General features: G+C 61.0%; 37 protein-coding genes and 2 pseudogenes (2 of these 39 only partly in view). 12 read left to right on the top strand and 27 right to left on the bottom strand.

The annotated features are described in order from the left end of the window. The 9 genes and pseudogenes from AC0T4W_RS10580 to fhuF all read left to right on the top strand — a co-directional run. Positions 1–1,034, top strand: partial view of a multidrug ABC transporter permease/ATP-binding protein gene (locus tag AC0T4W_RS10580; RefSeq protein WP_476318936.1) — the 3' portion only. The gene continues 637 nt to the left of window position 1, outside the view; 1,034 of the gene's 1,671 nt are visible here — the last part of the coding sequence; its start codon lies beyond the left edge, outside the window; the stop codon is at positions 1,032–1,034. Between the two features lie 117 nt (positions 1,035–1,151). Further along, the gene (locus AC0T4W_RS10575; RefSeq protein ID WP_476318935.1) at positions 1,152–1,355 is read left to right on the top strand and encodes an MbtH family protein; all 204 of its coding nucleotides are present in this window, start codon (positions 1,152–1,154) and stop codon (positions 1,353–1,355) included. Between the two features lie 168 nt (positions 1,356–1,523). After that, positions 1,524–9,053, top strand: a pseudogene (locus AC0T4W_RS10570) (amino acid adenylation domain-containing protein); the annotation flags it as partial. A 51-nt stretch (positions 9,054–9,104) separates the two neighbouring features. Further along, a pseudogene (locus tag AC0T4W_RS10565) lies at positions 9,105–12,233 on the top strand (amino acid adenylation domain-containing protein); the annotation flags it as partial. Between the two features lie 83 nt (positions 12,234–12,316). After that, the gene (locus tag AC0T4W_RS10560; protein ID WP_476318934.1) at positions 12,317–17,701 is read left to right on the top strand and encodes an amino acid adenylation domain-containing protein; all 5,385 of its coding nucleotides are present in this window, start codon (positions 12,317–12,319) and stop codon (positions 17,699–17,701) included. Positions 17,702–17,816: 115 nt separating this feature from the next. Further along, positions 17,817–20,045: a TonB-dependent siderophore receptor gene (locus AC0T4W_RS10555; RefSeq protein WP_476318933.1), complete on the top strand. Its 2,229-nt coding sequence runs from the start codon at positions 17,817–17,819 to the stop codon at positions 20,043–20,045. Next, positions 20,035–21,033, top strand: coding sequence for a GNAT family N-acetyltransferase (locus AC0T4W_RS10550; RefSeq protein ID WP_476318932.1), 999 nt, complete (start codon positions 20,035–20,037; stop codon positions 21,031–21,033). The genes AC0T4W_RS10555 and AC0T4W_RS10550 overlap by 11 nt, the downstream gene beginning before the upstream one ends. A gap of 116 nt (positions 21,034–21,149) precedes the next feature. Next, complete coding sequence (locus AC0T4W_RS10545) at positions 21,150–22,451, top strand: lysine N(6)-hydroxylase/L-ornithine N(5)-oxygenase family protein (protein ID WP_476318931.1); 1,302 nt, start codon at positions 21,150–21,152, stop codon at positions 22,449–22,451. A gap of 16 nt (positions 22,452–22,467) precedes the next feature. Further along, on the top strand, positions 22,468–23,214 hold the full coding sequence (gene fhuF, locus AC0T4W_RS10540; RefSeq protein ID WP_476318930.1) for a siderophore-iron reductase FhuF: 747 nt from the start codon (positions 22,468–22,470) through the stop codon (positions 23,212–23,214). 102 nt (positions 23,215–23,316) lie between these two features. Here the strand turns inward: fhuF and fhuB are convergent, their stop codons facing one another. The 3 genes from fhuB to AC0T4W_RS10525 are packed head-to-tail and all read right to left on the bottom strand — an operon-like array spanning position 23,317 to position 26,965. Beyond that, the gene (fhuB, locus tag AC0T4W_RS10535; RefSeq protein WP_476318929.1) at positions 23,317–25,332 is read right to left on the bottom strand and encodes a Fe(3+)-hydroxamate ABC transporter permease FhuB; all 2,016 of its coding nucleotides are present in this window, start codon (positions 25,330–25,332) and stop codon (positions 23,317–23,319) included. An 8-nt stretch (positions 25,333–25,340) separates the two neighbouring features. Beyond that, complete coding sequence (locus AC0T4W_RS10530) at positions 25,341–26,198, bottom strand: ABC transporter substrate-binding protein (RefSeq protein WP_476318928.1); 858 nt, start codon at positions 26,196–26,198, stop codon at positions 25,341–25,343. Beyond that, positions 26,198–26,965 carry an ATP-binding cassette domain-containing protein gene (locus AC0T4W_RS10525; protein ID WP_476318927.1) on the bottom strand — a complete coding sequence of 256 codons (768 nt, stop codon included), beginning with the start codon at positions 26,963–26,965 and terminating at the stop codon, positions 26,198–26,200. The genes AC0T4W_RS10530 and AC0T4W_RS10525 overlap by 1 nt, the downstream gene beginning before the upstream one ends. A 737-nt stretch (positions 26,966–27,702) precedes the next feature. Here AC0T4W_RS10525 and AC0T4W_RS10520 point away from each other — a divergent pair. Both AC0T4W_RS10520 and AC0T4W_RS10515 read left to right on the top strand, forming a co-directional pair. Beyond that, the gene (locus AC0T4W_RS10520) at positions 27,703–27,813 is read left to right on the top strand and encodes a hypothetical protein (protein WP_476323569.1); all 111 of its coding nucleotides are present in this window, start codon (positions 27,703–27,705) and stop codon (positions 27,811–27,813) included. An 810-nt stretch (positions 27,814–28,623) separates the two neighbouring features. After that, positions 28,624–28,905 carry a helix-turn-helix domain-containing protein gene (locus tag AC0T4W_RS10515; RefSeq protein WP_476318926.1) on the top strand — a complete coding sequence of 94 codons (282 nt, stop codon included), beginning with the start codon at positions 28,624–28,626 and terminating at the stop codon, positions 28,903–28,905. Between the two features lie 1,115 nt (positions 28,906–30,020). On the opposite strand, the gene istB is transcribed toward AC0T4W_RS10515, so the two are convergent. The 22 genes from istB to AC0T4W_RS10405 all read right to left on the bottom strand — a co-directional run bounded on the left by istB (position 30,021) and on the right by AC0T4W_RS10405 (position 53,595). After that, positions 30,021–30,776 (bottom strand): IS21-like element helper ATPase IstB, encoded by a 756-nt coding sequence (gene istB, locus AC0T4W_RS10510; RefSeq protein ID WP_476318925.1) that lies wholly within the window; start codon positions 30,774–30,776, stop codon positions 30,021–30,023. 17 nt (positions 30,777–30,793) lie between these two features. After that, positions 30,794–31,333 carry an outer membrane lipoprotein-sorting protein gene (locus tag AC0T4W_RS10505; RefSeq protein WP_476323566.1) on the bottom strand — a complete coding sequence of 180 codons (540 nt, stop codon included), beginning with the start codon at positions 31,331–31,333 and terminating at the stop codon, positions 30,794–30,796. Positions 31,334–31,577: 244 nt separating this feature from the next. Next, complete coding sequence (locus AC0T4W_RS10500) at positions 31,578–33,875, bottom strand: efflux RND transporter permease subunit (RefSeq protein ID WP_476318924.1); 2,298 nt, start codon at positions 33,873–33,875, stop codon at positions 31,578–31,580. Positions 33,876–33,901: 26 nt separating this feature from the next. Then, positions 33,902–34,567 (bottom strand): adenylyl-sulfate kinase, encoded by a 666-nt coding sequence (gene cysC / locus AC0T4W_RS10495; protein WP_476318922.1) that lies wholly within the window; start codon positions 34,565–34,567, stop codon positions 33,902–33,904. A 17-nt stretch (positions 34,568–34,584) separates the two neighbouring features. Further along, positions 34,585–35,205 carry a sugar O-acetyltransferase gene (locus AC0T4W_RS10490; protein ID WP_476318921.1) on the bottom strand — a complete coding sequence of 207 codons (621 nt, stop codon included), beginning with the start codon at positions 35,203–35,205 and terminating at the stop codon, positions 34,585–34,587. Positions 35,206–35,230: 25 nt separating this feature from the next. Beyond that, positions 35,231–35,971, bottom strand: coding sequence for a class I SAM-dependent DNA methyltransferase (locus AC0T4W_RS10485; protein ID WP_476318920.1), 741 nt, complete (start codon positions 35,969–35,971; stop codon positions 35,231–35,233). 92 nt (positions 35,972–36,063) lie between these two features. Continuing rightward, positions 36,064–36,420: a DUF1801 domain-containing protein gene (locus AC0T4W_RS10480; RefSeq protein ID WP_476318919.1), complete on the bottom strand. Its 357-nt coding sequence runs from the start codon at positions 36,418–36,420 to the stop codon at positions 36,064–36,066. A 62-nt stretch (positions 36,421–36,482) separates the two neighbouring features. After that, positions 36,483–36,875 carry a VOC family protein gene (locus tag AC0T4W_RS10475; RefSeq protein WP_476318918.1) on the bottom strand — a complete coding sequence of 131 codons (393 nt, stop codon included), beginning with the start codon at positions 36,873–36,875 and terminating at the stop codon, positions 36,483–36,485. An 11-nt stretch (positions 36,876–36,886) separates the two neighbouring features. After that, entirely contained in the window at positions 36,887–37,696 is an 810-nt protein-coding gene (locus tag AC0T4W_RS10470; protein WP_476318917.1) for a 4'-phosphopantetheinyl transferase family protein, read from the bottom strand. Then, a complete protein-coding gene (locus AC0T4W_RS10465; protein ID WP_476318916.1) occupies positions 37,693–41,742 on the bottom strand; it encodes an amino acid adenylation domain-containing protein in 4,050 nt (1,349 codons plus the stop codon). The genes AC0T4W_RS10470 and AC0T4W_RS10465 overlap by 4 nt, the downstream gene beginning before the upstream one ends. Next, complete coding sequence (locus AC0T4W_RS10460; protein WP_476318915.1) at positions 41,739–42,053, bottom strand: acyl carrier protein; 315 nt, start codon at positions 42,051–42,053, stop codon at positions 41,739–41,741. The genes AC0T4W_RS10465 and AC0T4W_RS10460 overlap by 4 nt, the downstream gene beginning before the upstream one ends. Beyond that, a complete protein-coding gene (locus AC0T4W_RS10455; RefSeq protein WP_476318914.1) occupies positions 42,046–42,480 on the bottom strand; it encodes a type II 3-dehydroquinate dehydratase in 435 nt (144 codons plus the stop codon). Before AC0T4W_RS10455 ends, AC0T4W_RS10460 begins: the two co-directional genes overlap by 8 nt. Beyond that, positions 42,458–43,129, bottom strand: a complete 672-nt coding sequence (locus AC0T4W_RS10450; RefSeq protein ID WP_476318913.1) for an HAD-IA family hydrolase — start codon at positions 43,127–43,129, stop codon at positions 42,458–42,460. Before AC0T4W_RS10450 ends, AC0T4W_RS10455 begins: the two co-directional genes overlap by 23 nt. Beyond that, positions 43,122–43,766 (bottom strand): sulfotransferase, encoded by a 645-nt coding sequence (locus AC0T4W_RS10445; protein WP_476318912.1) that lies wholly within the window; start codon positions 43,764–43,766, stop codon positions 43,122–43,124. Before AC0T4W_RS10445 ends, AC0T4W_RS10450 begins: the two co-directional genes overlap by 8 nt. 53 nt (positions 43,767–43,819) lie before the next feature. Further along, a complete protein-coding gene (locus AC0T4W_RS10440) occupies positions 43,820–44,182 on the bottom strand; it encodes a VOC family protein (protein WP_476318910.1) in 363 nt (120 codons plus the stop codon). 22 nt (positions 44,183–44,204) lie between these two features. Next, entirely contained in the window at positions 44,205–45,242 is a 1,038-nt protein-coding gene (locus tag AC0T4W_RS10435) for an OsmC family protein (RefSeq protein ID WP_476318909.1), read from the bottom strand. After that, entirely contained in the window at positions 45,239–46,564 is a 1,326-nt protein-coding gene (locus AC0T4W_RS10430) for a trans-sulfuration enzyme family protein (protein WP_476318908.1), read from the bottom strand. Before AC0T4W_RS10430 ends, AC0T4W_RS10435 begins: the two co-directional genes overlap by 4 nt. A gap of 99 nt (positions 46,565–46,663) precedes the next feature. After that, the gene (locus AC0T4W_RS10425; protein ID WP_476318907.1) at positions 46,664–46,918 is read right to left on the bottom strand and encodes an acyl carrier protein; all 255 of its coding nucleotides are present in this window, start codon (positions 46,916–46,918) and stop codon (positions 46,664–46,666) included. Beyond that, positions 46,915–49,158, bottom strand: a complete 2,244-nt coding sequence (locus AC0T4W_RS10420; protein WP_476318906.1) for a class I adenylate-forming enzyme family protein — start codon at positions 49,156–49,158, stop codon at positions 46,915–46,917. Before AC0T4W_RS10420 ends, AC0T4W_RS10425 begins: the two co-directional genes overlap by 4 nt. After that, positions 49,148–50,275: a radical SAM protein gene (locus AC0T4W_RS10415; RefSeq protein ID WP_476318905.1), complete on the bottom strand. Its 1,128-nt coding sequence runs from the start codon at positions 50,273–50,275 to the stop codon at positions 49,148–49,150. The genes AC0T4W_RS10420 and AC0T4W_RS10415 overlap by 11 nt, the downstream gene beginning before the upstream one ends. Before the next feature lie 3 nt (positions 50,276–50,278). Beyond that, on the bottom strand, positions 50,279–52,093 hold the full coding sequence (locus AC0T4W_RS10410) for a B12-binding domain-containing radical SAM protein (protein ID WP_476318904.1): 1,815 nt from the start codon (positions 52,091–52,093) through the stop codon (positions 50,279–50,281). Further along, positions 52,093–53,595 carry an alkaline phosphatase family protein gene (locus AC0T4W_RS10405; protein ID WP_476318903.1) on the bottom strand — a complete coding sequence of 501 codons (1,503 nt, stop codon included), beginning with the start codon at positions 53,593–53,595 and terminating at the stop codon, positions 52,093–52,095. The genes AC0T4W_RS10410 and AC0T4W_RS10405 overlap by 1 nt, the downstream gene beginning before the upstream one ends. A 692-nt stretch (positions 53,596–54,287) precedes the next feature. Between AC0T4W_RS10405 and AC0T4W_RS10400 the strand changes: the two genes are divergently transcribed. Further along, positions 54,288–54,911 (top strand): OB-fold nucleic acid binding domain-containing protein, encoded by a 624-nt coding sequence (locus tag AC0T4W_RS10400; protein WP_476318902.1) that lies wholly within the window; start codon positions 54,288–54,290, stop codon positions 54,909–54,911. A 212-nt stretch (positions 54,912–55,123) separates the two neighbouring features. Here the strand turns inward: AC0T4W_RS10400 and AC0T4W_RS10395 are convergent, their stop codons facing one another. Further along, positions 55,124–56,479, bottom strand: a complete 1,356-nt coding sequence (locus tag AC0T4W_RS10395; protein WP_476315485.1) for an IS1182 family transposase — start codon at positions 56,477–56,479, stop codon at positions 55,124–55,126. Positions 56,480–56,872: 393 nt separating this feature from the next. Further along, a protein-coding gene (locus AC0T4W_RS10390) for a DNA-binding protein (RefSeq protein ID WP_476318901.1) crosses the window boundary here: on the bottom strand, positions 56,873–57,671 show its 3' portion. 74 nt of this gene lie beyond the right edge of the window; the window shows 799 of its 873 coding nt (coding positions 75–873); the start codon falls outside the window, past its right edge — the gene reads right to left on this strand; it ends in the stop codon at positions 56,873–56,875.

Below are 57,671 nucleotides of genomic sequence, written 5' to 3'. Positions count from 1 at the left end.
AGTTCGACCGCGATGCCCGTGCCTACCGCGATAACGTCACCCGTGCCGACATTTTCAACGGGCTGGCCGGCAACTGGGCCAATTGCATGGTGCTGGGCAGCATCGGTCTGGTGTTCTTCTGTGCCAGTGGCCTGGGCTGGGCCGAAGCCAGCGTGGCTGCGACATTTGCCCTGACGGTGCTGTTCCTGCGCGCGCCGATGATTTCCAGCGTTTCCGCCTTGCCCAGCTTGCTGGCTGCGCGCATTTCCCTGGATAAGCTGGAAGCCCTGGAGCTAGCGCCAGAAGCCTCAATAAATACCCAGTTCAAGGGCTTCGGCGATTGGCAGAGTTTGCAACTGGCTGGTGTCGAGTATCGCTACCCAGGCGAAGGCGACGAAGCGGGCTTCGATGTCGGCCCCATTGACCTGGAACTGCGCCGTGGCGAACTGGTGTTTCTGGTTGGTGGCAACGGCAGCGGTAAGTCGACACTGGCGCGTCTGCTCACGGGCTTGCATCGCCCGGCGGCGGGTGAGATTCGAATGGATGGGCGCGTCGTGTCGCTTGAAGACTGGCAGGCCTATCGCCAGCTATTTGCCAGCGTCTTCACCGATTTTCATCTGTTCAGTCGCCTGCTGGGCCCGGAGGGTGCTGAGGTCGATGAGACCCTGGTTGGGCAGTGGCTGGAGCGCCTGCGTTTGCGCCACAAAGTGCGCTTCAGTAAGGGTCGTCTGTCCGATACGCGCTTTTCCCAAGGCCAGCGCAAGCGTTTGGCCCTGTTGCTGGCGTTACTGGAAGGGCGCGACATCCTGATTCTCGACGAATGGGCCGCTGATCAGGACCCATTGTTCCGACGCCTGTTCTACCGCGAATTGCTGCCGCAGCTGAAGGCGGCCGGCAAGACCATCCTCGCTATCAGCCACGACGACCACTACTTCGACCAAGCCGACCGCCTGTTGAAGATGGACGCTGGTCGTCTCTACGAGTTAACCGGTGAAGCCCGTGAGCGCGCGACTCAAGACGCGCTGCGCGAGATCGGTCGTTCCATTCCGGTCTGAATCAAAGCGCCCATCAACCCTATAGGGGTGAAGGGCTCTTCTGATCTCCTCAATTAAATGAAAATTATTCGCGTCTCTGTGCGTCTTTAAACTGTGCACATTCTACGAGGTAGCCCCATGAGCCTGGACAATCCGCAGACCACCTTCCTAGTGGTGGTTAACGACGAAGAGCAGTACGCCATCTGGCCGGCATACAAGTCCGTCCCTGCCGGTTGGCGCGAGGCCGGCGTGCGTGGTGATAAGCCGACTTGCCTGGCGCATATCGCTAATGTCTGGACCGATATGCGTCCACGCAGCCTGCGCGAGTCCATGCAAGCCTAAGGCTGAGGTGTTACACGCCACGGCCATGCGATCCAGCCTGCACAAGCGTAAAACCTAAGCGTTTGTGCATGGCCGCCTTGATCGAAATTCCATTCATCGCGCCCCAGTTGGCGCCATACGGTCGGGTATGCCCTGGGCGCCCGTGCCGGTCTTGTTGAGGTACCGCCGATGAACGCGCATCTGCCATCGAATAGCGCCCTGTATTGGACCCCTCTGTCTTTCGCTCAGCAACGGCTGTGGTTCTTCAGCCGTCTGGAGAGTGGCAGCACGGCCTACAACATTGGCGGTTTGCTGCGTTTTGAAGGTGAGCTGGACATGCAGAGCCTGCGTCATGCTCTGGACCAGGTCTATGCCCGTCACGCCGCGCTGCGCACGGTGTTTCGCGAGCACGATGGTCTGGCTCAGCAGGCAGTGTTGCCGGTCGCGCCGATGCCGTTCGAGGTGATAGACCTTAGCCACAACGCCGATCAGCTCGACGCTCTGGCGCGCAGCTTTATCGAGAGCGATTACGACCTGACCCTTGGGCCGTTGGTGCGTTGCGCCTTGTATCGCCTGAGTGATAACAGCCATGCCCTGGCCGTTGGCATGCACCACATCATCTCTGATGCCTGGTCGGTGCGCGTGCTGGTGGAGGAAATGGCCGAGTTCTACCGTGCCCGCCAGCAGAACCGCCAGCCGTTTATGACGGCGCAGCCCGTGCAGTACAGCGAATATGCCGTTAGCCAGCGTGAATGGTTGAGCAGCGAGAGTGGAATCAAGCAAATGGAGTTCTGGCGCGAGCGCCTGGGCGGCGAACAGCCGCCGCTGAGCTTGACGCCCGACTACCCGCACAATGCCCAGGCCGCGCGACGAGCCGCCTACCGCACGCTCAACGTCGACCCTAGCCTGGTTGCGCGCCTGAGTGATTTGGCCAAGGCCAATAGTGCCACCCTGTTCACCGTGTTGCTGGCCGCCCTGCAGCTGCAGCTGGCGCGCCTGGCCGGCCAGCGTGAGGTGCGCATCGGTGTACCGGTGGCCGGCCGTGCTAAGGGTTATGAGCGTCTGGTTGGCTTCTTCGTCAATACCCTGGTACTCAAAGCCGAGCCACACCCCGAACTGAGCGTGGCGCACTGGCTGGGCCAGGCCCGCGCAGGCCTGAAACAGGCTCAGGCCAATCAGCAAATGCCCTTTGAGCGTTTGGTGGAGGAGCTCGCACCGAGCCGCAGCCTGGGTCAGCAGCCGTTGTTCCAGGTGGCCTTCAACTACCGTCGTCAACACCCACTGGCGGCCAACTGGCTGCCGGGTATCGAGACCCGCCTGGAAGAATTGCCGTCCAGCCAGATCCCCTTCGACCTGGCCCTGGATGCCGTGCGTGGCCATGGCGATGAGCTACTGATCAATTTTGCCTATGCCGCCGACCTGTTCGCCGAAAGCAGCATCGAACGGCTGATCGCCGGCTTCCTCGAAATACTCGACGGCTTCGCTGCACAGCCGCAGGCGGCGCTGGCCGAAGTGGCGCTGGTGACTGCGCAGGAGCTGGCGCAGCTGAGCGAATGGAACACCCCCCGCCAGCGCTTCGACGCCACGCGCCTGCTGCCCGAGCTGATTGCCGAACAGGCGCGCTTGCGGCCCGAGGCCATTGCTCTGGTGCATGGCGCCGAGCGTGTGTCTTTCGCTGAGCTGGAAGCTCGCGCCAATCGCCTGGCCCGTTTGCTGGTGGAGCAGGGCGTGCGAGCTGAGTCGCGCGTCGGCGTGTCTTTGGAGCGCGGTAACGCGATGATCGTGGCCATGCTCGGCGTGCTTAAAGCCGGCGGGGCCTTTGTGCCGTTGGACCCGGATTACCCGCGCGAACGCTTGAACTATATGGTCGAGGATTCGGGCCTAAAGTGGCTGATCACCTCGTCTGACCTGGCTGAGCGTTTGCCGCTGTCTTCGACGGTTGAGCCGCTGTATCTGGATCAGCTCGATCTTTCTGGTTGTGAAGCGTCGGCCCCGTCCGTTCAGTTGCACCCACTGAATCTGGCTTACCTGATCTACACCTCCGGCTCCACCGGCCAGCCCAAGGGCGTGGCGGTCAATCACCTTGGCTTGACCATGCATGTGCAGACCATCGGCCAGCGCTACGGCATGACCCCGAACGATGTAGAGCTGCACTTCGCTTCCATCAGCTTCGACGGCGCTCTGGAGCGCTGGACCGTGCCATTGGCCTTCGGCAGCCGCTTGGTGATTCGTGATCAGGAGCTGTGGAGCGCAGAAAAGACCTGCCAGGTAATCGCCGACGAAGGCGTGACCATCTCCTGCCTGCCGCCAAGCTATGCGCAGCAGCTGCTGGATTGGGTTGAGTCGCAAAAGCTCACACTGCCAGTCAGATCCTGGACCCTAGGCGGCGAAGCCTTTACCCGCGAGACCTACGAGCGCTTGCAAAAGGTGCTGCAACCTAAGCGCATCATCAACGGCTACGGCCCGACCGAAACCGTAGTCACACCGCTGATCTGGGAAGCCTTCCCTGGTGACAGCTTTGACGCGGCCTACGCCCCCATCGGCAACCCGGTCGGCCCGCGCCGCCTGTATGTGCTGGATGCCGAGCTGAACCTGTTGCCCATTGGCGTCGCTGGCGAGCTGTATATCGGTGGCGAAGTGGGCCTGGCGCGCGGCTACTTCCAGCGCCCGGAATTGACCGCCGAACGCTTCCTACCCGACCCGTTCGGTGCTGCTGGCGAACGTATGTACCGCACCGGCGACCTGGTGCGTTGGCGTGCCGATGGCACCCTGGACTATCTGGGCCGGGTTGATCATCAGGTGAAAATCCGAGGTTTCCGCATCGAACTGGGCGAGATCGAGAGTCAGCTGCTGGCTCTGGAGGGCGTGCAGGAAGCCGCCGTGATCGCCCGTGAAACGCCCACGGGCAAACAGCTGGTGGGTTATCTGGTGGCCAAAGGTGGCACCGACACCACGCTGCTCAAAGCCGAACTGGCCAACGTGCTGCCGGACTATATGGTCCCCGCGCAGCTTATCGCCCTGAGCAAGCTGCCACTAACCCCCGCCGGCAAGCTGGACCGCGCCGCGCTGCCTGAGCCCACCTGGCAAAACCAGCGCTACGAGGCGCCGCAAACCGACAACGAGCGCGTCTTGGCCGCCATCTGGGCCGAGGTGCTTGGTCTCGAGCGAGTAGGGCGCCAGGATCACTTCTTTGAGCTGGGCGGCGACTCCATCGTTGCCCTGCAGGTGGTTAGCCGCGCTCGCCAACAGGGCTTGGGGCTGACACCCAAGGACCTGTTCCAGCAGCAGCTCCTGAGCCAACTGGCCGCTGTCGCCCGCGCCGTTGCCGCGCCACTGGCCGATCAGGGCCCTGTAACCGGCACTGCGCCACTGCTGCCAATTCAGGCGCGCCTGCTGCAACGTGAAGGCCTGGCGCCGTGCAACCAGTATCTGCTGCTGGAACTGGCCGAGCCACTGCCAGTCGCCCAGCTGGAACAGGCCCTGCAAGCGCTGGTACGCCACCACGATGTTTTGCGCCTGCGCTTCAGCCAGGTCGACGGGCAGTGGCAACAGATATATGCGGCCGCAGAAGAAACCCGGTTGCTGCAACAGGTCGAGCTGGCGCCTGGCGAACATCCGCAAGCCCACTACGAGGCACTGCAACGCAGCATCAACCCAGGCAATGGCCCACAGCTGCGCGGCCTCTATCTGACCCAGCCCGGCCAGGCGGATCGCCTGCTGCTAAGCATCCATCACCTGGTGGTCGATGGCGTGTCCTGGCGCGTACTGCTGGAGGACCTGCAACGAGCCTGCCTGCAACTGGCCAGCGGTATGCCGGTGCAATTGGCGGCCAAGACCAGTGGCTTCAAGAGCTGGAGCGAGCGTCTGGACAGCTGGGCGCAGCACAACGCGCAAGCTCAGCTGGCCTATTGGCAGGCACAACAGGCGCCTGGCGCAGAACTGCCGTTGCTGTCCGCCGCCAACGGGCAAGAGCACCAGCGCGAGCGCCTGGAACTGACGCTGGACGCCGCATTCACCCGCGACCTGCTGCACGCCGGTCAGCAAGCCTATCGGCTACGCGCCGACGAGCTGCTGCTGACTGCCTTGGCCCGTGTGCTTTGCACCTGGAGCGAGCAGCCGGCGCTGTGCCTGCACCTGGAAAGCCATGGCCGCGCGGCGTTATTCGAAGATATCGACCTGTCGCGCAGTGTCGGTTGGTTCACCAGCCTGTATCCCGTGCGCCTGGCACCCGTGGAAGAGCTGGCCTCCAGTCTTAAGGCGATCAAGGAACAAGTGCGTGCGGTGCCCGACATGGGTCTCGCTTACGGCTTGCTGAGCCAGCGTGGCCTGTTAGCAGAGCGGGCACCGCAGTTGCTGTTCAACTACCTGGGCCAATTCGACGAAGGCACTAACGGCCTGCGCCTGCTCGAAGGTGGCCTGTGGCGCGAAGCCAATGCACCGTTGGATGCGCCACTGGTGATCAACGCCGAACAGCGCGGCGGTGCGCTGCACCTGCACTTGGACTTCAACCCCGAGCAACTGGCGCGCGCGACCCTCGAAGGCCTGCTGGGCCGCCTGCAGGAAGAACTGCGCGCGATCCACCAGCACTGCCAAAAAGCCCCACGCCTGCTCACCCCTAGTGATGTACCGCTGGCCGGGTTAAGCCAGGCCGAGCTGGATGCGCTCGTCGGCGTGGAGGATATCCACCCGCTGTCGCCACTGCAGCAGGGCCTGCTGTTCCACAGCCAGCTGGAAGGCGCCGGCAGCTATGTCAGCCAACTGCTGCTGCCATTCACCGGGCTCGCCCCGGTTCGCCTGGAAAGCGCCTGGCGTCAGGTGTTGACTCGCCATGGCGTACTGCGCAGCCGCTTTCTGCTCGGCGAGCGTGCGCTGCAACTGGTGCAGGCCGAGGTGGCATTGGACTGGCAAAACCTCGATTGGCGCGCGCAAACCGACTTCGATACAGCGCTGCACGCCTTCTGCACCGCCGAGCGTGAGCGCGGTTTTGATCTGCAACAGGCGCCACTGCTGCGCCTGGCCTTGATCCAGCGTGGCTCCGGCGATTTCGTGCTGGTCTGGACCCTGCACCACCTGCTGCTGGACGGCTGGAGCAACGGCCTGCTGTTCGCTGAGGTATTGGCCCTGTATCACGGTGACCGCTTGCCCGCGCCCGGTGGACAGTTCCGTGACTATATCGGTTGGCTACACAACCAGGACGTCGCGGCCGAGCAAGCCTTCTGGCGTGAGCAGTTGGGCAGTCTGAACGGCGCCACCCGTATTGCCGGCTGCCTGCCATGCCGCGCGCCGGAACAGGGCCATGCCCGCCATCCGCTGCCGCTGGACAGCGCCACCGAACAACAGATTCGCGGCTTCGCCCAACGCCAGGGGCTCACCCTCAACACCCTGGTGCAGGCCGCCTGGGCCTTGCTGTTAGGCCGCCTGACCGGCAAGCGCAGCCTGTGCTTTGGTGCCACCGTTGCCGGTCGCCCGAGCAAACTGGCGGGCAGCGAGCAGATGCTCGGCCTGTTTATCAATAGCTTGCCAGTGGCTGTGCAGCTGCCGGCCGAGCAGAACCTAGGCGAATGGCTGGCCGCGCTGCAGCTGCAGAACCTGCAACTGCGCGAGCACGAACACAGCCCGCTGCACGATATTCAGCGCTGGGTTGGCAGCGCCGGCGAGGCGCTGTTCGACAGCCTGCTGGTATTCGAGAACTACCCGCTGGGTGATGCGTTGAAGCAGGCCGAACGCGGCGAGCTGCGCCTGGGCCTGCCGCAGAGCCATGAATTCACTCATTACCCGATGACCCTGGCCGTGCTGCCAGGCAGCCGTCTGGAACTGCTGCTGGCCTACGACCGTGCGCATTTCGACGCCCACGGTATCGCCCAGGTCGATGCCCTGTTACGCCAGGCTCTGCGGCTGGTCTGCGGCGACCCGGCGCAAACGCTGGGCAGCCTGGCGCTGCTTGGCGAGGGTGAGCAGTTTCTACTGGACGAGTGGAATACCCCACGCCAGAGCTTCGACGCCACGCACCTGCTGCCCGAGCTGATCGCCGAACAGGCGCGCCTGCGGCCCGAAGTCATCGCTCTGGTGCATGGCGCCGAGCGGGTGTCTTTCGCTGAGCTGGAAGCTCGCGCCAATCGCCTGGCCCATTTGCTGGTGGAGCAGGGCGTGCGGGCTGAGTCGCGCGTAGGTGTGTCTTTGGAGCGCGGTAACGCGATGATCGTGGCCATGCTCGGCGTGCTTAAAGCCGGCGGCGCTTTTGTGCCGCTGGATCCGGATTACCCGCGCGAACGCTTGAACTATATGGTCGAGGATTCGGGGCTGAAGTGGCTGATTACCTCGTCTGACCTGGCTGAGCGTTTGCCGCTGTCTTCGATGGTTGAGCCGCTGTATCTGGATCAGCTCGATCTTTCTGGTTTTGAAGAGTCGGCCCCGTCCGTTCAGCGGCACCCACTAAATCTGGCCTACCTGATTTACACCTCCGGCTCCACCGGCCAGCCCAAAGGCGTGGCGGTCAATCACCTTGGTTTGACCATGCATGTACAGACCATCGGTCAGCGCTATGGCATGACCCCGGACGATGTGGAGCTGCATTTCGCCTCGATCAGTTTTGACGGCGCTCTGGAACGCTGGACCGTGCCATTGGCCTTCGGCAGCCGCCTGGTAATTCGTGATCAGGAACTGTGGAGCGCGGAGAAGACCTGCCAGGTAATCGCCGACGAAGGCGTGACCATCTCCTGTCTGCCTCCAAGCTATGCCCAGCAGATGCTGGATTGGGTCGAATCGCAAAAGCTCACCCTGCCAGTCAGATCCTGGACCCTGGGCGGCGAAGCCTTTACCCGCGAGACCTACGAGCGCCTGCAAAAGGTGCTGCAACCTAAGCGCATCATCAACGGCTACGGCCCGACCGAAACCGTGGTTACACCGCTGATCTGGGAAGCCTTCCCTGGTGACAGCTTTGAAGCGGCATACGCCCCCATCGGTAACCCAGTCGGCCCGCGTCGCCTGTATGTGCTGGATGCCGAGCTAAACCTGCTGCCGATTGGCGTGGCCGGTGAGCTGTATATCGGTGGCGAAGTGGGCCTGGCCCGTGGTTACTTCCAGCGCCCAGAGCTAACCGCCGAACGCTTCCTGCCCGACCCGTTCGGTGCTGCTGGTGAACGTATGTACCGCACCGGTGACCTGGTGCGTTGGCGTGCCGATGGCACCTTGGACTATCTAGGCCGGGTTGACCATCAGGTGAAAATCCGAGGTTTTCGCATCGAACTGGGCGAGATCGAGAGTCAGTTGCTGGCTCTGGAAGGCGTGCAAGAAGCCGCCGTAATCGCCCGCGAAACGCCCACTGGCAAACAGCTGGTGGGTTATCTGGTGGCTCGCAACAACATCGATACCCATGCCCTGCGCGCCGAACTGGCCAAGGTGCTGCCGGACTATATGGTCCCCGCGCAGCTTATCGCCCTGAGCCAGCTGCCACTGACCCCCGCCGGCAAGCTGGACCGCGCCGCGCTGCCTGAGCCTACCTGGCAAAGCCAGAGTTACGAGGCGCCGCAAACCGACAACGAGCGAGTTTTGGCCGCCATCTGGGCCGAGGTGCTTGGTCTCGAGCGAGTAGGGCGTCAGGATCACTTTTTTGAACTGGGTGGCGACTCCATTGTTGCGCTCAAGGTCGTCAGCCGCATTCGTCAGCAGGGCCTGCAGCTACCGCTCAAGGCGCTGTTTACGCAGAGCCGTCTGGCTGACTGCGCGGCCGCACTGCAGCGCGAGAGCCTGGATGCACCCACGCTGCGTGCCTTGCCGCGCGCTGGCGACCTACTGTTGTCGCATGCCCAGCAGCGGCTCTGGTTCCTCCACCGTCTCGACCCGAGCAATGGTGCCTACCATATGCCGGCCGGCCTTGACTTGCAGGGCCGGCTGGATCGCCAAGCGCTGCAGGCTGCCTTCGACCTGTTGGAAGCACGCCACGAGGCGCTGCGTACGCGCTTTGTCGACAACAACGGCGAGCCGCGTCAGCGCATCCTGCCGCCCCAGGGCCAGCGCATTGACTGGCTCGATCTGCGCGAGCTGCCGGCCAGCGAACGCGAAAACCAAGCCAAAGCCTATGCGCAAAAGCTGCTTAAGCGCCCATTCAACCTGGCCAGTGAACCCCTGCTGCGTCTTGCTGTGCTGCGCCTGGCTGATCAGGAGCACCGCCTGCTGCTGATTCAGCATCACATCGTCTCCGATGGCTGGTCGATGCAGCGCTTTATCGGTGAATTCGCCAGCGCCTATGCCGCCTTTGCCGAAGGCCGCACGCCGCGTTTCGAGGCGTTGCCGCTGCAATACGCCGATTACGCCCAATGGCAGCGCGACTGGCTGAACTCCAGCGAAGCCACGCGCCAGCTGGACTACTGGAAGGCTCGCCTGGATGAACATCAACCCCTGCTGGAACTGCCCACCGATTACCCACGCCCGGCCCATGGCAGCCGTCAGGGCCTACGTTGGCGTTTCGAGCTGTCCTCGGCGCTGACTGCGCAATTGCGCGCCTTGGCCCAGCGCGAGGGCAGCACGCTGTTCAGCCTATTGCTGGCCGCCTGGCAAACCTTGTTGCACCGCTACAGTGGCCAGGACGATATCCGCGTCGGCGTACCCGTAGCCGGGCGGAGCCTGGCAGAAATGGACGGCGTGCTTGGCTGCTTTATCAACACCTTGGTGCTGCGTGGCGAGCCTAGCGGGCTTAAGCCGTTCCGCCAGTTGCTCGGCGAACTGGTTGAGGCCAGCCGCGATGCGTTGGCCAACCAGGAACTGCCGTTCGACCAGTTGGTAGAAGCACTGCAGCCAAGCCGCAGCCTTAGTCACCACCCACTGTTCCAGGTCGCGTTCAACCACCAGCAGGTGGACTTCAGCGCGCTCGGCAAGCTGCCGGGGCTGCGCGTACAGCCCCACGATCCTGGCGCTGCCGGCGCGCAGTTCGACCTGGCGTTGGACACCGAGGAAGCCATCGATGGCAGCCTCAGCGGTTTCGTCAGCTACGCCGGCGAGCTGTTTGAAGCACGCACCATCGCGCGTTTGGCGCGGCACTTTGTGCGCCTGCTGGAGGGCATCTGCGCCGACCCGGCCCAGCCCATTGGCCTCTTGCCGCTGCTGGATGAGGACGAACAGGCGCAGCTGGCCACCTGGAACGACACCGCCAAGGACTACGGCCCGCTGGTCAATCTGAGTGAGCGCATCAGCGAGCAGGCAAGCCGTATACCGCAAGCGCCGGCCTTGGTGTTTGCTGAGCAGGTGCTGAGCTACGCCGAACTGGAGCAGCGCATCAACCAGTTGGCCAACCGCCTGCGCCGCCTCGGTGTACAGCGCGGCAGCCTGGTCGGGATCAGCCTGGAGCGCTCGGTCGAGTTGGTGATCGGCTTGCACGCCATCGTCCGTGCTGGCGGCGCTTATGTACCGCTCGACCCGGAGTACCCGCTGGAGCGCCTGGCCTATCTGCTGGAAGACTCCGCTGTTGAAATGCTGCTCTCACACAGTGCGCTGGTCGAGCGCCTGCCTTTGCCGCAGGGCCTGCAGGTACTGAGCCTGGATCGCGAGGATTGTAGCGGCGAAAGCACCGTCGCCCCGGCCGTGCAGCTACAGGCCGACGACTTGGCTTATGTGATTTACACCTCCGGCTCCACCGGCAAGCCCAAGGGCGCCGGCAACAGCCACTTGGCGCTGACCAACCGCATTCTGTGGATGCAGGAGGCCTACCCGCTGGGTGCTCACGACGTGGTCCTGCAGAAAACTCCGTTTAGCTTCGATGTGTCGGTGTGGGAGTTCTTCTGGCCGCTGATCACGGGCGCTTGCCTGGCCGTGGCCGCGCCGGGCGATCATCGTGATCCGCAGAAACTTATCGCGCTGATCCAGCGCCACCGCGTCAGCACGCTGCACTTTGTGCCCTCGATGCTGCAGGCTTTTCTCCTGCATCCAGACGTGGAGCAGTGCCAGAGCCTGTTGCGTATTGTCTGCAGCGGTGAGGCGCTGCCGGCCGAGCTGCAGGTGCGTACGTTCCAGCGCTTACCGCAAACGGCGCTGTACAACCTGTACGGGCCAACCGAAGCGGCCATCGATGTCAGTCACTGGACCTGCGTGGAGGAGGGCCGCCACGCGGTACCTATTGGCCGGCCGATTGCCAACCTGCGCTTGCATATCCTCGATGCTCAGCTCAATCCCGTGCCGCAAGGTGTGCCGGGCGAGCTGTACATCGCCGGCATCGGGTTGGCGCGTGGTTACCACCGTCGCCCAGAACTGACCGCCGAGCGCTTCCTGCCCGATCCCTATGGGCCGCCTGGCTCACGCATGTATCGCACCGGCGACCTGGTGCGCTGGCGTGCGGACGGCGCCATCGATTACCTGGGGCGTATCGACCATCAGGTGAAGATCCGCGGCTTCCGCGTCGAGCTGGGTGAGATCGAAGCCCAACTCAGCGCCCAGCCGGGCGTCGCAGAGTCGGTGGTGGTGGCCCGCGACAGCCAAATCGGTAAGCAACTGGTCGGCTATTTGGTCGCCGACCCACTGCCAACTGACGAAGCCGCCTGGCTGGCAGGCATCAAGGCCGCGCTAAAGGCCGAGTTGCCCGAGCATATGCTGCCGTCGATGCTTATGCGTCTGGAGCGCATGCCGTTATCGCCCAACGGCAAGTTGGAGCGCCGTGCGCTGCCCGAGCCCGTGTTGCAGGCCCGCCGCTATCGGGCGCCGCAGTCCACACTGGAAATCACCCTGGCGGGCATCTGGCAGAACGTGCTGGAAGTGGACCAGGTTGGCCTCGACGATAACTTCTTCGAGCTCGGCGGCCATTCACTGCTGGCCACCCAGGCTGTGGCCCTGTTACGTCAGCAACTGGGCCTGGAACTGCCGCTGCGCGCCTTCTTTGAAGCGCCAGACCTGGCAGCCCTGGCCGCCGCCCTCGACGGCCAGGCCGGTACTGCCGCCGAGGAAGAAGACCAAGACCTGCGCGACATGGCCGCGCTGCTCGACGAACTGGAGGCCCTGTGACCGCGCCTATCGACAAGGCCGCCCTGGCGCGGCGTTTTCTCGCCCTCGGGCCAACCGAGCAGAAGCGTTTCCTCGAACTGCTGGCGGGCAAGGGCATCCGCTTTGACCGCCTGCCCCTGGTGCCAGCCCCGCGTGGCGAGCATCTGCCCGCGTCCCATGCCCAGCAGCGTTTGTGGCTGGTCGCCCAGATGGAACCGGACAGCAGCGCCTACCATATGGTCGGTGCCTTCGCGTTGAAGGGTGAACTGGACCGCGCCGCGCTGCTGGCGGGCCTGGAACTGGTGGTCCAGCGCCATGAAGCGTTGCGCACGCGCTTTTACCAACAGCAGGGTCAGTTGTGCCAACGCATCGATCCGCCCGGCCCATTGGCGCTCGATGAGCAGGACCTGCGAGGGCAAAGCGAGGGCGCCCAGACACTGGCCGATGCCCATGCGGCGCGTGCCTTCGACCTGGAAAACGGCCCGCTGCTGCGCGTGCAGCTGCTGCGTCTGGATGAGCAACACTGGCGCCTGCAGATCGTCTGCCACCACATCGTTTCCGATGGCTGGTCGATTGGCGTGTTCGCTGATGAGCTGGGTCGCGCCTATGCCGCCCTGCGCCTGGGCCAGGCGCCGCAACTGAACGAGTTGGCGATCCAGTATGCCGACTATGCCTTGTGGCAACGCGCCTGGCTGGACGCCGGCGAACGCGAACGGCAGCTGGGCTACTGGCGCGAGCGCCTGGGCAGCGAGCAGCCCGTGTTGGCCTTGCCCTACAAACTGGACGCGTCCGGGGCGCGACATGCCGTGCGCCAGGCCATCGAGGTTCCCCAGGTGTTGGCCGAACGCCTGCGCCAGTTGGCCCAGACCGAGGGCGCGACCCTGTTTATGCTGTTGCTGGCGGCCTTCCAGCTGATTCTGGCGCGCTACAGCGGCCAGCGTGATATCCGCGTTGGCGTGCCAGTGGCCAACCGCCAGCGCGCCGAGATCGCGCCGCTGGTGGGTTTCTTCGTCAACACCCAGGTGCTGCGTGCCGAGTTCTCCAGCGACATGAGCTTTCGCCAGTTACTCGCCGATGTGCGCCGTCATGCCCTGGACGCCCAGGATCAGCAGGACCTGCCGTTCGACCAGTTGGTGGAAGCCCTGGCACCGGAGCGCAGCCTGGGTCAGACGCCGCTGTTTCAGGTGCTATTCAACCACCAGAAGCGCGACCTTGGCGCCCTGCAGCTGCCGGGCCTGAGCCTGGAACCGCTGGCTCAGGGCGTGCCCCACGCGCTGTTTGATCTGGCGCTGGATAGCCATGAAGACAGCAGCGGCAGCCTGCGCCTGACCCTGACCTGGGCCCGCGAGCGTCTGGACGATGGGCAAATGCGCCGCCTTGCCGAACATCTGTTGGGGCTGCTGGAACAGATCAGCGCTGCGCCGGATCAGCCACTGGTGCGCTTGCCGTTGCTGGATCAACAGGATCAGGACTGCCTAAGCCAATGGAACACCCCACGCCAGCGCTTCGATGCCACGCGCCTGCTGCCCGAGCTGATTGCCGAGCAGGCCCGCCTGCGACCTGAGGCCATTGCTCTGGTACATGGCGCCGAGCGCCTGTCTTTCTCCGATCTGGAAGCTCGCGCCAATCGCCTGGCCCGTTTGCTGGTGGAGCAGGGCGTGCGAGCTGAGTCGCGCGTCGGTGTGTCCCTGGAGCGCGGCAACGCGATGATCGTAGCCATGCTCGGTGTGCTTAAAGCCGGCGGTGCCTTCGTACCGTTGGACCCGGATTACCCGCGCGAACGCTTGAACTATATGGTCGAGGATTCGGGGCTGAAGTGGCTGATCACCTCGTACGATCTGGCCGAGCGCTTGCCGTTAGGCGAGGGGGTTGAGGCGCTGTATCTGGATCAGCTAGATCTTTCTGGCTTTGAAGGGTCGGCCCCGTCCGTTCAGCTGCACCCACTCAATCTGGCCTACCTGATTTACACCTCCGGCTCCACCGGCCAGCCCAAGGGCGTGGCGGTCAATCACCTTGGTTTGACCATGCATGTGCAGACCATTGGTCAGCGCTACGGCATGACCCCGGACGATGTGGAGCTGCACTTCGCCTCGATCAGTTTTGACGGTGCCCTGGAACGCTGGACTGTGCCATTGGCCTTCGGCAGCCGCCTGGTGATTCGTGATCAGGAGCTGTGGAGCGCGGAAAAAACCTGCGAGGTAATCGCCGACGAAGGCGTAACCATCTCCTGCCTGCCGCCAAGTTATGCCCAGCAACTGCTGGATTGGGTTGAGTCGCAAAAGCTCACACTGCCAGTCAGATCCTGGACCCTAGGCGGCGAAGCCTTTACCCGCGAGACCTACGAACGCCTGCAAAAGGTGCTGCAGCCTAAGCGCATCATCAACGGCTACGGCCCGACCGAAACCGTGGTCACGCCGCTGATCTGGGAAGCCTTCCCCGGCGATTCGTTTGAAGCGGCCTACGCCCCCATCGGTAACCCGGTCGGCCCGCGTAGCCTGTATGTGCTGGATGCCGAGCTAAATCTGCTGCCGATTGGCGTCGCTGGCGAGCTGTATATCGGTGGCGAAGTGGGCCTGGCTCGCGGCTACTTCCAGCGCCCGGAACTGACCGCCGAACGCTTCCTGCCCGATCCGTTCGGTCAGGCAGGTGAACGCATGTACCGCACCGGTGACCTAGTGCGCTGGCGTACCGATGGCACCCTGGACTATCTGGGCCGGGTTGATCATCAAGTGAAAATCCGTGGTTTCCGCATCGAACTGGGCGAGATCGAGAGTCAGCTGTTGGCTCTGGAGGGCGTGCAGGAAGTAGCCGTGATCGCCCGTGAAACGCCCACCGGCAAACAGCTGGTGGGTTATCTGATGGCCCAAGAGGGCACCGACACCACGCAGCTCAAAGCCGAGCTGGCCAATGTGCTGCCGGACTATATGGTCCCCGCGCAGCTTATCGCCCTGAGCAAGCTGCCACTAACCCCGGCCGGCAAGCTGGACCGCGCTGCGCTGCCCGAGCCCACCTGGCAAAGCCAGAGTTACGAGGCGCCGCAAACCGACAACGAACGAGTCTTGGCCGCCATCTGGGCCGAGGTGCTTGGCCTAGAACGAGTAGGGCGCCAGGATCACTTTTTTGAGCTGGGCGGCGACTCCATCGTTGCCCTGCAGGTGGTTAGCCGCGCTCGCCAACAGGGGCTGAAACTGGCACCACGTGAGTTGTTCCAGTTTCCGCGCCTGAGTGAGCTGGCCAATGCCGCCCGCATGGCCGGCGACGAGGCGGCGCAGGAGCCGGTGACGGGCGAGTTGCCGTTGGCCCCCATCCAGGCGCACTTCTTCGCCATGGGGCAGGCCAATCCGGCGCACTGGAACCAGGCGTTGAACCTGGAGCTGTTGCGCCCGCTTGATCCGCAATTACTGGAACAAGCGCTGCAGACGCTGGTGGCGCACCACGACGCTCTGCGCCTGCGTTTTTGCGAAGACCATGGCGTCTGGCGCCAGCGCTACGCCGATGTGCAGACCGACCAGGCGCTGCTGTGGCTGCGTGAGACCGGCAATGCAAGCGAGGTCGAACAGCTTCACCAGCAGGCCCAGCAGAGCCTCGACCTGAACAACGGCCCGCTGCTACGCGCGCTTTACCTCAAGCAGGCCGGCCAACCTGAGCGCCTGCTACTGGCGGTCCATCACCTGGTGGTCGATGGTGTGTCCTGGCGCATCCTGCTGGAGGATATTCTCACCGCATATCGCCAGTTGGAAGCCGGGCAAGCGGTACGCCTGCAGAGCAAGAGCCAGTCCTACAAGATCTGGAGCGAAGCGCTACAAAATTGGGCGAGCAGTGCAGTGGCGCAGGTCGAGCTGGATGCCTGGTGCAGCCGCCTTAGTGGCCCGGCGCTGGCCTTGCCACGCGAACTCGACGGCGCAGCGGCGACCCACGGGGATAAATACGAAGTTCGCCTTGCCCTGAATGCCGCCGACACCAAGCGACTGCTGCAAGCACCGGCACAACTGGGTGTGCGCATTGATGCGTTACTGCTCACCGCGCTGACTCGCGCCCTTTGTCGCTGGAGCGGTCAGCCGGGCTTGCGAGTCAATCTGGAAGGCCACGGCCGTGAAGCACTGGCCGGCGAGCTGGACCTGTCGCGCACGGTGGGCTGGTTCACCAGCCTGTATCCGCTGCAATTGCCGCACGTTAGCGCAGCGCCTGAGCACCTGCAGCAGGTCCAGCAATGCCTGCAGCAGATCGAGCATGGCGGCCAGGGTTACGGTGTATTGCGCTGGTTGGGCTCGGCAGAAGCACAAGCCGCTTTGGCTGCCTTACCGGCGGCAGACGTCACCTTCAACTACCTCGGCCAGTACCAGGCCGGCGCGGCGGCGGACTGGTTCCGTCCGGCTAGCGGCGGTGGTGCAGCGGTGGCGACGAGTAACCCGCTGGCGGGTCGGCTGGCGGTCAACGGCCAGGTTTTCGAGGGCCAGTTGCAGTTGTCCTGGGAATACGCGAGCAATCAATACCGCCGCGAAACCATTGAGGCCTTGGCGCAAGCCTATCGCCTGGAGCTACTCGGTCTGCTGGAGCTAGCCCGTGGTCAGGTTGCACAGGGGCCATCGCCGCTGCTGTGCCTGACGCGTCAGGAAGCCACTATCGCGCCAGTGTTTTGCCCGCATCCGGTCACTGGGCGGGTCACCGGCTACCAGCCGCTGGCGGCCAGGCTGGACGGCGTGCGGCTGGTGTTCGGCCTGCAATGCCGCAGCTTCCTCGATCCAGCCTGGCGCGATGCCTCGCTGGCTGAGATGGCCGATGACTACCTGGCCGCACTGCTCAAACAGCAACCGCAGGGGCCGTATCGGTTGGTTGGTTGGTCGCTGGGCGGCAGCCTGGCCCTGGAACTGGCAGCGCGCCTGGAGGCGCGAGGCGAGGAGGTGGCCTTCCTCGGCCTGCTCGACTGTTATGTACCAGGCACCGAGATCGCCGGTGACGACGCGCGCCATCCGCAAGCCCGCGCCAAGTTGGTCGAGCATCTGCAACTGCTTGCCCCGCAGCTCCCGGCAGCGGCCTGGGACGGCCTGTTCAACCACTTGCTGCAGTTGCAGCCGCTGGATTGGCCACATGCCTGCAGCGCCTGGTTCGCCGGCCAGCCGCTGGATGGCATGACCCGCCAGAGCCTGGAGGAGCTGCTGTTTGCCTGGGCAGTGGAGCAGCACATGCGCCGCCTGTGCGCCGGCTACGCGCTGCCCACAGTCAAGGTGCGCGCGCACTGCTGGTGGGCAGCGCAGCCGGCGGGACGCGCGGTATTGCTGGAATCCGGCCTAGAACAGGTGCAGGGCAGGGCGGCCGCGCATCGACTGATCGAGGCCGATCACCAGGGCATCGTCCGGCATCCACAGGTACTCGCCGAGTTGGTTCAGTTGCTGGCGGGATGACAACCAGACGAGAAAATTGTCTTAAAAACTAAATTTTTTTCGTGCTGGTTCGTCTAGTAGGGGTATGTATAATTAATACGAATCTTTCTTATTAGGTTTAACTACGGAGCAGTATATGAAACAGCAGTCGAAGTATCTGGCCCGAGCCCCTTTCCCCAGAGCACGCCTCCCCCTGGCAATGGCTTGTGCGCTGGGTGCGCTGAGCTTTAACGCTCTGGCAGAGGAAGCGGCTCAGAAACCGCTGGAACTGGACGCGCTGTACATCAGTGGCGAGTTGGATAGCCCGGTCGGCGAAGACCAGGGCTATGTGGCCAAGAACAGCCGTAGCGCCACCAAAATCAATACACCGCTGCATGAAACACCGCGCTCGGTGTCAGTGGTAACCGAGCAGCAGTTGCGAGATCGCAACGTACAGTCTGTCAGCCAGGCGCTGCAGTATTCGGCCGGCGTGCAGGCTGGTTTTTATGGTGAGGACAATAAGCAGGACTGGTTTATCATCCGCGGCTTCAAACAGGCCAACCAGGGCCTGTTTATGGACGGCGCACGGGTATTTTCCAGCGGCTTCTATAGCTGGCAGCTCGACCCTTACATGCTTGAGCGCGTTGAAGTGCTCAAGGGTGCCGCCTCCGTGCTCTACGGTCAGACACCGCCTGGCGGCTTGATCAACCTGCAGAGCAAGCGTCCTACGAGCAACCAGAAAAACGAGATTGGCCTGCAATACGGCAGTTTCGACCGCAAGCAACTGCAATTTGATGTGGGTGGTCAGCTGGATACGGAGGGCAATGTGCTGTACCGCGTGGTGGGGTTGTCCCGCGATACCGGCACTCAGGTTGACGATGTGGATGCCGAACGGTTGTTGTTGGCACCTTCCATGACCATCAACTTCGACGCTGACACTTCGTTGACGCTGCTGGCCAGTGTGCAGAAAGACAACTCTGATCCGCAGCTGCAGTTCCTACCGTCCAGCGGCACTATTGCCACTAACCCCAATGGCAAGATCGATACCGACACTGCGGTGGGCGATCCGGGCTATGAAAAATTCGACCGCACCCAGTACACCCTGGGGTACGAATTCAATCATCGCCTGAACGACGCCTGGGACTTCCAGCAGAACCTGCGCTACGGCCACATGGACGTAGAACTGCGTCAGCTCTACAGCCTGGGCTTTGTGAACGACTACGTACCGGCCTTTGATCCGAACAAACGCCTGCTGGTGCGCGGCCTGACCTATGAAGACGGCCAGGCCGATAGTTTCTCCACCGATAACCGTCTGCTTGGCACTTGGATCGGGGAAAACTGGGAAAATAACCTGTTGGTCGGCTTTGACTATCAATTGCTCAATATCGACGCCAAGAGTCCGGCTTTTGACCCTGGCTTTGGCGTAGTGCCGGTGCTCGACCTTTACAACCCGAAGAAATCCTCCTTGGGCTTCCCAGGCCAGACCACCGTCAACTATGGCGAACCCATCGGCGACTTCGCGGTGCAGGAAAAGCAAACCCGTGCCGATCAATTCGGCTACTACGTGCAAAACCAGCTGAAACTGGATAACTGGGTGTTGCTGCTGGGCGGTCGTTACGATGAGTCGCGCAGCGAATTCGACAACCGCACCACTGGCGTGGGTTACGACATCAAGGACCAGTCATTTACCTGGAGCTCTGGCGTGGCCTATGTCATGGATAACGGCTTGACGCCCTATGCCAGCTACTCGCAGTTCTTTATGCCGGTCACCAGCCTTAACACCAGTACGGGGCGTCCATACGAGCCAGAGGAAGGCGACCAGTACGAGCTGGGCCTGAAATACCAGCCGCCTGGGATGGATGCCACGTTCACCGCAGCCCTGTTCGAGCTGACCCAGGAGAACGTGCGTAAGACACTGCCAGGCGGCATTCAAACTCAGCTTGGCGAAGTGCGTAACCGTGGACTGGAGCTGGAAGCCCAGGCCAACCTCACGGAAAACCTGAGCATGGTGGCCAGCTACACCAAGCTAGACCCACAAACGACCAAGAGCACCCGCCCAGCCGAAGTGGACCGCAAGCCTGCCAATGTCGCCGATGAAATGGCTTCGTTGTGGACCAACTACCAGTTCCGTGGCGGTCTACTCGACAACTTGAGCATCGGCGCTGGCGTACGTCATACCAGCTCCAGCTATGGCGATAACACAGAGACGCTGGAAGTACCGTCCTATACGTTGATCGACGCCATGGTCAGCTATCGCATCCAGGATGTACGCCTGCAGCTCAATGCCAATAACCTGACGGACAAAGAATACATCAGCGCGTGTGACTACTACTGCTGGTACGGCAACCGCCGCAATGTCATCGCCAGTGTCAGCTATGAGTTCTGATCACCTGCAACCATTACCGCTGCCCTCTGGGCAGCGCTTGGTCGGTCGTGACGACGGCGCCACGCTGGCCCTTCATCTGGATGAGCGCGCCTTGCTGCGCGTCCGTCTTGAGGGTGAGGTGCTGGCACCCCTGGAGTTGGCTACGCAGCAGCAGAGCGAAGCTCTGTGGGCGTTGGCCTACTGGTGTTTTACCCGCGAACCGCAACGCCAGCGCCTGGTGTTGCGTTTGGAGCAGCCTGATCCAGCACTGCTGCACAGCGGCCTGCTGGTGGCTGAAGATGGCGAGTTGCGCATCGAGCGTGCGCTGTTCTGGCAACTGCCGGGGGCGTTCTTGCGCAATGCCAGCCACGCGGGTTATCCGCAGCAGATGGTCATGCACGCAACGGGGCGTCGTCATCCACGCCGCGCGCCCAAGCCGGTCGGTGAGGTCTACCGACGGTTCGACAGTAACCTGGGTGCCTGGATTTCCCTGCGCACGCTGGATATCGAGCAGGATCTGCAGCGTTTCAATCGCTGGCAGAACAGTGCCCGGGTAGCGGCGTTCTGGCAGGAGGAGGGCGATTTGGATAAGCATCGCCGCTACCTGCAAGAGCTGGCCATAGATCCACGGGTACTGACCCTGATCGGCTGTTTCGACGATGAACCGTTCGCCTACTACGAGGCCTACTGGGCCAAGGAAGATCGCATCGCGCCGTTCTACGCCGTGGACGATTACGACCGAGGCATCCATATGCTGGTGGGCGAGGAAAACCATCGCGGCCCACACAAGGTGGCCAGTTGGCTGAATGCCCTGACCCACTACCTGTTTCTCGATGAGCCACGTACCCAACGGGTGGTCGCCGAACCACGCGCCGACAACGCCAAGATGATCGGCCACATGCAGGCTCAGGGTTATCACCAGACCAAGACATTCGACTTCCCGCACAAGCGTGCTGCACTCATGCTGCAGTCCCGCGAGGTGTTCTTCGAGCGTTGCCGCTTGGTATGACAATAAAATGAGCCGCGCCTGAGCGCGGCCGTGAACTGATGAGGCCGGGCGAGGCAGGTGCCCCTTTGGCTCACCTGCACTCCACATCAATCATCCGCTGCGGATCGGGGCCTGACATGAGTATAGAAACACTGGAATACGATGTAATCGGACTGGGCTTCGGCCCTGCCAACCTAGCGATCGCCGTTGCTCTGGAAGAAGACTCACGGGTGCGCGAGCAGGGCTTGCGTTACTGTTTTCTGGAAAAAAAGCCAGACTTTGAATGGCACGGCGGCATGTTGCTGGACGACAGCCGCATGCAAATTTCCTTTCTAAAGGACCTGGCTACTCTGCGTAATCCAGCGAGCCGCTATACCTTCATCAATTACCTGCATCAGCAGCAGCGTCTGGAATCCTTTATCAATATCAGCACCTTCACGCCCTCGCGCCTGGAGTACAACGACTACCTGGGCTGGGCTGCCAAGCACTTCGCCGACCGCGTGCATTACAGCGAAGAAGTCATTGCGGTCGAGCCACTGTTGGAAGCAGGCGACGTGACCCGGCTTAAGGTGATTTCACGCCTGGCCGATGGGCGCACCCGCAGCCGGGTAACGCGCAATTTGGTGGTCAGCATCGGCGGTGAGGCGGCAGTGCCTGAAGTCTTTCGTCCGTTCAAGGACGATGCTCGGGTGATCCACTCCTCGGCCTACCTTGAGCGTATCGAGCAAGGCTCGGGTGCGGCGCCACGCCGTTTGGCAGTCATCGGCTCAGGGCAGAGCGCCGCCGAAATATTCAACGACCTGTGCGCTCGTTATCCGGATGCCGAGGTATCCATGGTGATGCGCAGCCAGGCCATGCGCCCGGCCGACGACAGCCCGTTCGTCAATGAGATCTTTGATCCGGCCTTTACCGACGTGGTCTACGGACAAGCTCCGGAGGTGCGCGAGTCATTCATCCAAGCCAACGCACAAACCAACTATTCAGTGGTCAACCTGGACCTGATTGAGAGCATTTATCAGCGTCTGTACCGGCAGAAAATCACTGGCCATGCACCACTCAGCTTACTGACGCAGCGTCGTATCGAGTCGGTCAGTGCGCAGGAGGAGGGCGTGAGCCTGACTCTGCAGGGACCCGATGGTCGTGAGGAGCGTTTGTTTGACCGGGTGATTCTGGCCACCGGTTACCGCCGCGACGGCTACAAGCGCCTGTTGGCAAGCCTGGAAGGCTACCTGGGTGAAGGCGTGGAGCGTGACTATCGCCTCTGCTGTCAGGCGCAGATGCGCGCTGGCATTTACCTGCAGGGTTGCTGCGAGGCCAGCCACGGCCTGAGCGATACGCTGCTGTCGGTACTGGCGATACGTTCCCAGGAAGTAGTCGACGCATTGCTGGATAATCGCCGCTACCGACAATTACAAGGAGTCACCAGCGCATGCGCCTGATCCTGATGGAGGGCCGATGATTCCAGCCATCGCCCCGCTGTTCCAAGGGCCTTTTGCCCATTACCGCGATGTTTTGACCCTGCTTGATGACCCACGCCCGGCACTGTCCGGGCGTGAGTTTGTCAGCAACTTGCGTCTGCAAGAGCAGATGCTGCGCTTCGCTCCTGAGCACGCTGAGGGTGATCGCCGGGCGTTAATGTCGCTGTGGTCCAAGTACTACTTTCTGCGCCTGATTCCACCTGTGCTAGCGGCCGGCCTGATCCTCAACTGGCGTTTGCCGCTGGATTTCGACGATATCCAGGTGGTGGTTGGCGCCGACGGTTTGCCCGAAGCCTTTAAGCTGCCCCATGCCGGCGAGCGTTGGAGCAGCAGCCCGGAGAATGGCTTTGAGCGTTTCGCCGGGCTGTTGGACGGCAATCTGCTGCCTTTTATTAGCGCCTTGCGCGGCCATCAGAAGATTGCGGCGCGGGTGCTCTGGAGTAACGCGGGCAACTACTTCGAGTGGTTTATGTCGACCCTCGACGGCCTGCCGTTCCCTAAGCCTATGCTGGCCCAGGGCTTTGAAATATTGCAAAGCACGCTGCGCCCGGATGGCAGCCGCAACCCGCTGTACCAACCCGTGATCTATGTACCCCAAGAGGAAGGTCGCGCGCCTTGGCGCCAGCGCAAGCAATGCTGCATTCGCAACGAGTTGGGCATGACAATGTGTGACAACTGCCCGTTGCTGGACGTAGCACCAACGGAAGTCGCCGTGCTGGATTAGCCGTAACGGATTGGCTGTGTTGGATAGCCACGCGCCGACTGGCGCGCGTTGCGGGTATGCCTAGCAGGCCGTTGAAAACGTAGGTAGTTTTTCAACGGCCTGCTAGCGGCGATACAAACACAGCATAAAGTAGGCGCCGCCCAGCAATGAGGCCAATAGGCCTGCCGGTAGTTGCGCAGGGAACAGTAGGGTGCGCCCTAGCCAGTCAGCTAGCACCATTACCAGCGCCCCCAACAGTGCTGCGCCCAGCAGCTGCGGCAACGCTCGGGCCAAGCCGAGCAGGCGCGCCAGGTGCGGTGCCAGCAGACCGATAAAGCTCAGCGGTCCAACTATCAAAGTAGCGCCTGCGGTTAGCAGCGCCGCGAGCAGCAACAGAGCGAAGCGGCTGCGCCCCAGCGGCACGCCTAAGGCGCGCGGGGTCCCGTCGCCCAGCGGCAAAATCTCAAGCCAGCGGCTCAGGGGCAGGGCGGCGAGCAACAGGACAAGGCTGCAAACCAGTACCCACACCGCCATCTGCGGGCCCACGAAATAGGTGGAGCCCGACATCCAGCTCAGCAGGTTCTGGCCGCGAGGGTCTCCTCCGGCAAGCAGAATGACCTGCATGGCATCGAACAGTGCAGTGATGCTGATGCCGATCAGCAGCACCCGCTCTGGGGCAAAACCACTGCGCCGCGACAGACCGAGAATGATCAGCAGGGTCAACCCTGCGCCCATCCCACCCAGGGCGAGCTTCGCCAGAGGGCCGGAATAGGGCAGCAGGAAGAGCAGGGCGATCAGTCCCAAAGCCGCGCCGGCACTGATCCCTAACACTTCCGGACTGGCCATGGGGTTGCCGGTGAGGCGCTGAATCAGGCAACCGGCTACGGCCAGCATGCAGCCCGCAGCCGCTGCGGCCATCACCCGTGGCCAGCGCCAGTCGAGCAGCGCCGTATCACTCAAGCTCCAGTGCCAGCCGTCCAGCCCTTTGCCTTGGCCAAGAGCCAGCAGCAAGCCGCCCATCAATAACAGGCTCAACGCTAGCAACCGGCGCCACGGCAGGGGATGGCGGTAGAAGCCAGCGCCTTGTTCACCCTGCGGTTGGCCACCAGACAACCGCAGGCGGGGTAGCAGCCAGAGCAGCAGCGGGGCGCCGAGCAGGGCAGTGGCCGCCCCTGTGGGTACAAGTTCGGCTAAAGCGCCGGCCAGGCGTTGAATCCCGAGGTCGGTAAGCGCTAATAGCAGGGCCCCGAGTACTGGGGCCCAGACCAGACGTTGTGCGAAACGTCGGGCACCGAGCAAGCGCACTAGAGCCGGCGCCGCCAGGCCGATAAAGCCAATCACGCCGACCACACTGACGACGCAGGCGGCCAGGTATACGGCCAGGCCGAGGGTCGCGAAACGCAGAAATCGCAGCGGCACACCCAGGCTCTTTACTCCGCTGTCATCCAGCTCAAGCAGGGCTAGCGGGCGCAGCAGCGGTAGTATCAGCAGCACCCCGAGCAGTAAGCGAGGCAGCAGGAAACTGACCCCGCTCCAGCTGTTCTGGCTGAGCGAGCCGGAACCCCAGATAAATATCGCGTTAAGGTCCTGCTGCTGAACCAGCATCAGGGTGACGTTGAGCGCGCTTAGATAGAGCGTCACCACCAAACCAGCAAGAATCAGGGTTAGTGGCGCCAGGCCACGACGCCAAGCTAGGCCAAATACCAGCAATGACGCGACGGCGCCACCGGCCAGGGCCACCCATTCACGGCCAAAATCCAGCAGCCAGGGGGCCCACAGCGTTGCCACCAACAGACCGAGCTGGGCACCACTGGCAACCCCTAGAGTGGTTGGCGAAGCCAGAGGGTTACGCAGCACCTGCTGCATCAACGTGCCGGAGAGCGCCAGAGCTGCACCGCAGAGCAGTGCCATCGCCAGGCGCGGCAGCCAACTGAAATGCAGAATTACCTGGCGCATATCAGCGTCATCAGGCTGCACGGCGGCTTGCCACCACTGTTGCACGGGCAGGCGCTGGCCCAGATCGGCCAGGGCAAAGCCCAGAGCCAGTATCAGCAGCAACGCGCAGAGCCAGCTCGGGTGACTGGCGAAGCTGAACCGCGCGCGCGTAGGAAGAGTCCCGTAGGCTAACTGGTCGGTCATGTGGTCGGTCATGGCGCGGCCTCGGACATCAGGCGGGATTCCAGCAACAGAGCGAATCGCTCAGCAGCCAGCAAACCGTTGAAACTCCATACCGGCGGCAGATCGTACAGGCGCTGCTCACGCACTGCGGGCAAACGCTGCCACAGCGTACTTTGCGCTAAGCCTTCGCGAGTGCCGGGGGGTAGGGGTTCAAGATAGAGCAGGGCGGCACTGGGTTCTTCGGCCAGGCGCTCGATACCTTGCTGGGTGAAGCCCCAATAATTGGTCGGTCCCGACCAGGCGTTGTGCAGACCAATACGATCCAGCACACCCTGATAAATGCTTTGCTTGCCGAACAAGCGCACATGCCGTGGATCGAGAAACGTCATCACATAAAACGGCGGCAGTGTTTTGTCTGCCAGGCGCAGCTTGATGCGCGCAAGGGTGGCGTCGACCCGCTGGATCAGCGCTTCGGCCTGCGCTTGACGGCCGAGCAGTTCGGCCAGCTCACGCGCCACTCGTTGCGCGCCCACATAGGCCTCATCTTGCTGGGTGTAGATCGCCAGGGAATGCACAGGCGCGATGCGTTCAAGCTGTGCACGGCTGCTTTCGAACTGTGGGGTAATCAGAATCAGGTCCAGTTTGAGTTGGCTCAACAGCTCCAGATTGGGTTCAACGCGCAGGCCCAGGTCGATGACCCCCATCGGTAACTCGGGCTGCAGCACCCAACGCCGGTAACCCTCGGTTTGCGCCACAGCGATAGGCGTTACGCCCAAGCCCAGCAGCGTCTCAGTCAGCCCCCAGTCGATGACCGCAATGCGCGGCGTGCGCAGATCGGCCTGTGACGACAGGCTGCAAAGCAGCAGCAGGCAGAATAGCCAGCGCATCAAACCACCACTGCAATGGGTTGCTGGCCACGCGGATGGCTGACCACCTGCATGGGCAGGCCATAAATGGCTTCTAGATTACTGTCGGTCATCAATTCAGTCGGGCTGCCATCCAGCAGCAAGCGCCCGCTGTGCAGTGCAAGCAAACGGTCGCAGTAGCGGGCGGCCATGTTGATGTCGTGCAACACCACAATCACGCTGAGCCCCAACTGACGGCTGAGCTGCTGAACCAGGCCGAGAACCTCGACCTGATGAGCAATATCCAGTGCTGAAGTTGGCTCGTCGAGCAAAAGATACCGGCTGTCCTGCGCAAGCAACATCGCCAACCAGACACGCTGACGCTCACCGCCAGAGAGGCTGTCGACCATACGCTCAGCGAAGCGTGCGGTATCCGTTAACTCCAGCGCTTCCCGAACCTTGGCATGGTCCTCAGAGCCGAATCGGCCCAGCAGGCCGTGCCAGGGATAACGACCGAAACCAACCAGCTCACGGACACTAAGGCTGTCGGCGGTCGGCAACTGCTGCGGCAGATAGGCAACCTGGCGGGCAAAATCCCGATCCTTCCAATCGCTCAGCGGCTTGTTGTCCAGTAACAACTGGCCTGCACTGGCCGGTTGCTGGCGAGCGAGCATTTTCAGTAGCGTGGACTTGCCTGAGCCGTTGTGACCGATCAAGCCGACCACTTGCCCCTGAGCGATATCCAGCGTCAGAGGGTGCAACAGGGTTCGCCCCGGCAGACTAAAACTCACTGCGTCGAGTCGGAACATGGACAATCCTTGCGTGCCTGCATCAGAGAGGCGCGAATTTATAGCACTTAATATTCAATATCAAATGATAATTATCCAGCTCCCTGCGCTGCTGCCTTCTCAGGCTAAAACTTCGTATAATGTATATTATGTTAAATTACATATGTGGAGCGGGTGGAATACGGCAGGCTTCAATCCCTGCTCTATTCCACCATTCACTTCGGCCAACTCGCGACTTCGGAATTTCAAAACTTTTCCCATGAGACTCGCAAGCACTTCGGATTTTTTAGCGAAAATTTAGAACAGCCTCGCCTGAAAATTCTCAATTTCGAAATTTCCTCTCCACACAACCAGCCTGAAGCACGCAAGCCTTGCGCTTTCAGTCCACCTAAAATGGATCAGACCTAAACCCATTCCATCACCCAACGTGACAAGTGAACCCTATGGTTTCTCCTCATGCCCAAATGGCCAATTCACCTTCCGAGGTTCGGAAGCCAACGGATTATCTGACTCAGGTCAGAACCGAGCAACTGAGCACAACTCAGCATTTTCTTGCTGGCAAAAGATAGTTTCGCGCTGCAAGACGTCCGTGCCATGGTCTCCATTTCCAAGCTCTACGCATAAGGTCATTGATCGAATTTTGGGCAAGTCGAAGCCAAAAAAACTGATGACGGTACCTCAAGACTCAATGCTTCACAGAGCGCAGTAGCCTTTCAGTTCACCAAGGTTCTTGAGTACGCAACCACGGTTTTGGCAGTCTGCCGCTTGCCGAAGAATGGCTTCAAAAACCCTGTAGGCATCTGGCAGATCTTGTTCCTCTCACTCTGGTGGAAACCCACTTGGATTTAGAGCAATTGAAGACTACCTAGGACGAGTTGCGAGCTGGGGGTCTACTAGTAGTCCTTTTGATGCTCTGTGGGCCCGAAAGTGATAGGTTTAATGAGTAATAAAAGCGGCAACAGACCCAGCTTTACGGGTCACACGTACAGCGTCAAATCTGGGCCCTGCTAACTCAGGATCCGCAAGTTATGCTTGATAATGTTGTGGCGAGAACGAAGCTCGCGCCCTTCCCATTCGATCTGGATCAGGACTTCGCCCTGGTTGCCTGGCAATTTTGGCTTCGAGTTTTGCAGGGGGCTCGGACTAGGCTCGAAGGTGGTGTCCTGCGGAGAAAATAACCGCCGTTGTCCGAAGCTTAGCCCTGCCACATGCTGGATGTGTGCTGTAGCTGCTCCCACCTTCTACTCTGTAAACGTAACCCGGATGGTTGTTCTCATCATCCTCTGCGATACACACCTCAGTAAGAGGCTCCATCAGCCAGTTCTTTTCGCCCCTGAGGTGGCCTGGTGACACCAGAAATGCTTGGGACAACCATAAGCGGTCGCCTAGCTCCCCAAGCACCTGCTGTAGTACTGGGACCGTCGGAATCATAAGCATGCTTCCTACTTGTTCATCTCCGTAGTCTCGAATTAGCTCCACGTAAAACCACGGACAATGAATATCCTGCTCTACAAACTGCCAGTGCTGTACTCGAGGATCTCCAAGAATGCCTCCCGGAAGAAGCTCTGTATGCCTGTACGTCATAAACATAGCAATCCCCTTGAAAATATTAACAATAGTTAATGGTGATCTGAGGTTCAAGCCTGCTTCATCATCCCTTTTACGGGGAAGAAAAAGTGATGGAGCTGAAGCGCGCGTTTGGCATGGCACTTAGAGACACTAGGAAAGCTCGAAATCTCATTCAAGAGGATTTTGGGGGCGTCAGCAGCCAAACGTACTTGAGCCAGCTGGAGGCCGGCACAAAAGGACCTAGCCTGGAAAAAACGCATGAACTTGCTTCTGTAATGGGCGTCCACCCTTTGACAATCCTGGCTCATTGCTACCTTCTAGTAGATGACACGCTCACACTGGAACAACTCTTTACGCGTATTCGTACAGAGATAGTAGGGAGCTCTGAGTGAGCTGCCAGGCGACTGAGGGTGTCGGAGCTCTCAAGGCTTTAGCTCCACACGTTAGAAATTTGGCGCGCAGGAAATGAAATAGGCGACCTACTAGAGGTCGCCTTGAACCAAGTTTCTTCACCGATACTAATGCCCGGGAGAGGAAGCTCTTGGGCTGCCTGATCAAAATAACATTGACTCGGCAGATATGCCCAGTTGTTCTCTTCATTCTCGGCTTCGTCAATTTTAAAACCGCAACCCAGCCAAGCACATCACGAGCTCACGCCGGCATTCGCGTTCCAGACGTAGGCGGGACTGCTTGCTGCGCGATGGCCCCCCTTCTCTCTTCTCCCTTGATGTTTCGCAGACTATGGCCCGCTTGGTACTCCTTAGTAATGATGCCGATTCAGACATACCTGCCCTGATTTGGATTTGATATGCGTGCACCTTGGCTACGCGTTTATACGCCGTTGTTCGATGTTATCCAGCACGGGCACCAAGGCCTGTAAGACGCAGGGGCTGGCCCCGCCGCGAGCAAGGATAAAAAAGTGAGGTAAAGGGGGTTTCGTACAATACTGTCTATATATACAGTAATTGAGAAGTCCGCCAACTGGTCGATGACCTGCGATCCGGCACCACCCTCAATGCCATAAAGGAAGCTCTATGCTCGAATTCGCCCTAGTACTCGTGTTCATCTCTGCCACTTCAGCCTTGCTCGGACACATAGCCAACGTCCGATCTTCTCCGGAGAAGCTAGCTTGGTACCTGCAGATAAAGAGGTGGAAAGCCCATCAGTACTCGATGGCACTGTTCGTGGGACTGCTACTCGTCCTGTATGCCGTCACCGGTATCAGCCAACTGACAGGCTGGAAACCACAACAACCTATTGGGCTGATGCTGCTAACCGCAACCTGTATCACAGCGGCAGCTTACCTCTGGTTTTACTGGGACCTGACACCGAAGGTTGCTGAGTACAAAAGCCTTTTGAAGTACATAGGTGCGCTACTATGCGCATTCCACGCCATCCGGCCACCCAGTCCACGCTTATCCGGCCGGGATTTCCACGCACATCCGGCCACCCGTTCCACGACCATCCGGCCGGGCAGTCGGAGCGCAGCGACGCAGGGGTGGCATTGTTAGTCTGAGGTGCCCGGTGCCGTCAATTTCTTCGCCCGCTTGCGCATCGATTCGCCCTTCAAATTGATCCGGTAGGCGTTGTGCACCAGGCGGTCGAGGATGGCGTCGGCCAGGGTTGGATCGCCGATCAGTTCGTGCCAGTTGTCCACCGGCATCTGGCTGGTCACGATGGTCGAGCGTTGGCCGTAGCGGTCGTCCAGCAGCTCCAGCATGTCGCGGCGCTGTTCGGTGGTGAACGGTGCCAGGCCCCAGTCGTCGAGGATCAGCAGGTCGGTCTTGGCGTAGCCGCTCATCAGCTTGGCGAAGCGGCCGTCGCCATGGGCCAGGCCCAGTTCTTCCAGCAGCCGCGGTAGGCGCAGGTAGCGCACGCTGTAGCCGTCCCGGCAGGCCTGGTGGGCCAGGGCGCAGGCCAGCCAGGTCTTACCGACGCCGGTCGGGCCGTTGATGATCAGGTTGAGGCCGTCGCGTAGCCACAGACCGCTGCTCAGCTGGAGGATCAGCGCCTTGTCCAGCCCGCGCGGGGCGCGGTAGTCGATGTCTTCGAGGCAGGCGTTGTGCTTGAGCCGGGCCTGGCGCAGGCGGCTGCTCAGGCGCTTGTCGTCGCGCTCGGTCAGCTCGCGGTCGACCAGCAGGCCGAGGCGTTCTTCGAAGCTCAGGCTGTCGATGTCGGGCGTTTTCAGTTGTTCGGCGAGGGCTTTGAGCATGCCGTGCAGGCGCAGGGTCTGGAGCTTATCTAGGGTTGGATGGGGCAGCATGGTGGGGTTCCTTGGGTTCAGTGGTAGTAGCCGGGGCCGCGCAGGTTGGCATGGTCGTCCGGTAGCAGGGGCAGGTTCTGTTGAGTCAGCGGCAGGTTTTCCAGGCCTTGGCGCAGGATCGATTCGAGGCTCTTGTAGCTACAGGCACCGAGGCTCAGGGCGCGTTGGCAGGCGGCTTCCAGCCGCTCTTCGCCGTGGTGCTTACCCAGGCGCAGGATGCCCAGGCAGGCCCGGTAGCCATGCTGTGGATGCACGCGCCGTTCGGCGCACTGGAAATCGCCGCAAGGTTCATCGCGCAGCCACTGGTAGTCGTAGTTACCGACCTCCATGGAACCAATGTCTTCGTAAGAAAACTCACTGCCGGAAAACGCGCCGGAGCGGTCGGCAGCGGCGACGCGCTTGACCCGTTTCAAGGCAGGCAGATACAGCCAGACCTGGTCGCCTTCCTTGATCTTGGAGTGGATCAGTACCCTTGAGTTTTTGATATTGTCGGGCGCTTCGAACGTCAGCAGCACCTTGTCCCCGACGGCCTTGCTTTCCGTTTCGAAGCTGTTCATGCGCATGAAACGATCGGTGCTGGCGCCGCCTTTTTCCACCAGCGTCAGACGAATCTTTGCCAAGGTGTCCTGATACCCCAGGTCACTGTCGCGCCACAGATGCGCATAGTGCCGCCCGCGCTCCTGGTCCGTGTCGGCCAGCACAAGAGGGTGTTCGAACGTGCCTGCGACCATCAGGCAAGCGGCAAGCAGTGCTTTGTAATTCATGGTGGATTCCTTGTGTTTATGTTTGCTTGAGGTCGGGTCAGGCTTCGCGGGGCGCGAGTTTTATTGCCGACCGCCCCCACAAAAAGCGGTCGAAGGTCAGCAGGACCAGCGGCAGGCATAGTGCATCGAAGATCAAGCCGAGGAAGATCGCCAGCACCGCCAACAGGCCAAAGTCGGCATTCATGGAAAACGGCGACAAGGTCATGACCATGAACCCTGACGCCAGGATCACCGCGTTGGCGAATACCGACGGCAATACATGCTGGTAGGTGCGACGCAGCGCTTCGCGTGGCGGATGCCTCTGCTCCAAGCGCTGGGTTTTGTAATGACTCATGATGTGGATGGTGGCTTCCACGATCAGTCCGTAGACCACCACGCACACATTGATCGCTGCGGTGTTGACCTCACCGCGAAGCAACCCCCAAATGCCGAACATGATGAAAAACGGAAACACGTTGGGCAGAATGCTGATCAGCCCAAGGGCCGCGTTGCGCAGAAACAGCGCGACCATCAGGGTAATGGTCACAAGTTCGAACATCAGGCCGTTGACCATGTACTCGATGCTGATATGCGTCAGGTTGGCGAACACCACCGCCTCCCCTGTTCCCAGCCCCGGGACCAGTGCAGCGCGGTCGGCGTTATCGCGCCACCAATTGTCGGCGCGCGCTTTGATGTCGCGAATCTGCTGGGTATCCAAACGAGTCAGGGTCACCACCATGCGGGTGGCCGACTTGTCGATGTTGATTTGACTGCCCAGGTCCATGCCGAACGGCAAGGACATCTCATAGACCAGCAACATCTGCGCCGCCATCGCCGGATCATGCGGCAGCCGGTACTCCTCCGGGCGCCCGCCATTCATGGTCTGGTTGAGTTTCTTCAGCGCATCACTGAGCGTGGTCACCGAGTCGACTTCCGGCTGGGTCCTGAGCCATTGGGTAAACCGGTCCAGGTCTGCCAGAAAGCGTGGGTCAGCAATGTCGCCGGTGCTAGAGGTGGCGACGTACTCCAGGCGATAGATGCCGGACAAGTTATCCATCGCGAACTCGGTAGCCGTGCGCACCGGAATGCTGGTGTCGAAGTTCTCGACAATCCGGTCATTGATGAGGTTATTGCGCGCAGGTTCGATCGCGATCACGAACAGCGCGAAAAACCCCAGCAACCAGAGTTTGGGGTAGCGCAACAGCGGCCCCATGTACAAAAAGTAACGACGACTGGCTGCGCCTTCGAGCGGTTTTAGCCGCAGCAGAGGGATCAGCACCGCCGCCACCGACAGGGTCACTATCAGCGCCATGACTGCACCGATCGCGGCCAGAACTCCAAATTCCTTATAGGGCGGGGACGCCGCGAACACCAGGCTGTAAAAGCCCACGGCATTGGTGGCCGTACCAATTGCTATCGGCTTGATGGTGTCTTTTATCGCCGCGCAGGCCAGGTCCACGCGACGGTTGCCATAGTCACCACTCATCTGTCGAGCCGCCGACAGCACATGCATGATCTCGGCAACCGAGGTCGCCAGTACGATGGTCGGCAGCAGGCCGGTCAGCGCGGTCGCCTCGAAGCCGAGCCAGCCGCTGGCGCCCAAGGTGGCGGCAGTGGCCATGCTGATTGCGATCAGCACCACCAGCAACGCGCCAAGGCTGCGCAACATCAATACCGAGGCCAGCAAAATGATCACGTACATCAACGGCGTGAGCACCGCCATGTCTTGTTGAGCGGCTTCGGGATAGGCCGCCTCGACCGCTGCCAGCCCCGTCAGATGCACCTGCAGCTCCGGGTTTTGCAGCTTGAAGGCCTCTAGCATCTGTTGCCCTTGCGCCGTGGCGGCAATCGCGGCATCCAGGGTCTGTGGCGGGAATTGCAAGGTCACCAACACACCCACGGTCTGGCCATCTGTCGATACCAGGCGCTTGACCAGTTCAATGTCGTTGCGGCCCAGGCGCTCCATCAGGCTGATGTGCTGCGGTGTCAGGTCGGCGGGCTCACGTACAAGCGCCTCGACGTGCACCGTGTCGCCTTCGGCAAACACGTGCTGGAAGTTAGTCACTGAGTCGACGCGATAGGCGTGCGGAATGTGCCAGGCCTGCTCGGTCAGTTGGTGCAATTGTTCCAGGTAACGCCGGGTGAACAGGCTACCCTCGGGGTTCTTGATCACGAAAAGCAAGGTGTCGGACTTCCCGAACTGACGATGCATCGCGTCCAATTGCTCGACGGTTTTTTCCCCCTCAGGGAAAAACGAGCGGTAATCAGCGGCAAACCGAATCGAGGTCATGCCCCAGGACAACCCGGCCACCAGCACTAACACGAGGGCAAACAAGGGGTAGCGATAGCGCTTCAACAAGCGCTCGAATGTCGACGTCGGCATCAGCCTCGTTCTCCGTTGCAAGGTGTGGGCGCCATTTGCGCTTGCTCAGCCGGGTGTGGGGTGGGCGCCGCGCAACGCTTGAGCACCATCGCCAGTACCTCGCGCACGCTCTCATCAATGCTGCGATCAGCGGTCTGAACCACGTATTCACAGGACAGCGGCGGCTCGTAGACACTGCCGATTCCGGTGAACTGCGGCAGCTCTCCGCAGCGGGCCCGCCGATATAGCCCTTTGGGATCACGTGCCTCGCACACCACCAAGGAGGTTGCGACATGCACCTCGACAAACGCCGGCGCGCGAAACAGCATCCGCGCCCGCAGACGGTCCTCGGCGAACGGCGAAATAGCGCTCACCAGCACCACGTAGCCGCTGTCACAAAACAGCTTGGCGACCTCAGCGAGGCGCCGGACATTTTCCTTGCGGTCTTGCGCGCTGAAACGCAGATCGCTGTTCAGGCTGGTGCGCAGATCGTCGCCATCCAATACCCGTGCGCGGATGCCGACATCGCCCAGGTACTGCGCCAAGTGGGTGGCCAGGGTGGTCTTGCCGGCGCCGGACAAGCCGGTAAACCACACGCACAACCCCTGATGGGCTGGCGCTTGCAGGATTTCGGTGCGCCGGGCAACCTCATCGCGATCAATCGGGCTCATGTCATCAATGCTCATAAAGTGTTCCTTTGAATTCACTCATAAACGGAGCGAATGATTCGGCAAGGGTTACCGGCTGCCACCACCCCGGCGGGTATCGAACGGCTGACCACACTGCCTGCGCCGATTACGCTGTCGTCGCCGATCTGCACGCCACCGAGCAGCGTGGCTCCCGCGCCGATCCACACATCATTGCCAATCGTGATCGGGGCAGCGCGCAATACGCATTTGAGTTGGCCGTCCACCCGGACTGAACGTTGCCGGGGGTGCACCGGGTGCGTCGTGGTCATCAGTTGCACGTTGGGCGACAGGTAGACGCGGTCCCCGATAACAATCCGATGACCGTCCAGAAAAGTGCAGTTCATATTGATGAACACGTCGTCGCCAATCTCGATATGCGTGCCGTAGTCGCAATAGAAACTGGGTTCTATCCAACTGTTTTCACCTAACTTTCTGAGCAACTTGGTGAGCAACGCTTGTTGCTCTTTAAACGCCAGAGGCGAGATATTATTTAACTGATGCTGCAAAGCCTTGGCACGAATATGCAGGCGTGAAAGTTCCAGGCTGGGAGAATGAAACCATTCTCCCGCGAGCATTCTTTCGCGCGCAGAACGGGTATCTCCCGCCTGGACAGACGCGACGTTTAAACCATCCATAGTGAACTCCGAGGTTCAGGTGCAATCAGCGAAAGGCACGCTTTTCGTAAACCGAAATATGTTTGAACGCACCGTCGACAAACGGCGCTTTTTCCCAATTGGCCCAACGCTGGACCAAGTGCATGCCCGCCAGTTGCGCCATCAGGTCGAGTTCCGCCGGCCAGGCGTAGCGCAGCTCCACCGGAATCACCTTGACCCCCTCGCTCTGCATGCGGATGAACCGGCAACTGACCCGCTGCTTGACCGCCTCATGCCGTGACGCTTCCAGGAGCACCTCGTTGCGCTCCAGCCCGCCGACGTACACCGGCTGGTCTTTGCCATAGCGTGAAAGGTCCGGGAAGAAGGTTTCGATCACCAGCCGCCCCTGCTCGCCCAGCTGAGCGCTGGCTGCCTGAAAACAGTTGACCTGGGCTTCCTGGGACAACAGCAAGAACAGTGAGCTGAAGGTACAGAACGCCATCTGGAAAGGGCCGCCCCGAACGCCTTCCAAGGTCGCGAAATCCGCCAGGGTCACGGGGACCCCAGCACCTGCAGGCTTGGCCTTGAGCTTGTCGAGCATCGACTGCGAGGCGTCGACACCATGCACATCAATGCCACGCTCACGCATGGGTAGCGCGAATCGCCCGGTCCCGATGCCCAACTCCAGCACCGGACCGCCACGATCGGCCAATGCCACCAAAGCATGAATCGCGTTCGCCGGCGCCTCTCCGTACAAGTCATCATAGATGTCGGCCAGCGTTTCACCGTAAGTACTGGGATCGCTCATATCCACTTCCGTTAGTTAGTTTATTCAGGGCAATACTTCCCCGTGCGGGGGAACCCCCCGCAGGAAAAAACACCGTTAACTACTGAGTTAAATCAATTGTCCAACGCTTGCCTTACATACGCTGTAAGGTGCTTGTCTTGCACATCCGACACGCTGAACAACTTGATATGGCGACGAAACTTGCCAGTGCCTTCCAGTACATGATGAGGGTCATCAAACCTGTAACCCTGACCGAACTCCACCGATACGTGACCGGTATAAGCGTAGACCCCGCAAAAGGGCGCTATCCGCGAAAACAGAATGCCCCCGTACTTGACCGACTCGGTCACGCCTCCACTGGTCTGGGCCACCACCTGTCGTACCTTCTCGACCACTTCCAACAGGGCGCCATGGGTGCTGCCAATATCTTCAAGTAATGCCGCCACTGCATCATCGGTTTTACCTGCCACGCTGTCCTCCTTGGATTCTTGGCTGGGATAGCTGCCTGCAATAGTTACAGGCAGCGTGAAGGTTATTGACCCACTGGCGTACAGAGTTCCACCAGGGTGCCTGCCGGGCAGCGCACGTAGGACACCACCTGCCCCCACGGTTTTTTCTGCACCGGCGCATGTTCGCTCGCGCCGGCCGCCAACGCCTTGGCATGCGCGGTGGGCACATCGTCGGTAACCAGGGCTATTTCAATACCCAAGGGCTTTTGGTGCGGGCTGCAAAACTCATAGCCGCCGTCGCAGTTCGACTCGGCCAGGCTGCGGCTGGCGAACGCAAGTGTGGTGCCACCGGTTTCAAGCTCGCCGTAGTCACCCGACTCATCCAGAAAGCGCCGCTTGAACCCAAAGGCTTGCTCGAAGAATGCAAGGGTGGCTTCGACCTGGGGTACATAAACAATCGTATATCCAAATTTCACGGTGCTTCTCCTTAGATGTTGCTGTTTATGAGGCTCGTGCCATAAGAACGACGATAGTGTTCGAGCCAGTGCAAATTTTCAGGGCATGGGCCAGATTGCGCCAGTGCAGAATCGATAAAAGTGCGAATTGTCAGGCTTGGCCCCCGTCGCGCCGCGACAGCCATCGAGTAGCCGGGCAGTGAAACCGTGTGCACGAACCGCCATGGCGACGGGCTGCGGGCCTCTTGAGCCGACGGTTCACAGGTAAATCCCAGCCTGGACCACGCCCGGCCTATCCCTCGCCCACTGGCCTTGACGCCTGCCTCTTTCAGGGTCCAGAGCCGATAAAACGCCGCTTCGCGCGCAGCCCCGGCGAGTTTGGCCAGCACGGCTTGCTCCGCGTGGCTGAAAAAACGCCGGCTCAAGCTTTGTGTATCGCGCACTTGGTGAGCCTCGACGTCGACCCCAACCGGTGCCGCGCTGACCGCCAGCACCAACAGGCCGTCGGTATGGGCCAGGTTGAAATGCACTGACGCACGGGCGGGCATCGCAAGCACAGGCTTGCCCGCCACCCCGTAACGCAGGGCGATGCGTGACGGCTCGCACGCCAGGTAACGGGCCAGAACCTCGCGCAGCCAGCCATGCCCCACCAGATACTGCGCACGCGCGGGGGCGGTCCCCAACCCTTGGTAGCGCACGCGCTCATCCTCGGCCAGCCAGGCCAGATACTGCGCGTGCCGTGGATGAGGCCTTGAGCCGTGCCACGGCAACCGCCAAAGGTCGACGCCCGCGTGGGAAGGCACGCCCATGGCAAGTTGCGGCACCGTCGATTGCCGGCTCATGGTTGGCCAGGCCTCGTCGCATGCTGCGCGGCCTGTTCCAGGCAGAGGATGACGTGCTCCAGCGCAGCCCCCGACAAGATGCTGTAGTGATCCGCAGCGATCCGCACGCAGGCCTCCTGCACCGATAACTCACTGAGGCGATGCAGCCCGCTGGCATGCCGTTGTTCACTGGCGTGCACATGCCAGGTAGGACAGGCCACAGGCTGGTAGCAGTAGTTGAGCAACGCCGCATAGTGCCGGCAAAACAGCACGAAACGCTGTTCGAGAGCCTGGTTCAACTGGGTTTCTTGCACCGCCCCTTCGGCCTGTATCTGTTCGGTGTGCAGCAGGTCGTGCTGGAACAGCTGTTGCAGCAGGGTCGGCGGCAGTTCCAGCACCTCGCCCTGGGCAGCGCCGGCATCGATAGTCACCAACGCCGGCAACTGTTGGCCGTCGGCGCTGAGCAAACGCGCGATTTCCACGGCGACCACACCACCGTACGACCACCCCGCCAGTACCACCTGGCGATAGTCGGCCAGCGGTTCACGCAATTGCTCGAAATAGGCCTGGGCCTGGGCGTTAATGCTCGCGAAATGCTGCTCGCTGTCCGCGCAAATGCCGACGATATCGAAGCGATCACGCAGGGCCTCAACCAGTGGCAAGTAACAGGATAGTGCCCCGCCCACCGGATGCACCAATACCAGAAGCGGCAGGTTCCGCAGCTTGTCACGGCTGAAGTGCACCAGGTTGCGCGAGCCGTTGGAGCGGTCCTGCAAATACGCCTCCAGCCGGCTGACCGATGGGTAGGAGTAGATGTCCGCCAGGTTCAACGCCAGCCCCATTTGCGTATTCAATGCCTGAAGAATATGCACCGCGTGAAGGGAGGACGCGCCCAGTTCGAACCAGGAGCGCTGCGGGTCAACCGCCGCCGGCAGCACGCACTGTACGCAATGGGACATCAACTGCTGTTTGGCGCAGAAACCCAGGCTTTGGGGTTCGCTGCAGGACTCGCCACCGCGTTGCAGCAAATGTTTCGTCAATTGCTGGCGGTCGACCTTGCCGTTGGCGGTCAGTGGCAGTTGCTCCACTTCGATGATCCGCGCAGGCACCATGTAGGGGTTCAGGTACTGTGCGCCAAACGCCAGCAGTTGCTGGGCATTGGGTGCAGGCGCGCAGTGTGGATCCAGCACGACCGCCACCAGTATGACCTCGGTTTGGTCCAGGCAGGCGGCGGCGTGCAGCACGCCAGGCGCCCTGCGGAACACGGCGTCGATTTCGCCCAGCTCGACCCGAAAGCCATTGAGCTTGACCTGCAGGTCTTCACGGCCCAGAAACTCCATCTCGCCATCCATTCGCAAGCGCCCCATATCGCCGGTCCGATACAGGCGCTGGCACAGGTCAAGGTCCTCAAAGAACGCTTGCTCGGTACGTTGCCGGTCATGGATATAGCCAACCGCCAAGCCCTCGCCGGCAATATGCAACATGCCTTTGACTTCCGGTGGGCAGCGTCGTCCCAGGGCATCAAGGATGTAGAAGCGCTGGTTGGCCAACGGCCGTCCGTAGGGAATGCTCGACCACTGCGGGTCCACCTGTTCCACCTCGAAACAGTTGGACCAGATGGCCGCCTCCGTGGCGCCGCCCAAGGCAACAAAACGCGAGCCTGGAGCGCTGGCGCGCAAGCGGTCGGGCAAGCTCAGGTTGATCCAGTCGCCACTGGCCATCCATAACCGCACCGACGGCGCCGGCGCCTGCAACTGGATGGCCAGGGCGTAGCTCAGGGCCATTTCCATGATCGCCGGCACCGAGTTCCAGATGCTCACACGATGTTCGCGCACGGCCTGGAGCCAGGCGTTCGGGTCAGCGCGCTCGGCGCTTTGCCCAAGCACCAGCGCACAACCGCTCAGGGCCGGCATAAAGAGGTCAAACACCGACAAGTCGAAGCTGAATTCGCTGACCGCCAGCAAGCGGTCGGTGTCATCGATCGCGAACCGCTTGCGGCAGTCCTGCAGGGTATTGAGTGCTGCCCGGTGGGTCACGCTGACGCCTTTGGGCACTCCCGTGGTGCCGGACGTGAACATGATGTACGCCAGGCTGCTGTCGACCGCCGGATAGGCCGGCACAATAAAGCCGCCCTGCCCATGACCGGCCACCAGCCACTGGCGGTAATTCAGGCACCAGTTCACCGGCGAGGTGAGGATGCCGGCGATGTCCTCGTCATCGTCACCCAGCACCGTCGTGGCCGCAGCCTGGTTGATTATCGAATGCACCCGAGCCTGCGGAGAGTGCTTGCTGACCGGCACATAGGTCGCGCCGGCCATCAGCGTGGCGTAGATCGCGATCACGTTCGCGGCATCATGGCTGCCTCGGATAACCACATGATCACTGGGGCCGACGCCATTTTCATTCAGATGACTGGCCAGACGACTGGCCTGGCACAGCAGCTGCGAGAAACTCAGGCCGCCCTCCGCATCGAGGATGGCCGGTGCATTCGGTCGCTGCACGGCCTGATACAGCAGGCCCTGATAGAGCGCGCCGCTGTCGAACGCGTGGCGGGTGTGGTTGAACGCATCGACCGTTGCCAGCAGCGCCGGACTCAAAGGCACCTGCGTGTCCTCCCATGTCCCGGGCTCGGTGGCCAGGCGTTGCAGGGCCGAGTGAAAATGCTCGAAAGCCTGGGCGACCACGCCCGGCGGGAACACCCCTTCACGCTCATCCCAAGACAACCACAGCACGCCGCCTTGTGAGAACGCCTGAGCGTCTATCCAGATCTGCGGGGTCATCATGGCGTGGTCCGTCTGCTCCAGCGGTACGGCCGGCAGCTCCATTTCCAGCAATGACGAAAACACATAGGGCATGGGCGGTTCGGCACGGCTGGCACGCTGATCGTGAAGCTTGATCCATTCACGCACCGCAGAGACACCATCGTAGGCGCCGTGCTGCATGGCCGCATACAAGTCTCGCTGCAGGTGTTGCACCGTCGCCGAAAAAAACCTGGGCCCGGTCGGCAGGTCGATCAGTACGGTATCGGCAAAATTACCGATGTTGCGCGCAAATTCCTTTGCTAGCACAGGGCGGGCGCTGTACATGACGCTGCTGGTCACCGTGGCCAGGCCCGACCAGCGCGCCAACGTCTGCAGATACACCGTCAGCAGCACCGCATTGAGCGACACCCGATGCCCGCGCGCCCGTTCGGCCAGGGCGTCGTACATCGCGGCCGGCAGCAGCACGCGATGCTCGATGAAGCGCCCAGGGCCGGCCGCCCCGTTAGGCTCGATGCCAGAGCGGCGCAACCTCGGCAAGTCGGGGCCACCCGCCAGTTTCGTGATCTTCTGCGCCCAGTAGCTGCGGGCCTTGAAGCGCGCCAGCCGGCTGGCGCGCACCTGGGCAGCAACACTGGCGGATGCATACTCGCCGAGTGTCGATTGCGCGCCGGTTCCGCAGGCGACCAAGGCCATCAAGTCGGCGATGAAAATCTGCACGCTGGTGGCGTCGAACAGCGCCAGCCGGTAGACCACATGCAAGCAACGCTCATCCGCGCTCTCAACGATCACCAGGCGAAACAGTGGCCGCTCCAGGGTCAACGCCGGGATCGGTGTGTCGCTCCCTGGCAATGCCGTGCAACGCCTGGGCGCCTGCCCTGCTACCGCAGCCACCCGCTCGACCGCCAGTGCCTGCCTGGCCATGGGCTTCAGACGCGGAGCCTGGGCGTCCAGGGTGTAATTGAGGATCGGATGGAGCGCCAGCATCGGCTTCAGCGCCGACTCAAGCTGGGCTTGTGAAGGCACATCCCCGGCATATACCAGGTGCAGATAGGCCGCGCTGCCCTGGGTGAACGCTGAGTGTTCACCCAGCCAATAGGCCTGCCGCAGGCCGCTCAGGTTCGCCGCCAGCGGATCGGGTTGCGCCAGGTAGCTGAGCAAGCGGGTTTTCTCCCGGCTCACCGAGTGACGAATGTCTTCAGGCAGCGCAGGCTCGTCACAGTAGTACTTGAGCTTGCCGGCTTCTTCATACAGGTGCACGCCGCGCTGTTCCCAGCTTTCGATCAATGTCGCAACAGACTGGCTCACAGCTCGCCCTCCGACACACTGGGCATCAACGCCTGCCGCGCCGAGGCCAGCAACGCACTGACGAAATCGGTGAAGCTGGCCGTGGCGACGATCAGCGTTAGATCTATTCCGGCCTCACCGCACATCTGCGGGTGGCGATGTTCCAACTGCACGCATAACTGCAGCGCCTTGAGTGAATTGCCACCTTGCTCAAAGAAGTTCTGCGAGGCCTGCAGGCTGCCCGCCGGCACGCCCAGCAGCTCATTGCACAGTTGCAGCACGTCGGCCAGCAGCACGGCATGCCCCGGCACCGCTATCGAGACATTACCCATGGTCACGGCCCACCAGCACAGACGCTGCCACGGCATAGGCATCAGTGCCCATGCCGGCGATAAACCCATGGCACAGCGGAGCGATTACCGAGGTATGGCGGAAGGCTTCGCGGCTGAACAGATTGGAGATATGCACTTCGATCCAACACCCCGGATAATCTTCCAGCGCATCCCGCAAGGCCCAGCCGGACATCATCAGCGCCCCTGGGTTGATGATCAGCGCCGCGGCGTCGCGATTGGCCTGGACAAAGTCGATCAGCTCGCCTTCGTGATTGCTTTGCAAGGCAAGCACCGACCAGCCCTGCGCCGCCGCCACCACAGTGACCTCATGCGTGATGTCGGCCAGGGTTTTGCTGCCGTAGACCTCGGGCTTGCGCAGCCCCAGGCGCCCCAGGTTAGGACCGTTAAGCAAGAGTAACGTGGGCATGACGCGGCTCCTCCAGCAAGGCCAGGACGTGACGCGGATCGCTCAGTTGATAGTCGCAAGCATGCGCCCGGACCTCAGCGCCAGGGTTATCCCAGAGGGCCAGCGCAGTCTGCATGCCCGCGCCTTGCCCGCAGAGCAGGTCAGCCACCGCATCCCCCAGAAACAAGGTACTCGCCGGTTCAAGCCCCAGACACCGGACAATCTTCAAGGCCATATCGGGCGCCGGTTTCGGGTTTTCGACATCGTCACTGCCCACGATGCAGGCGAAATAGTCGATCAACCCGAGACTGTCGAGAATCGCCTCGGTACGCGCATGGTCCTTGCCGGTGGCCACAGCCATGGCAATACCCTGCTCACGCAAGCTGTCGAGCAATGGGCGAATACCGTCAAACACCTCGATACGATGCATGCGCGCATTGCTCTCGCGCATAAACACCGCATGCATGGCCAGCGGCAGTCCCATGCGCTGCATGATTTGCGGGAAGCTGCGCCCCAAGTGTTTGCAGTACTCGCTGAACGGCGGTGCGACGGACTCAGCGCCCACTATCTCGGCGTGGGCGACATGGTAAGCCTCGGCAATCACCTGCTTGCTGTCGATGACCGTGCCGTCAAGGTCGAAAATAATGGCGCTGATCGCGGATTTAGACATGGGCAGCTACCTGCGTGGCAATGTGATGGTCCAGACGTTTGTCCACGGTCTGCACCATGGCATTCACGGCCAGGGGCACCGGGGAAAGAAACTGAGCAGCCCTGGCAAACTCGGCCTGAGGTGTCGCAAGCACCTGCTGATAGTCCAGCTCCAACAGCTGCATGTTGGGCCGTGAGCGCACCCAGGCAACGACCTTTGCCACATGCTCGTGATACAGCCGGGCTAATGCCTCGCCCTCCACTTCCCCCCAGATATTGCCCGAATGATGGGCCGCCATATCGCGCTGGGAACGGATTACGGCCTCGATGTCGCGGTGCATGAACACCACTCGGTAGCCATGCGTGGCCGGCAGGTGCATCAGGAATCTGGACACCAGTTTGACCGCCCGGCCACGCGCTTGGTCCATCCACGTGAGGTAGCTGTCCCTGGACTTCACTGCCTCCCACTCGAAGTAGCCATGGGGATTGCGCCCGTCGCCCTGGCGTACGTTGTCGGTCAGTAACGGCATGCCGGCGCAGCCCAAGGCGCGCATCATCATCGATGTGCCGGAGCGCGGTAACCCGGAAACGACGGACACAAACCCCGCGTCGCCCGCGACGCAGTCCGGTACATTCATGCAGCGATATTGCTTAAGCATCCCAGCTCCTCATTTACTCAACCCTGGGGTGGCAACCCCCTGGAACTCAGATTTCAATTGCGCTGAACCAGGCCGATGCGGTTGCCGAACGGGTCCTGGAGGGTGGCCTTGTAGCTGCCCCACGGGGTATGCACAGGCGCCTCGATCACCGTCACCTGGTCGCGCAGTCGCGCGAAGGTCGACACCAGGTCAGCCACCTGAAAATCCAGCATCGTTGCGCTGGACGGCCACGGCATCGAAGGGTCCTCGATTAAACCGAACCCGGCGCCCTTACTCTCATCCACATCCAGGCTGATCCACAGGGTCGGCGCAAAACGTCGACTGACCCTGGCACCCAGTACCTGCACATAAAACTGCTCGGCGGCGGCCAGGTCAGTCACCGCCAAGGTGCAGAAACACAGCGTCGAATCGTTCATCACTATCCTCCCCGTGGCTCGCTCACGGCGCTACCGATTGCGCGCCGACATCGAATTCAAAGTTCACGCGCCTGCGGATCAGTGCACACACCGTGGAACATTCGATGCTCTGCGCCAACTGCTGCTCCAGCTGCTCCAACTGCTGCGCCGTGCACTCGCCCACCTGCAACTGCAGCTCGATGTCCTGCAGGTGCACGGGTGACGGCGCGACCTCGCACATCCCGCGGATGTCCACCATCGCTCGCACATTGAGCTGTACCGCGCTCGCCAGTGAGTGATGAGCCCTCAGTTGCAGCAACACGTCGGCGGCGATCGCCATCAGCAGGTATTCCTGGGGGTTTGGCCCCCAGTCGATGCCTGCCAATTGCTTGGGCTGGTCGATGGGGAAGGTGCGTGGGTCTTCTGGGTTCTGACGCAGGAAATCACTGCGCAACTGGGTGCCATACAACCACTGGCAATCCAAGGACAAGGCCTGGCTCGGCACCGGGGTGTCGCCCACCGCTGCGCTGATCCCGGGAAAACGCGCCCAAGGTCGCGCGCCGAACGGTCCCGCCAGGCGGGCCGACAGCCCCAGGGACTGGACGAATGTCTGGTGATTGGGACTATGGGTCTTGACGGCCTCAATTACGTCCAGCGCTTCGCCGATTTTCTTATCGATGCCCGAGCGGATCTGATAGTGCACTTGAGGTGCGCCAACCCGCGCCTGGAACAGCGCGGCGCTGGTGGTCATCGACAAGTGATCGACCGTGGTTCGCCGTGCGGAGAACCCGGAGACGGCGGACACCAGAAAACACCCCGACAGCGCCGTCAGCGCCAGCTCCTGCGGGCTGGCCACGTCCAACAAGCCGCAGGACTTGAGGGCCGGCTCAGGGCTTATCGGTACCTCGAAATGCCGAGGCGCCTTGAGTAAACCGATAAGCGCCGGGTGCACCCCGGCCAACACCCCGGCGTCGGGGACGGCGCGAGCGTAGGCCGCATAGCGGAAGATGGCCTGCGCAGGCTCTTCTTGGATCTCGTGGACGATCTCGCTGAAGCCCGAGATATTCATGCCGTTTCTCATGACGCATTCCTTCCCTGGTACACCTGATGCAGCGCCTGCTCCAGATCGGCGCACAGATCATCCGGATCTTCGATACCCACAGACAGCCGGACCAGCCCGGGGTTAAGCCCGATCTTCTTCTGCTGCTCGCTGGTCAGCCCGCTGTGAGAGGTATTGAACGGCAGGCTCACCAACGACTCCACGCCCCCAAGGCTGGTTGCCGAGGTAATCAGCTTGAGCCGCTCCAGCAGTTCGAGCGCCGCAGCATCCCCGCCTTCGACTTCGAAGCTGAGCATTCCGCAGGTGGTTTTCGCCGCGTACTCGAACAACTGCTGATGGGTGTAGTCCTGCGCATACACCGAGTGCAGGGCCGTGACCCGCGGGTGCTGCTCCAGAAAGCGCGTCACTTGGCGGGCGCCGTTGGCGTGTGCCTGCATGCGCACAGCCAAGGTCTTCATGCCGCGTTCAAGCAAAAAACACACGAAGGGATCGAGGCTGCCGCCAAAGCGCAGCAGTTGTGCCCATACCCGATCAACCAGCTTGCGGCTGCCCGCCACCGCACCACAGGTCGCATCGCTGTGACCGTTGAGGTACTTGGTGGCCGAATGGATCACGATGTCCGCGCCCCACTCCAGCGGCTGGCAACTGATGGGCGAGAGGAAAGTATTGTCTACCACCAACAGGATGTTTTCCTGCTTGCACAGTGCTGCAATCGCCACCAGGTCGATGGCTTTCATCAGCGGGTTGGACAGCAGCTCGAAAAACATGATCTGCGTTTCCGGGCGAATCGCTCGGCGAATGTCCTCAAGGTTGAGCGGGTCGACATAGCTGACCGAGCGCCCGGCCTGATTGATATCCGCATGCAGCAAACTGTAACTGCCGCCATACAGGTCATAAGAGGAAATGATGTGGCCATTGCGATTGGTCAGCGCAAACAGCGTGGAAGCGATCGCCGCCATACCCGAAGACAGCACCAGCGCACTCTGCGCCCCTTCCAGCGCCGCGACTTTGAGTTGCACCGACCATTGCCCGGGGTTGCCGTAGCGACTGTAGGTCGGAATGTCGCGGATGTAACCTTCCAGAAACGACTCGTAGGTCGTTTGGCTGAACCGAAAGGTGGTGCTGGGAAACACCGGTGTACCCACGGCGCCTGTTATCGGGTCCTCATAGGTCCCGGCGTGGACGCACAGCGTCGCCGGGGCCTCGCCCTGGGTCAGGCGGCGATTATTCTCCATCCCGGGACCCGCCAGGCGCTGACGGCTCAATTGGTTGAGCCACGGCAACTGGTTGCTGGTACCAGGACGGTTGGTAAACACCGCTTCAGGCAGTTTTGAGTCGCTCACGCAAAATTCCTCGATCATTCGGTTGCTGCGGTCGGCACGGCAGGCGGGCTGCACACCCGCTGCCGGCGGCCGGCGATGCTTCCTGAGGCGTCACAACCATCAGACCGCCTGGGCTTGCTTCTTTTTCGCGACGAAGGTTTCGAGGCTCTCCAGCGAGTTCACCAACTCAATAGATAGCTCGTTGTCTTCGATAGAGAAGCCGAACTCGGTTTCCACCTGGATCAGCAATTGCAACGCGTCGATGGAGTTCAGCCCCAAACTGGCGATGAGGTTGCCGTCCGACAGTGCTTCGCGGCTCAAGTCGCGGCCTACAGTGGCCGAGAACACGTTGATCAAACGGTCGGTATCAGTCATTTTTCACAGCTCCTGGTAAATATCGTTGTGCATTGGAAAATCATTGATTCGCGGCGCGATACCTCACTTGCGCTGAACCCAAGGCCGGCCATCACACCGAGCAGCTCGCCATGACGCGGGTAGAGATGGCCGCCATGGGTCAGCCAGTCGACACCGACGCTGGAAGAGGCTTGGTCGTTAAAGAAAATCTCGTCAATCACCAGCCGCCCGTTGTGCGCCAGGCGCTCCAGCAGCCCGGGCAGCGCCTGGGCCACGCACGCCTGGTGCAGGATGTTGTCGAGGACGATGACATCGAACTGGCGCGCGTCGAGTGCGCCCAGCGCGTCATGGGTATCTACCGGTATATCGAGGTCGACAGGGTTCAGCCCGCCGAGCAGCACCACTTGGCTGGCACGGCAGTCGAGGCGACGTTTACTGAGCAAGGCCTGGGTGTAAACCGCACCGGTGGCGCTGACGTCCAGTAACCGCAAGACACCCGGCACGTTCTCCAGGACCTTGCGCCACGCCAGTTGCGCCGCCAGGTGTTTTTCCGGGCCGGCCACCGCGCGCTGATACAACTGGCGCAGCTGCCACTGTTCGTCGGTCTGCTCAAACGGGCGCGCGTCCAGCCCGCGCTGCAATACCGCCAACAATTGATCCAATTGATTCCAGCCTTGGTTATTGAACGTTTCGAGGTTGAGCGCCGGTGCCAGCGTTTCCAGCCGACGCACACCGCCAGGCTGATCCGCACCTTCGTGAACCAGGCCGTTGGCCAGGGCCGTATCGAACGCCGCCGCCAGGGTTGTGGCGTGCAAACCACTGCGCTGAGCGATCTGGTCGACATTCAGCCCCTGGGCACTGAGTTGCAGCGCGCCACTGCTCCACAGAGCGAACAGCAGTTGCGAGCGCTTGTAGGCATGGGCGGCCTCGAGCAGCACCGCATTATCCGCCGGGTAATAGCGTCGACTCAGCAGCGCCTTGCCGCTGGTGCCACGCGGGATCAATGCGGTGCGTTCAAAACGATCAGGCACCTTATGACTGGCCAGGCAAGCCTGGCAGTGTGCACGCAATTGCGCCTCGTCCCATGCCCGCTCCGCCCGCCAGACCACGAAGGCAAAGATATGATCGTTGCCGGCCTGTCTAGACTTGACCGCGCGAACCGAGCAGTCCATCACGTCTTCGTGGCCGGCCAGGATCGACTCGATCTCGAACGTCGAAATCCAGCGATCGCCGCGTCGAATGGCGCTGCTTTCACGGCCGACAATGGTGTAACCCTCGCATGTGCGCTCGGCAATATCACCGGTGTCGTAGACGCGACCGTCCTCTAACATGACCTTGAGCGCAAACGGCTGCCCCGCCACCGGCTCGTCCAGTACACGGATACCTGGCAATGGAAAGCCAATGGACAGCGGCGGCAAAGGTGCGACACCACCGAACAGCGCCCCGCTTTCCGTGCTGCCGTAATTACGCGAAAGGCCTATACCAAACGCCTGCTGGAACTGCTGCTCAATCGACTCGGTCACGGGCCCGGCACCGGACATCACCACTTCAAGCTGCCCGCCGCCGCCACCCTGCACGGCCCGCTGTGCCAGCAACGAGGCCAGCAACGGCGTGACCACGCAATGGGTCGCACGCTGACGCAGGGCTGCCAGGGCGCCTGCCAGTTCCGTCGGTTTAACAATCTCGATCTGCGCACCGCCCAGCAACGCCCCCCACAGCCAACCCAGTGCATACGCATGACAGATGGGCGCGACAAACAACACCCGATGCTGCGGGCCGAGCTGCAGCAGGTTGCAGTAGCGTAAACCTTCGTCGCGCCAGCTCTGCAGGTCGCGGAAGACGATCGACGGCTCACCTGTGGTGCCTGACGTCAGCAGGTAGATACCGCGTTGCGTCGTCGCACCGGCTTGAACATCCAGGTCAGCCGACGTCGCGTCCAGCGTCAGCACGCGCAGTTCTCCGTGCTCCAGGAACAGGCTGTGGGCAATCGCCCCGCGTGCGCCATAGCGATTGATCTCGTGCACCGTGGCATCACTGGCCACCAGCAAAGGCGAAAGCCGCTGCTCCAGCAGCATCAACAGCAACGCGACATGTTCGACGCTGCTGTCAAAGACCAGCAGTACACGCCCATTGGCCGAGCGCGCCAGCTCACGTAGCTGTTGCGCCCAGGTGTTGCGTTGGCCGGCCGGTAATTGCGCGAACAGCGGCGCGCTGACCAATGCCTCGAACCACTGAGCATCGGCTGCGTAGTCATGCGCCATTGAGGTACGCCTCCTTGGCTTGCTCAAGCAGGGTTCTGACGGCCTGGGGCGCATACGAGGGTGCGCGACACAGTTCATCCAGGCTGATGACACTTTCGAAATACAGGCTCAGAGTGTCCCACGGCGTGAAGCAGCCTTTGCACGCATCCAGGCGCGGGCGTTCCGACAGCAGCAGCTTATAGAACGGCGAACGATTCACCGGCGCCAGAGCCTTGTCCGAATCACCCTCGACCAGGTTGCCCATATCGTGGAACCAGATATTCGGGCACGGCGTGACCACGCCGTCGCTGAAGGTGGACAGCACCAGCCGCGGAAGATGGCAGCGCCAGCTACGCCCGCCATCGCGATAAAACGAACTCAGGCGCTCCAGGTAGGCCCTGGGTGGCAGCACATCCGGGTAAAGGTCGCGCAGCTCGAACAGCTCATCGATATGCAGGTACTGGTCCGGCCGCAGCTTGAAGGTTTCGCTATCAGGCCCTCGCACCGGAAACGGGAATAACTGCGGCGGGTTATCCTTGAAACGTGCACACCACTGCACGAACTCACGCAGGTAAGGCGCACTGCGGTCGTTCAACACACCGTAGATTTCCAGCGGCAGCCCCGCCTCCAGCACCATCTCAATACGTTCCATGATCATTTCGTGGATACGTGGCGACAAAACACGGTAGCTGTTGCCCGTGTAATTGCTGCTATCGAGTGATATCTGCACGACGACATTGCCCAGCTCCGCCAGGCGCTTGATCTTCTCAGCGGTAAGCGGCAAACCGTTGGTCTGCACGATCAACACTTCATGCAGCGGCGACATGCGTTCAATGAACGCCATGATGCCCTTGATGATGAAGATCTCTCCGCCCGTCATTTTCAGTATCGGCGGCCTGAAGGTCCGGTTTACGCGCTCGACGATGGTGTGTAGGCGCTTGCCCAGGTCGCTCTCTTCGGTGTAGGCGTCAGGGGTCGGCGGCTGGAAGATCAGTTTGCCTTCATGGGACGACTTCATGTTGCTCTGCCCGGTGAGGCAGTAGGTACATCCCAGGTTGCAGGAGTCTTCGTTAATGACCAGGTCGTTGCCAAGCAACTGGCTATGGCCCAGGAGATTCACCGGTTCGCCGATTGTCATGGTTCAGGCCTCTTTGCTGAACTGAATATCGCGCAAGCTCAAGCCGGCGCGATGAAGCTGCATGCTGATAGCCAGTTGCACCTGGCGCAGCTCAGTGAGTTTGGTCCGGTAGAACACCTCCAACTGCGGGCGCTTGGCGTGGGCATACGCCTCGGTCAGCGTTTCCAGTTCAGCCAGGTCGGTCATTTCGGAGATCAGCGCGTAATTGAAGTCGCTCATGGCCTTGCGCAGTTCGGCCGCCTTGGCCTCACCGGTTTGAAGAATGGCCAGGCCTTTGGGGGCGTCCAGCACCGCCCGGCGCAATCGCGACATAAAGGTGTGCATGACGATGTCGTAGGTCTCGAATTCGAAGACGGCCGGCTCTTTTTCGATGACCATTTCCGAGGCGTATTTTTCGCCATAGAGCAAGGCGGTCATGGCCGAAAGTTGGCCTACCCGCGGGTCTTCAAAGTCATAGCTCAATGCGTTGAGCGAAACATCGAAGTCATCATGCAGCTTGCCTTCGCCGCGCAGGGTCTCAACCGCCTCGGCGCCGGGGTACAACTCCAGGCGCACGGTGTAACGGCGCAGGTTGTAGCCCATGTATTCACGCAAGAAGGTGTTGTTGTCGCGGATTTCCTGGAACGTCGACCACGGGTGATAGGCGATAAAGCCAAACGCCACGTAGATGCCGGCAGCGCGCACCAGCTCGATCGCGCGTTTGTTGTCTTCGACGGTCGACTTCTTCTTCCAGCGATCCAGGCCGATCTGCGAGCCCGACTCGATACCGATCAAGACTTTCTCCAGGCCGGAACGGTAGAGCAGGTCCAGCAAGGGCTTATCTTCTACATGCCAGTTCTTGGCCTGCATGCAGCAGTTGTAATAAATCTTCAGGTCGCGATCGAGTACGCCCTGGGCGATGTCGGCGATTCGCTGCTTGGCGAACGGTGCGCCACCCGGGTCTTCAAACGTCGAGTCGACGAAGTCAAAGGTGTTGAAGTTGTACTTGTGATAAAGCCGTTCGATTTCATCGACAATGTTGTCCGGCGTGCGCGCACGCCAGAGCTTGCCGGGGTTAATCTTGTTGCCCGCATGCGGCGCGTTGCAGAACGTGCACCGCGCCGTGCAACCTCGGGTGGTGGCCAGCCGCAGATACGGCAGCTTTCCGCTATTGAGTTCGAACTGATCGCGGGCCGGCTCGGGCAACATGTCCAGTTCGGGAACGGGCTTGCCGATCGGATTATCGATCACAAACCCGCCCTCCTCGCGCCAACTCAGGCTGGGCACGTTGGAGTAGTCCTTGTGTGCCCAGAACGCTTCCACATAACGCACCAGCGGCACATCACCCTCACCCCGCACCAGCGCATCGAGGAAGCCCCAATTGGGGTTGCTCAACAGCTTGGAACCGAGAAACGTCGCCAGTGGGCCGCCGGCCAGAAACGCGACTTTTTCCGGCAATGCCGCGCGTAAAGCCGAGCCGAAAGCCGTGGCGTGGCTGACGGTCACCGTGGTCAGCGAAAAACCAATGAGGTCGGGCTTGAATGCAACGACTTCGGCAATCGCCATTTCGTCGCCGTGCTGGACGGCCTTGACCTCCACCACCCGGCACTCGGCGCCAAGGTCACGCAGGATCGACACCAGGTAGCTCACTCCCAGATGCTCAGAACTCATCACCAGGTCGCCGTCGAGCAGCACCGGGAAACACACGCGCATCGGCTGGGGGCTGCGAAAATCAACGCTGGAGTGCAACGGGCTGGCCACCGGGACGTCGATCGGCTCACCCAGGTTGGTCAGCGGAATCAGCGCGCTGGCGGCATTGGAAAACTGCACGGTTTCCATTAGAAGTACCCAATTTGTTGTAATTGTTTATCCATGAAGCGTTGTTCTTCCTGGCTCATCCGTTGGCCGCGGCCCTGGCGTGCAGGTTCGCGTCGTGGCGCCTGGGGCGGGTCGACCAGCCAATGGCCCTCCAGCCCATCGGGAACCACCAACCCCAGGTGGGCCAGAATCGTCGGATGGATATCTTCGATACGCGCTTGCAGGCCGGCATTGCCGGGGAAGTTGGAACCGCTGATGAACACGATTCCATCCGGGCGGTGCACACCGTGTTGCGCCGGTGGGTTCCAGACCTTGCCACTCAGGGACGGTGTGGGCATGACGCTGAAGTCTTTCGGGATCAGCAGGTAGTCAGGCGCCTCGCTCAAGCGTGCCCCGGCATAGACTTGCGAGCTTTTGACCAGGGAGAACCAGGGCTGACCCTGCTCATCGAGCACCTTGGCCAACGCTTGGCGCAGACGCTCTTCGGCCTCCGGCAGCGAGTCGGCATCGAGGCACCCGTGCGCCTCGCGCCCCTTGAGATTGGCATTGATCCCAAAGCATCCCGGGGTTGGCATATAGAACTGCGTGTGTGGCCAGTCCACGCTGCGTCGAAATAGCCCCGGCGCATCGAACCAGGAGCGCACGCCCGGGTCATCATGACCCGCCTCAGCCCCCTCCTCCAGCGGCTCATAGCGGGTGACGAGCAAGCCTTCCTGCTGTAGAAACTCATGCACGCTGAAGTCGACGTCACACACGCCGAAGCCATGGTCAGACGCCACGACAATCAACGTATCTTCGTCGGCCAGGGTCAATAACGTGCCCAAGGCCTGATCAATACTGATGTAGCACGCCTCGACTTCAGCGCTGGGCAAGGCTTGATTGCCCCAGTAGTAATGGCTGACCCGATCAACTTCGGTAAACACCACAAACAACGCATCCACCGGACGGGTTTGCTGCAGAAAACAACAGGTGTCCGCACGTCCTTTAATAAACTTGGACGCCTGCTCGCAATAATCCGACTGCCCTCGATACATGGTCACTATATCGGAATGATAATGCAGGCCCGCATGCATCAACTCATGCACCAAGTTAGGTGGCGAGGTATAACGCAAAGTTTTCGCCAACGGCCAACTGATCATATAACCGCCGTCCAGATCGGCCGGCGGGTGGGTCATGGGTATATTGTAGGCACCCACTTTCAAGCCCTGCCGCTCAAGGGTCAGCCAAGTCGGCTCGCCGCCATAATCGGAGGCATTCATCGCGCGAAACTGGTAATCCTTGGACTGTGTTGCCCAGAACTGATAGATGCCATGCGCACCCGGCGAAACCCCTGTAAACATGGAGGCCCAGCCGGGTGCGGTATGCGGCGGGAAGGTCGATTGCAGGGCCCCGCTAGACGAACGCTCACGCAGCGCGCTGAAGTTAGGCAACAGGCCGCGAGCCATCAGGTGCCCCAGTACTTCATAAGAAGCACCGTCCACACCAAACACCAACAACTTCAACTTTTGACCTTCCATAGTCATTACAACTCCGCGCCTAGGACACTGAGGGGGGGGGCAACATGATCGACTTCGCACAGCGAACGGCGTCAACCGAAACTAAAGCCAATCAGTACAACCACATTAAAAAGACCTAAAAAATATCGAGAGAGCTATATATAAAGCACTCAATCACGGCAAAAACAAATTAACACAGTATTTCAAAAAAATGAGCTAATAATATTTCAGGCATGTAACAAAAAAGCTCAAAATATTAATGTATATTACAAAATATTTTACCACTTCCCAAAAATGCAACAGTAAGACTCGCGACTTCGGAATTTCAAAAATTTTCCCATGAGACTCGCAAGCACTTCGGATTTTTTAGCGAAAATTTAGAACAGCCTCGCCTGAAAATTCTCAATTTCGAAATTTCCTCTCCACACAACCAGCCTGAAGCACGCAAGCCTTGCGCTTTCAGTCCACTTAGAATGGATCAGACCTAAACCCATTCCATCACCCAACGTGACAAGTGAACCCTATGGTTTCTCCTCATGCCCAAATGGCCAATTCACCTTCCGAGGTTCGGAAGCCAACGGATTATCTGACTCAGGTCAGAACCGAGCAACTGAGCCAACTCAGCATTTTCTTGCTGGTAAAAGATAGTTTCGCGCTGCAAGACGTCCGTGCGATGGTCTCCATTTCCAAGCTCTACGCATAAGGTCATTGATCGAATTTTGGGCAAGTCGAAGCCAAAAAAACTGATGATCAGTGATTTGTGCCTACGTGCCGGCCTCGATCAAAAAGCGAGGGAGCTGTTGGCAGATGCGGATGCTCTGAAGGGCCTGGCGGGCAATCGTCACTCAGCGCGGTGGGAAATTGCAGCCGTGCAGCAACCACTGCCCTTGTTTGCCGATGACGTCGCTGAAGATCTCGTAGAGATTCCTGAACCAACAGTCGTTGAAAACATGTACGCGGATTATGCGCGTACAGGTACGACGCTTGGCCCGCATCCAATGTCCCTGCTGCGAGAGACGCTGCGCTCGATGAGAGCCAAGAGCTCTCAGGATCTGAGAGAGATTGGAGACTGCAATCACGTCACGGTGTTCGGCATAGTGACGGGAAGACAACGCCCCCCCCCAACAGCCTCAGGCGTCACCTTCGTAACCCTTGAAGACGAATTCGGCATGATTAATGTGATTGTTTGGCGTGACCTTGCTGATCAGTACAGGCCTGCGTTAATGCACTCAACGCTTTTGCAGGTGAAAGGCAAACTGGAGGATGAGTCTGGTGTCATGCACTTGATCGCGGGTCATCTAAAAGAAAGCGACCTGCTCGAAGGACTTGAATGTGCGGAGTAGGAATTTTCACTGAGGCCAAGACATAGAGATCCTCACCCTCACCTAGGAGCCTGTCGGACTTAACCCGAAAAGGAATGACAGCGCGGGTTTAGGTCTTTGATTGCTCGGGGTCGTTCTTTCTAAGCATCCGAGTTGACTATCGCGAACCCAGGCGGTCCGTTCGTGCACCTGAGCAGCTGCCTGGACGCGGGTGGGCGTACTTTTCGGCCGCGTTACATCGCGCGTAGCACATGCAAACGCTTGATGTTCCAGGCCATGGTCACCAGGCTCCATTCGCCCTGGGCGTTGGCCAGGCCGCGCATGCTCATCTGCCGCCAGCCCATCACTCGCTTGATGATGCCAAACACCGGTTCGACCGTCTGTTTGCGTAGCCTGTACAGCGCTCGACCTTCTTGCGTGCTCAGTCGGTGAGCCATCTGTTCGACTGGGTTACTCGTCTGTGGTAGCGGCGAGTCGGTGGCAAAGCGCTCCAGTACCGGGGTGTGGTGCGACTCGCGTTTGAGCGCCAGAAGCGGTTCGACCTTGGCTTCGTGGCAGGCGCTCACGTTGGCCTGGCTGAAGAAGCCGCTGTCCGCAATCAGGCTTTTCACCTCGCCTAATTCGGCGGGCAAGGTGGCTATGCGCTGTAGCGTGGGAACCACTTCGCGCTTGTCGTTGCAGGCCTGGGTTACATGCTGTGTGACCACCAGCATCGTCTCGGTGTCGACCCCGGCTTGAGCGTTATAGCTCTGCTCGAAGCCGCCACCGGAGACGGGCATGATGCGTGACTCTTCATCGGTCAGATTGACTTGATCGCTGTCTTTGGGGCCCGCTGCGGGCGGTTCTGGATCCTTGCCGCGTGGTTTCTTTCCAGCCTTGCGCTGGGCCTCACGCTTGGCCGTCTTGGCCTCGAATTGCTGTTGCTCAATGGCGTGTCGCTCAGCTGCACGTTGCTCGATCTTCGCTTTGGCCTGGGCTATCGCGCTGAGCCGATCTTCGCGCCGGGCAATCTCCGCCGGCACATCCATGCCATCGGGTACGGCGGCGCAGTCGCTGTTCTCGGCCAGCGCCAGCAACTGCTGGACCTCCTGGCGTAACTGCGCCTCGATCTTGTTGGCGTGCGCCCAGGACAAGGCCTTGTGCTTACTGGCGTTGGCCTCGATCTTGGTGCCGTCGAGAGCGATATGACCGAGCTTGAGCAGCTTCATCTCGCGCGCCAGCATCAGCACCTGGACGAACAGCGATTCAACCTGCTGCCGGAAACGTCGACGGAACGTAGCCAAGGTGTCGTGATCGGGGTGGGTGTTGGCCGCCAGATAACGGAACGCTACCGAGTCATAGGTCGCGCGTTCGATCTTGCGGCTGGAGTGCACGCCATTGGCGTAGCCGTATATCAGCAGCCCCAGGAGCACGGCCGGATGGTGGGCAGCTGAACCCCGCCCCGCATACTGCCCAGTCAGCTCGCTCAAATCGAGTTGCTCGATGACCTCGACCACGAACCGCGCCAAGTGATCCGCCGGCAACCACTCGTTCACCGAAGGCGGTAGTAAATACGCAGTGTCTCGGTCAGCAAGGACAAAACGGCTCATCAGCGGGGCTCTCGATTGCAGGGCCTTGATTGTCGCGAATACTTTCAGCGCAAGGAAGAGTCAGAAAGTCCGACAGGCTCCTAGGCCGCACGCGGTTATAAAGTCTGCAAGCCTGTTGGCATCAGTTGCGGACGCCCCCATCACATTCATACAGACACACCCTTTGATCCCCCTCGGCACAACGATCCTGCTCTCATGCAGCGGTAATCAGTGAGCTGGTAGTGTTAAAAGGCAAAGAACCTAAGCACTCAATTGGTTCGCCAACAAAAAGCCATCGCAATGAAGGGACCGATGCAGCCTGGCATCCAGTGATGCATCGAATGTGCTCAGTGACTTCAAATTTCACTAGGCGCTGAGTTTTCGGCTACAGACAATGCCGCCGCCCTCGCCTGCTCAGCTTGAGCGCTTAGAGGCCGAGATGGTGCGTTTGCGAGTCTTGGACTTTATCCCCGCCCCAGCAGGTGGTTGGAGTAATTGCTGGGCCAGGGTATCGGCCCGCGCTTGCTGTGCTGCCGCCTGTTGCTGCGCTTCACTCATTCCGCTGTGCAGCGCCTCCAGGCGGCGCTGGAGGTCGTCCAGTTGGCGACTTGCAGCCTTAAGCTGCGCAGCGCGGCTCTTGCTTTCCTCGCGGGCGCGATCTATCTCTCGATAGGCCCGCTCCTCAAAGCCGCGCACGTAGGTCGCGTGGTCAACCCGGTCCTGTTCGAGCTTGAGCGCCAGATCCTGCACTTGCTGCTGCAGTCCTTGCGCGTGCTGCTGTGCCTCGCCTCGTTCGCTCACGAGCTCCTCACGCTGCTGGCGCAAGTCCTCGATCTGTGTCAGGCGCTGAGCCAACAGCAACTCCAGATCGGCCAGGCGCGTCTCCGTCGCCTGGCGGCCGGCCACCGCCTCGTCCGCTAACTGGCGATACTGCGCGGCATCCCGGCGGGCCTGGTCCTCAACCGCCGCGAGCTGCTCGCGCTCGGCGACCAAAACCAGGCGTTGCTCGGCCAGCGCCTGTTCAGCGGTGCCCTGTGCCAGGTGGATCGCCTGTTGCCAGATGGCGACAAAGGCCTGCGACACCTCACCTGGCAACGCAGGCAGGCGGGTCTCGCCATTCAGCCGCTCAGCCAACCGCGTCCACCATTGATCGAGCAGCCCTCCCACTCGCGCTGGGCTACCGCGACCTAACTCCTGCCGAACTCGCTCAACA

The sequence above is a fragment of the Pseudomonas sp. C7.1 genome (genome assembly GCF_056312395.1).
Note: the sequence above shows the minus strand (reverse complement) of the source record. Positions and strands in the feature narration are given on the sequence as shown.

What these genes read in the sequence shown, in the direction of transcription:
- AC0T4W_RS10550 (WP_476318932.1), top strand. Translation starts at nt 20,035, where the DNA reads ATGAGTTCTGATCACCTGCAACCATTACCGCTGCCCTCTGGGCAGCGC.
- AC0T4W_RS10575 (WP_476318935.1), top strand. Translation starts at nt 1,152, where the DNA reads ATGAGCCTGGACAATCCGCAGACCACCTTCCTAGTGGTGGTTAACGAC.
- AC0T4W_RS10485 (WP_476318920.1), bottom strand. Translation starts at nt 35,971, where the DNA reads ATGAGCGATCCCAGTACTTACGGTGAAACGCTGGCCGACATCTATGAT.
- AC0T4W_RS10490 (WP_476318921.1), bottom strand. Translation starts at nt 35,205, where the DNA reads ATGGATGGTTTAAACGTCGCGTCTGTCCAGGCGGGAGATACCCGTTCT.
- AC0T4W_RS10435 (WP_476318909.1), bottom strand. Translation starts at nt 45,242, where the DNA reads ATGAGAAACGGCATGAATATCTCGGGCTTCAGCGAGATCGTCCACGAG.
- istB (WP_476318925.1), bottom strand. Translation starts at nt 30,776, where the DNA reads ATGCTGCCCCATCCAACCCTAGATAAGCTCCAGACCCTGCGCCTGCAC.
- AC0T4W_RS10405 (WP_476318903.1), bottom strand. Translation starts at nt 53,595, where the DNA reads ATGACTATGGAAGGTCAAAAGTTGAAGTTGTTGGTGTTTGGTGTGGAC.
- AC0T4W_RS10530 (WP_476318928.1), bottom strand. Translation starts at nt 26,198, where the DNA reads ATGCGCTGGCTATTCTGCCTGCTGCTGCTTTGCAGCCTGTCGTCACAG.
- AC0T4W_RS10450 (WP_476318913.1), bottom strand. Translation starts at nt 43,129, where the DNA reads ATGTCTAAATCCGCGATCAGCGCCATTATTTTCGACCTTGACGGCACG.
- AC0T4W_RS10445 (WP_476318912.1), bottom strand. Translation starts at nt 43,766, where the DNA reads ATGCTTAAGCAATATCGCTGCATGAATGTACCGGACTGCGTCGCGGGC.
- AC0T4W_RS10460 (WP_476318915.1), bottom strand. Translation starts at nt 42,053, where the DNA reads ATGGGTAATGTCTCGATAGCGGTGCCGGGGCATGCCGTGCTGCTGGCC.
- AC0T4W_RS10425 (WP_476318907.1), bottom strand. Translation starts at nt 46,918, where the DNA reads ATGACTGATACCGACCGTTTGATCAACGTGTTCTCGGCCACTGTAGGC.
- AC0T4W_RS10440 (WP_476318910.1), bottom strand. Translation starts at nt 44,182, where the DNA reads ATGAACGATTCGACGCTGTGTTTCTGCACCTTGGCGGTGACTGACCTG.
- AC0T4W_RS10395 (WP_476315485.1), bottom strand. Translation starts at nt 56,479, where the DNA reads ATGAGCCGTTTTGTCCTTGCTGACCGAGACACTGCGTATTTACTACCG.
- cysC (WP_476318922.1), bottom strand. Translation starts at nt 34,567, where the DNA reads ATGAGCATTGATGACATGAGCCCGATTGATCGCGATGAGGTTGCCCGG.
- fhuB (WP_476318929.1), bottom strand. Translation starts at nt 25,332, where the DNA reads ATGACCGACCAGTTAGCCTACGGGACTCTTCCTACGCGCGCGCGGTTC.
- AC0T4W_RS10525 (WP_476318927.1), bottom strand. Translation starts at nt 26,965, where the DNA reads ATGTTCCGACTCGACGCAGTGAGTTTTAGTCTGCCGGGGCGAACCCTG.
- AC0T4W_RS10545 (WP_476318931.1), top strand. Translation starts at nt 21,150, where the DNA reads ATGAGTATAGAAACACTGGAATACGATGTAATCGGACTGGGCTTCGGC.
- AC0T4W_RS10470 (WP_476318917.1), bottom strand. Translation starts at nt 37,696, where the DNA reads ATGAGCCGGCAATCGACGGTGCCGCAACTTGCCATGGGCGTGCCTTCC.
- AC0T4W_RS10505 (WP_476323566.1), bottom strand. Translation starts at nt 31,333, where the DNA reads ATGAACAGCTTCGAAACGGAAAGCAAGGCCGTCGGGGACAAGGTGCTG.
- AC0T4W_RS10420 (WP_476318906.1), bottom strand. Translation starts at nt 49,158, where the DNA reads ATGGCGCATGACTACGCAGCCGATGCTCAGTGGTTCGAGGCATTGGTC.
- AC0T4W_RS10555 (WP_476318933.1), top strand. Translation starts at nt 17,817, where the DNA reads ATGAAACAGCAGTCGAAGTATCTGGCCCGAGCCCCTTTCCCCAGAGCA.
- AC0T4W_RS10455 (WP_476318914.1), bottom strand. Translation starts at nt 42,480, where the DNA reads ATGCCCACGTTACTCTTGCTTAACGGTCCTAACCTGGGGCGCCTGGGG.
- AC0T4W_RS10515 (WP_476318926.1), top strand. Translation starts at nt 28,624, where the DNA reads ATGGAGCTGAAGCGCGCGTTTGGCATGGCACTTAGAGACACTAGGAAA.
- AC0T4W_RS10415 (WP_476318905.1), bottom strand. Translation starts at nt 50,275, where the DNA reads ATGACAATCGGCGAACCGGTGAATCTCCTGGGCCATAGCCAGTTGCTT.
- AC0T4W_RS10410 (WP_476318904.1), bottom strand. Translation starts at nt 52,093, where the DNA reads ATGGAAACCGTGCAGTTTTCCAATGCCGCCAGCGCGCTGATTCCGCTG.
- fhuF (WP_476318930.1), top strand. Translation starts at nt 22,468, where the DNA reads ATGATTCCAGCCATCGCCCCGCTGTTCCAAGGGCCTTTTGCCCATTAC.